At 66.5% G+C, this 55,534-nt stretch carries 60 protein-coding genes, 1 other RNA gene and 1 pseudogene (1 of these 62 only partly in view); 38 read left to right on the plus strand and 24 right to left on the minus strand.

The features are described from left to right. Positions 1–646 (minus strand): outer membrane protein (locus ASE91_RS01095; RefSeq protein ID WP_056622266.1); only part of this gene is annotated, 646 nt, incomplete at its 3' end. Positions 647–777: 131 nt separating this feature from the next. Here ASE91_RS01095 and ASE91_RS01100 point away from each other — a divergent pair. The 3 genes from ASE91_RS01100 (at position 778) to rlmN (ending at position 3,200) form a co-directional block, all read left to right on the plus strand. Further along, positions 778–1,443: a histidine phosphatase family protein gene (locus tag ASE91_RS01100; protein ID WP_056621940.1), complete on the plus strand. Its 666-nt coding sequence runs from the start codon at positions 778–780 to the stop codon at positions 1,441–1,443. Further along, positions 1,440–1,883 carry a hypothetical protein gene (locus tag ASE91_RS01105; protein ID WP_056621941.1) on the plus strand — a complete coding sequence of 148 codons (444 nt, stop codon included), beginning with the start codon at positions 1,440–1,442 and terminating at the stop codon, positions 1,881–1,883. The genes ASE91_RS01100 and ASE91_RS01105 overlap by 4 nt, the downstream gene beginning before the upstream one ends. Before the next feature lie 132 nt (positions 1,884–2,015). Next, complete coding sequence (rlmN, locus tag ASE91_RS01110; protein ID WP_156357609.1) at positions 2,016–3,200, plus strand: 23S rRNA (adenine(2503)-C(2))-methyltransferase RlmN; 1,185 nt, start codon at positions 2,016–2,018, stop codon at positions 3,198–3,200. A gap of 51 nt (positions 3,201–3,251) precedes the next feature. Here rlmN and ASE91_RS01115 read toward each other — a convergent pair whose 3' ends face one another. After that, positions 3,252–3,632 carry an HdeA/HdeB family chaperone gene (locus ASE91_RS01115; RefSeq protein WP_055998966.1) on the minus strand — a complete coding sequence of 127 codons (381 nt, stop codon included), beginning with the start codon at positions 3,630–3,632 and terminating at the stop codon, positions 3,252–3,254. A 219-nt stretch (positions 3,633–3,851) separates the two neighbouring features. On the opposite strand from ASE91_RS01115, the gene ASE91_RS01120 reads away from it, so the two are divergent. Continuing rightward, positions 3,852–4,610 (plus strand): sulfite exporter TauE/SafE family protein, encoded by a 759-nt coding sequence (locus ASE91_RS01120; RefSeq protein WP_056621943.1) that lies wholly within the window; start codon positions 3,852–3,854, stop codon positions 4,608–4,610. 3 nt (positions 4,611–4,613) lie between these two features. Here ASE91_RS01120 and ASE91_RS01125 read toward each other — a convergent pair whose 3' ends face one another. After that, positions 4,614–5,219, minus strand: a complete 606-nt coding sequence (locus ASE91_RS01125; protein WP_056621945.1) for a flavin reductase family protein — start codon at positions 5,217–5,219, stop codon at positions 4,614–4,616. 78 nt (positions 5,220–5,297) lie between these two features. On the opposite strand from ASE91_RS01125, the gene ASE91_RS01130 reads away from it, so the two are divergent. Both ASE91_RS01130 and ASE91_RS01135 read left to right on the plus strand, forming a co-directional pair. Then, a complete protein-coding gene (locus ASE91_RS01130; protein ID WP_056621946.1) occupies positions 5,298–5,987 on the plus strand; it encodes a cytochrome b/b6 domain-containing protein in 690 nt (229 codons plus the stop codon). Beyond that, complete coding sequence (locus ASE91_RS01135; RefSeq protein ID WP_056621947.1) at positions 5,984–6,736, plus strand: molybdopterin-dependent oxidoreductase; 753 nt, start codon at positions 5,984–5,986, stop codon at positions 6,734–6,736. Before ASE91_RS01130 ends, ASE91_RS01135 begins: the two co-directional genes overlap by 4 nt. On the opposite strand, the gene ASE91_RS01140 is transcribed toward ASE91_RS01135, so the two are convergent. The 6 genes from ASE91_RS01140 to ASE91_RS20325 all read right to left on the minus strand — a co-directional run bounded on the left by ASE91_RS01140 (position 6,712) and on the right by ASE91_RS20325 (position 12,904). Next, entirely contained in the window at positions 6,712–7,809 is a 1,098-nt protein-coding gene (locus ASE91_RS01140; RefSeq protein ID WP_056621949.1) for an NAD(P)/FAD-dependent oxidoreductase, read from the minus strand. The two genes, ASE91_RS01135 and ASE91_RS01140, sit on opposite strands and share 25 nt — an antisense overlap. Next, positions 7,788–8,474: a methyltransferase domain-containing protein gene (locus tag ASE91_RS01145; protein WP_056621950.1), complete on the minus strand. Its 687-nt coding sequence runs from the start codon at positions 8,472–8,474 to the stop codon at positions 7,788–7,790. Before ASE91_RS01145 ends, ASE91_RS01140 begins: the two co-directional genes overlap by 22 nt. Then, positions 8,471–9,550, minus strand: coding sequence for a type III polyketide synthase (locus ASE91_RS01150; protein ID WP_056621952.1), 1,080 nt, complete (start codon positions 9,548–9,550; stop codon positions 8,471–8,473). Before ASE91_RS01150 ends, ASE91_RS01145 begins: the two co-directional genes overlap by 4 nt. A gap of 39 nt (positions 9,551–9,589) precedes the next feature. After that, entirely contained in the window at positions 9,590–10,198 is a 609-nt protein-coding gene (locus ASE91_RS01155) for a class I SAM-dependent methyltransferase (protein ID WP_055998944.1), read from the minus strand. Between the two features lie 194 nt (positions 10,199–10,392). After that, complete coding sequence (locus tag ASE91_RS01165; RefSeq protein WP_056621954.1) at positions 10,393–12,681, minus strand: CDC48 family AAA ATPase; 2,289 nt, start codon at positions 12,679–12,681, stop codon at positions 10,393–10,395. Positions 12,682–12,760: 79 nt separating this feature from the next. Beyond that, the gene (locus ASE91_RS20325; protein ID WP_156361512.1) at positions 12,761–12,904 is read right to left on the minus strand and encodes a hypothetical protein; all 144 of its coding nucleotides are present in this window, start codon (positions 12,902–12,904) and stop codon (positions 12,761–12,763) included. 53 nt (positions 12,905–12,957) lie between these two features. On the opposite strand from ASE91_RS20325, the gene ASE91_RS01170 reads away from it, so the two are divergent. Continuing rightward, positions 12,958–13,845 carry a LysR substrate-binding domain-containing protein gene (locus tag ASE91_RS01170; protein WP_055998935.1) on the plus strand — a complete coding sequence of 296 codons (888 nt, stop codon included), beginning with the start codon at positions 12,958–12,960 and terminating at the stop codon, positions 13,843–13,845. A gap of 376 nt (positions 13,846–14,221) precedes the next feature. On the opposite strand, the gene ASE91_RS01175 is transcribed toward ASE91_RS01170, so the two are convergent. Further along, positions 14,222–14,683 (minus strand): peptidylprolyl isomerase, encoded by a 462-nt coding sequence (locus ASE91_RS01175; protein WP_055998934.1) that lies wholly within the window; start codon positions 14,681–14,683, stop codon positions 14,222–14,224. A gap of 124 nt (positions 14,684–14,807) precedes the next feature. On the opposite strand from ASE91_RS01175, the gene mgtE reads away from it, so the two are divergent. Next, a complete protein-coding gene (gene mgtE / locus ASE91_RS01180; RefSeq protein WP_056621956.1) occupies positions 14,808–16,199 on the plus strand; it encodes a magnesium transporter in 1,392 nt (463 codons plus the stop codon). 31 nt (positions 16,200–16,230) lie between these two features. After that, entirely contained in the window at positions 16,231–16,629 is a 399-nt protein-coding gene (locus ASE91_RS01185) for a DUF1489 family protein (RefSeq protein WP_056622270.1), read from the plus strand. Positions 16,630–16,814: 185 nt separating this feature from the next. On the opposite strand, the gene msrA is transcribed toward ASE91_RS01185, so the two are convergent. From msrA to pabB, 6 genes are all read right to left on the minus strand, one after another. Continuing rightward, on the minus strand, positions 16,815–17,471 hold the full coding sequence (gene msrA, locus ASE91_RS01190) for a peptide-methionine (S)-S-oxide reductase MsrA (RefSeq protein WP_056621957.1): 657 nt from the start codon (positions 17,469–17,471) through the stop codon (positions 16,815–16,817). Between the two features lie 58 nt (positions 17,472–17,529). After that, positions 17,530–17,676 carry a hypothetical protein gene (locus tag ASE91_RS19095; RefSeq protein WP_156357599.1) on the minus strand — a complete coding sequence of 49 codons (147 nt, stop codon included), beginning with the start codon at positions 17,674–17,676 and terminating at the stop codon, positions 17,530–17,532. A 5-nt stretch (positions 17,677–17,681) separates the two neighbouring features. Then, on the minus strand, positions 17,682–17,804 hold the full coding sequence (locus ASE91_RS20820) for a hypothetical protein (protein WP_268795931.1): 123 nt from the start codon (positions 17,802–17,804) through the stop codon (positions 17,682–17,684). 21 nt (positions 17,805–17,825) lie between these two features. Next, positions 17,826–18,989 carry a GGDEF domain-containing protein gene (locus ASE91_RS01195; RefSeq protein ID WP_056621959.1) on the minus strand — a complete coding sequence of 388 codons (1,164 nt, stop codon included), beginning with the start codon at positions 18,987–18,989 and terminating at the stop codon, positions 17,826–17,828. A gap of 88 nt (positions 18,990–19,077) precedes the next feature. Beyond that, positions 19,078–20,277, minus strand: a complete 1,200-nt coding sequence (locus ASE91_RS01200) for a pyridoxal phosphate-dependent aminotransferase (protein WP_056621961.1) — start codon at positions 20,275–20,277, stop codon at positions 19,078–19,080. A 38-nt stretch (positions 20,278–20,315) separates the two neighbouring features. After that, complete coding sequence (pabB, locus tag ASE91_RS01205) at positions 20,316–22,076, minus strand: aminodeoxychorismate synthase component I (protein WP_056621962.1); 1,761 nt, start codon at positions 22,074–22,076, stop codon at positions 20,316–20,318. Positions 22,077–22,160: 84 nt separating this feature from the next. Here pabB and ASE91_RS01210 point away from each other — a divergent pair, with 84 nt between their 5' ends. From ASE91_RS01210 to ASE91_RS01250, 9 genes are all read left to right on the plus strand, one after another. Then, complete coding sequence (locus ASE91_RS01210; protein WP_056621964.1) at positions 22,161–22,820, plus strand: MBL fold metallo-hydrolase; 660 nt, start codon at positions 22,161–22,163, stop codon at positions 22,818–22,820. A 226-nt stretch (positions 22,821–23,046) separates the two neighbouring features. Continuing rightward, positions 23,047–23,226: a 50S ribosomal protein L32 gene (gene rpmF / locus ASE91_RS01215; RefSeq protein WP_055762192.1), complete on the plus strand. Its 180-nt coding sequence runs from the start codon at positions 23,047–23,049 to the stop codon at positions 23,224–23,226. Between the two features lie 26 nt (positions 23,227–23,252). Continuing rightward, positions 23,253–24,284, plus strand: coding sequence for a phosphate acyltransferase PlsX (plsX, locus tag ASE91_RS01220; RefSeq protein WP_056621966.1), 1,032 nt, complete (start codon positions 23,253–23,255; stop codon positions 24,282–24,284). After that, the gene (locus ASE91_RS01225) at positions 24,281–25,249 is read left to right on the plus strand and encodes a beta-ketoacyl-ACP synthase III (protein ID WP_056621968.1); all 969 of its coding nucleotides are present in this window, start codon (positions 24,281–24,283) and stop codon (positions 25,247–25,249) included. The genes plsX and ASE91_RS01225 overlap by 4 nt, the downstream gene beginning before the upstream one ends. A gap of 73 nt (positions 25,250–25,322) precedes the next feature. Further along, positions 25,323–25,619, plus strand: a complete 297-nt coding sequence (locus ASE91_RS01230) for an integration host factor subunit alpha (RefSeq protein WP_055998917.1) — start codon at positions 25,323–25,325, stop codon at positions 25,617–25,619. A 10-nt stretch (positions 25,620–25,629) separates the two neighbouring features. Next, positions 25,630–25,998: a MerR family transcriptional regulator gene (locus ASE91_RS01235; RefSeq protein WP_055998915.1), complete on the plus strand. Its 369-nt coding sequence runs from the start codon at positions 25,630–25,632 to the stop codon at positions 25,996–25,998. Positions 25,999–26,086: 88 nt separating this feature from the next. Further along, entirely contained in the window at positions 26,087–28,597 is a 2,511-nt protein-coding gene (locus ASE91_RS01240; protein WP_056621970.1) for a penicillin-binding protein 1A, read from the plus strand. Positions 28,598–28,654: 57 nt separating this feature from the next. Beyond that, positions 28,655–29,782 carry a peptide chain release factor 2 gene (gene prfB / locus ASE91_RS01245; protein ID WP_056621972.1) on the plus strand — a complete coding sequence of 376 codons (1,128 nt, stop codon included), beginning with the start codon at positions 28,655–28,657 and terminating at the stop codon, positions 29,780–29,782. Position 29,783: 1 nt separating this feature from the next. Beyond that, complete coding sequence (locus tag ASE91_RS01250) at positions 29,784–30,536, plus strand: class I SAM-dependent methyltransferase (RefSeq protein ID WP_082453744.1); 753 nt, start codon at positions 29,784–29,786, stop codon at positions 30,534–30,536. Between the two features lie 320 nt (positions 30,537–30,856). On the opposite strand, the gene ASE91_RS01255 is transcribed toward ASE91_RS01250, so the two are convergent. After that, on the minus strand, positions 30,857–31,390 hold the full coding sequence (locus ASE91_RS01255) for an NUDIX hydrolase (RefSeq protein WP_056621975.1): 534 nt from the start codon (positions 31,388–31,390) through the stop codon (positions 30,857–30,859). A 77-nt stretch (positions 31,391–31,467) separates the two neighbouring features. Between ASE91_RS01255 and mscL the strand changes: the two genes are divergently transcribed. After that, positions 31,468–31,938 carry a large conductance mechanosensitive channel protein MscL gene (mscL, locus tag ASE91_RS01260; RefSeq protein WP_056622271.1) on the plus strand — a complete coding sequence of 157 codons (471 nt, stop codon included), beginning with the start codon at positions 31,468–31,470 and terminating at the stop codon, positions 31,936–31,938. Between the two features lie 37 nt (positions 31,939–31,975). On the opposite strand, the gene ASE91_RS01265 is transcribed toward mscL, so the two are convergent. After that, entirely contained in the window at positions 31,976–32,407 is a 432-nt protein-coding gene (locus ASE91_RS01265) for an RrF2 family transcriptional regulator (RefSeq protein ID WP_055998905.1), read from the minus strand. Positions 32,408–32,449: 42 nt separating this feature from the next. Between ASE91_RS01265 and ssrA the strand changes: the two genes are divergently transcribed. Further along, positions 32,450–32,796: a transfer-messenger RNA gene (gene ssrA, locus ASE91_RS18535) on the plus strand. Between the two features lie 403 nt (positions 32,797–33,199). Beyond that, complete coding sequence (locus tag ASE91_RS01270) at positions 33,200–33,973, plus strand: TSUP family transporter (RefSeq protein ID WP_056621977.1); 774 nt, start codon at positions 33,200–33,202, stop codon at positions 33,971–33,973. A gap of 154 nt (positions 33,974–34,127) precedes the next feature. Here the strand turns inward: ASE91_RS01270 and ASE91_RS01275 are convergent, their stop codons facing one another. Together ASE91_RS01275 and ASE91_RS01280 are read right to left on the minus strand one after the other, a co-directional pair. After that, the gene (locus ASE91_RS01275; RefSeq protein WP_056621979.1) at positions 34,128–35,237 is read right to left on the minus strand and encodes a glycosidase; all 1,110 of its coding nucleotides are present in this window, start codon (positions 35,235–35,237) and stop codon (positions 34,128–34,130) included. Next, a complete protein-coding gene (locus ASE91_RS01280; protein ID WP_056621980.1) occupies positions 35,234–35,527 on the minus strand; it encodes a chorismate mutase in 294 nt (97 codons plus the stop codon). Before ASE91_RS01280 ends, ASE91_RS01275 begins: the two co-directional genes overlap by 4 nt. A 116-nt stretch (positions 35,528–35,643) precedes the next feature. Between ASE91_RS01280 and ASE91_RS01285 the strand changes: the two genes are divergently transcribed. Further along, a complete protein-coding gene (locus ASE91_RS01285; protein WP_056621983.1) occupies positions 35,644–36,657 on the plus strand; it encodes a polyprenyl synthetase family protein in 1,014 nt (337 codons plus the stop codon). A 54-nt stretch (positions 36,658–36,711) separates the two neighbouring features. Further along, positions 36,712–37,119, plus strand: coding sequence for a hypothetical protein (locus ASE91_RS01290; protein WP_056621985.1), 408 nt, complete (start codon positions 36,712–36,714; stop codon positions 37,117–37,119). Positions 37,120–37,394: 275 nt separating this feature from the next. Here the strand turns inward: ASE91_RS01290 and ASE91_RS01295 are convergent, their stop codons facing one another. Next, a complete protein-coding gene (locus tag ASE91_RS01295; protein WP_056622273.1) occupies positions 37,395–38,381 on the minus strand; it encodes an NAD(P)H-dependent flavin oxidoreductase in 987 nt (328 codons plus the stop codon). Between the two features lie 89 nt (positions 38,382–38,470). Between ASE91_RS01295 and ASE91_RS01300 the strand changes: the two genes are divergently transcribed. Then, entirely contained in the window at positions 38,471–38,887 is a 417-nt protein-coding gene (locus ASE91_RS01300) for a secondary thiamine-phosphate synthase enzyme YjbQ (protein ID WP_056622275.1), read from the plus strand. Positions 38,888–39,366: 479 nt separating this feature from the next. Here the strand turns inward: ASE91_RS01300 and ASE91_RS01305 are convergent, their stop codons facing one another. Then, positions 39,367–40,617: an aspartate kinase gene (locus tag ASE91_RS01305; RefSeq protein ID WP_056622277.1), complete on the minus strand. Its 1,251-nt coding sequence runs from the start codon at positions 40,615–40,617 to the stop codon at positions 39,367–39,369. Positions 40,618–40,696: 79 nt separating this feature from the next. Here ASE91_RS01305 and ubiG point away from each other — a divergent pair, with 79 nt between their 5' ends. Further along, positions 40,697–41,437, plus strand: coding sequence for a bifunctional 2-polyprenyl-6-hydroxyphenol methylase/3-demethylubiquinol 3-O-methyltransferase UbiG (ubiG, locus tag ASE91_RS01310; RefSeq protein WP_235530239.1), 741 nt, complete (start codon positions 40,697–40,699; stop codon positions 41,435–41,437). A gap of 19 nt (positions 41,438–41,456) precedes the next feature. On the opposite strand, the gene ASE91_RS01315 is transcribed toward ubiG, so the two are convergent. Beyond that, on the minus strand, positions 41,457–41,999 hold the full coding sequence (locus tag ASE91_RS01315; RefSeq protein WP_055998896.1) for a hypothetical protein: 543 nt from the start codon (positions 41,997–41,999) through the stop codon (positions 41,457–41,459). A 196-nt stretch (positions 42,000–42,195) separates the two neighbouring features. On the opposite strand from ASE91_RS01315, the gene ASE91_RS01320 reads away from it, so the two are divergent. Further along, complete coding sequence (locus tag ASE91_RS01320; protein ID WP_056621989.1) at positions 42,196–42,612, plus strand: DUF1810 domain-containing protein; 417 nt, start codon at positions 42,196–42,198, stop codon at positions 42,610–42,612. Positions 42,613–42,626: 14 nt separating this feature from the next. Here the strand turns inward: ASE91_RS01320 and ASE91_RS01325 are convergent, their stop codons facing one another. Next, entirely contained in the window at positions 42,627–43,793 is a 1,167-nt protein-coding gene (locus ASE91_RS01325; protein ID WP_056621990.1) for a PQQ-dependent sugar dehydrogenase, read from the minus strand. A gap of 185 nt (positions 43,794–43,978) precedes the next feature. On the opposite strand from ASE91_RS01325, the gene rimP reads away from it, so the two are divergent. The 12 genes and pseudogenes from rimP to ASE91_RS01380 all read left to right on the plus strand — a co-directional run. Beyond that, the gene (gene rimP / locus ASE91_RS01330) at positions 43,979–44,539 is read left to right on the plus strand and encodes a ribosome maturation protein RimP (RefSeq protein WP_055998890.1); all 561 of its coding nucleotides are present in this window, start codon (positions 43,979–43,981) and stop codon (positions 44,537–44,539) included. Position 44,540: 1 nt separating this feature from the next. Beyond that, entirely contained in the window at positions 44,541–46,163 is a 1,623-nt protein-coding gene (gene nusA / locus ASE91_RS01335) for a transcription termination factor NusA (protein ID WP_056621991.1), read from the plus strand. A gap of 10 nt (positions 46,164–46,173) precedes the next feature. After that, positions 46,174–46,899 (plus strand): DUF448 domain-containing protein, encoded by a 726-nt coding sequence (locus ASE91_RS01340; RefSeq protein ID WP_056622280.1) that lies wholly within the window; start codon positions 46,174–46,176, stop codon positions 46,897–46,899. A gap of 4 nt (positions 46,900–46,903) precedes the next feature. After that, a complete protein-coding gene (infB, locus tag ASE91_RS01345; RefSeq protein WP_056621993.1) occupies positions 46,904–49,771 on the plus strand; it encodes a translation initiation factor IF-2 in 2,868 nt (955 codons plus the stop codon). Further along, entirely contained in the window at positions 49,768–50,373 is a 606-nt protein-coding gene (locus tag ASE91_RS01350) for a hypothetical protein (protein ID WP_156357600.1), read from the plus strand. Before infB ends, ASE91_RS01350 begins: the two co-directional genes overlap by 4 nt. A 3-nt stretch (positions 50,374–50,376) precedes the next feature. Next, positions 50,377–50,790: a 30S ribosome-binding factor RbfA gene (gene rbfA, locus ASE91_RS01355; RefSeq protein ID WP_055998882.1), complete on the plus strand. Its 414-nt coding sequence runs from the start codon at positions 50,377–50,379 to the stop codon at positions 50,788–50,790. Next, positions 50,791–51,366 (plus strand): thymidine kinase, encoded by a 576-nt coding sequence (locus ASE91_RS01360; protein ID WP_056621997.1) that lies wholly within the window; start codon positions 50,791–50,793, stop codon positions 51,364–51,366. It abuts the gene before it with no gap. Continuing rightward, positions 51,366–51,947, plus strand: a 582-nt coding sequence (gene truB, locus ASE91_RS01365; RefSeq protein ID WP_156357610.1) for a tRNA pseudouridine(55) synthase TruB, incomplete at its 3' end; no start/stop codon positions are given. The genes ASE91_RS01360 and truB, both read left to right, overlap by 1 nt. Position 51,948: 1 nt before the next feature. Then, positions 51,949–52,377: pseudogene (locus ASE91_RS18540) on the plus strand (tRNA pseudouridine(55) synthase TruB); the annotation flags it as partial. Positions 52,378–52,388: 11 nt separating this feature from the next. Continuing rightward, positions 52,389–52,658, plus strand: coding sequence for a 30S ribosomal protein S15 (gene rpsO, locus ASE91_RS01370; protein WP_055757416.1), 270 nt, complete (start codon positions 52,389–52,391; stop codon positions 52,656–52,658). Between the two features lie 230 nt (positions 52,659–52,888). Continuing rightward, on the plus strand, positions 52,889–55,240 hold the full coding sequence (gene pnp, locus ASE91_RS01375) for a polyribonucleotide nucleotidyltransferase (RefSeq protein WP_056621998.1): 2,352 nt from the start codon (positions 52,889–52,891) through the stop codon (positions 55,238–55,240). 136 nt (positions 55,241–55,376) lie between these two features. Next, on the plus strand, positions 55,377–55,534 hold the beginning of the coding sequence (locus ASE91_RS01380; RefSeq protein WP_056622000.1) for a transglycosylase domain-containing protein. 1,990 nt of this gene lie beyond the right edge of the window; only the first 158 of its 2,148 coding nucleotides appear in the window; the start codon lies at positions 55,377–55,379; its stop codon lies beyond the right edge, outside the window.

The following is a 55,534-nucleotide window of genomic DNA, read 5'->3' on the forward strand; positions in this document are numbered from 1 at the left end:
CGACGCCGGCGACGACCTGATGCCGGTCGGTATCGATGTCGAACTGCGACGTGGTGCTGCCGTCGACGCGCTGGAAATCGGCGTTGTTGTAGTTCGAATAGCGATATTCGAGCTTGGCATAGGCGCGCGACCCGATCGCCTGTTCGACACCGGCACCCACGCGGTAGCCGTTCAGTTCGAAATTCTCGCGGCTGTCGACGGTGCCGTCGCTGGCCAGCACGTTCAGGCGGGCGTTGGTGTAGCCGCCCTTCACATAGGCGAGCGTGGTCGGCGCGACGACCAGACCGGCACGGGCACCGACATAGAGGTCGCGGCCGGTCGACACGCTGCCGAAGCCGAAGAAGTTCGGGTCGGTGCGCGCGGTTTCGACCTTGCCGGTCGATCCGGTATATTCGCCTTCGACACCGACGAGGAAGTTGCTCAGCGCGAAATCATACCCGGCATCGACGCCATAGAGCAGGCCGTTGACCGTCTGGTTATCGCCGTCGAGGTCGGTATCCTGGGTGCTGCCCGGACGGATGCCGTCATAGCCGGCGAGCGCGCCGACGCGGAAACCGGTGAAAGCCGGGTTCACGTCCTGCGCCATGGCGGGTGCAGCGGAAAGGGCGGTGCCGGCAGCGGCAAGACCAAGGATGAGGGTACGCATCGTCAAAACTCCATAAACACCGTCCATATGGACGCCGGGGTTCAATGGACGCATTCGCCGGGCGTTGCATGAACCTCACCTAAACAGCGAAAACCGTTGCATTCGCGCAACACGGGCTTGAAAGCAGGACCATGACGATCCACCCCCACGCCGCCCGCAAGGGACGCGATTTCATCGCCCGCCACGGCGAGACCGTGTACAATATCGCGCAGCGGATGCAGGGCGATCACCCGCACACCCCGCTGACCCGCGCGGGGTTCGCACAGGCCGATGCGATGGGCGCGGCGCTGCGCGACCTGCTGGGGGTCAAGCCGAAGCTGACGCTCTGGGCGTCGAGCGCGGGGCGGGCACTCCAGACGCTGGCGATCATCGCCGAGCATCTCGAACTCGACTGGCATGCCGCGCGGCGCGACGACCGGCTGGTCGAAATCGGCATGGGCGACTGGTCGGGGCGCTATTATCGCGAACTGACCGGGCCGGATGCCGACTTCCTCGATGTCGAGGCACGGCTGTATCGCCGCCCCGCCCCCGGCGGCGAATGGTATGACGCGATCGCGGCGCGCGTGGGTAGCTGGGCCAGCGATACCGATGACGATCCCGGCGACCGGCTGGTCATCATGCACGGCATGTCGAGCCGGGTGCTGCGCGGCGTCCTGACCGGCGTGCCGGTCGATCCGCGCTTCGCCGCGCCGGTCGCCGACGATCTGCCGCAAGGATCGATCGCGCTGATCGAGGGCGGACGCGAGACGATCGCGCATCGGGGCAGCGGCGGGCCGTCGATGGCGGCACCGGCTTGATCGCGCTGCTGCTGGCGGTGGCGGCACCGCAGGCGATCGGTATCCATCAGCGCTGGGGCGCGTTTCGCGACGAAGCGCCAAGACGCTGCTATGCGATCAGCCGCCCGGTGCGCGGGCGCGGCGGCGCGTCGTTCGCCAGCGTCGGCAACTGGCCCGGTGCGGGCGCGCGGGGGCAGGTCCATGTCCGGTTGAGCCGCGCGCGCAGCGACCGCGCCCGCGTGGTGCTGGCGATCGGCGAGCGGCGGTTCGAGCTGAAGGCCGGGCGGGTCGATGCGTGGAGCCCCGACACCGCCACCGACCGCGCGATCGTCGCGGCGATGCGTGGCGGTCGGTCGATGAGCATCGAGAGCGTCGCCGAAAACGGGGCCCCGTTCGTCGACGTCTATGCGCTGGCGGGTGCGGCGACCGCGATCGATGCGGCGGCGCTGGGGTGTTTGTAGGGTAGCTCGATACGCCATTTCGACAAGCTCAGTGGCTACTCAGGACGAACGGAAAGAGCCGAGTTTGCCCGAGTGGAAATCCCGCCCGAAATCGGCTATATCCTGCCGATGCTGACAGTATCGACGCCCCCCATGCCGATTCCCGGCCATGTCGACCCCGTGCCCGTTCCGCGGCCGCTGGCGCCGCGTCCCGATGGGCGGACCGATCTGGTCGGGCTGTCCAAGCCCGAAATCCGTGCCGCGCTGGAAGGGGCGGGCTTCGATGCCCGGCAGGCGAAGCTGCGCGCCAAGCAGATCTGGCACTGGGTCTATAATCGTGGCGCAACCGAATTTTCGGCGATGACAGACATCGCCAAGGCGCAGCACCCGACGCTGGAAAAGCACTTCGTCATCGGTCGCCCCGATGTGAAGGAAGCGCAGGTGTCGAACGACGGCACGCGCAAATGGCTGCTGACCTCGCCCGACGGGCAGGATTACGAGATGGTGTTCATCCCCGACGCCGATCGGGGGACGCTGTGCGTGTCGAGCCAGGTCGGCTGTACGCTCAACTGCACCTTCTGCCACACCGGCACGATGCGACTGGTGCGCAACCTAACGCCGGGCGAGATCGTCGGACAGGTGATGCTGGCGCGCGATGCGCTGGGCGAATGGCCGAGCCAGCCCGAAGGGCGGATGCTGACCAACATCGTAATGATGGGCATGGGCGAGCCGCTGTATAATTTCGATGCGGTCCGCGATGCGCTGAGCGTCGTGATGGACGGCGACGGGCTGGCGCTCAGCAAGCGGCGGATCACGCTCAGCACGTCGGGCGTGGTGCCGATGATGGCGCGCGCGGGGGCGGAGATCGGCGTGAACCTTGCCGTATCGCTGCACGCGGTGACCAAGGAAGTGCGCGACGAGATCGTGCCGCTCAATCGCAAATACGGCATCGAGGAATTGCTGCAGGCCTGCGCCGACTATCCCGGCGCCAACAATGCCCGGCGCATCACGTTCGAATATGTGATGCTGAAGGACAAGAACGACAGCGACGACGATGCCCGCGAACTGGTGCGGTTGCTGCGCAAATATCAGTTGCCGGCCAAGGTGAACCTGATCCCGTTCAACCCATGGCCGGGCACCGTCTACGAATGTTCGACGCCCGAGCGCATCCGCGCGTTCAGCGACATCGTGTTCGAAGGCGGCATCTCCGCCCCCGTCCGCCGGACCCGCGGGCAGGATATCGGTGCGGCCTGTGGCCAGCTGAAGACGGCGGCGGAAAAGAAGAGCCGCGCCGAACGCGACCGTGAGGCGGCGGACGCAGTGGCGATCGCGAACTGACGTTCGGCAAAAGCCGGCCCGGACAACCGATGTCGTCCGGGTCGCGAAGGATCAGTGGTTTTTCAATGCGGCATGGACCGACTGGACGAAATGGTTGCCCGGACGCGCCTCGCAGTGGGCCACCACTGCCGGGCGGATCGATTCGATACCGCTGACAGTCAGCGTCGGGTGCGGCTTGCCCTTCGGACCATAGTTGGCGGCGTAGCGGATCGCTTCCGGCTTGAAGTTCTCGTCGAGCGCGTTGAAGTCGAGGCAGCTTACGGTTTCAAGATTCTTGCCGCTCTTGATGACGGCGACAGTGCGTTCGGTCCCGGCACGGCCGGGTACCTCGGCGGCTTCGGTGACCCATGGCTTCTTGGCCTGCTGCGCCACGGCGATGCCGCCGGTGGCGAGGGTGGAAGCTGCGACGACTGCCAAAAGAACCTTCTTCATGATGCCATCTCCTTTCCGTATGTGGCTCGCGAAAATCGCACAAATCCGCGGTTTGTTTCCAAACCGGTCCGAAATTACGAAGCTTTCATACAAGGGTATGATGTTTCCTCGTATATGCTGAACGAACGTTCATCTGGCGGGTAGTGGGGGGTCGCGAGCATAGCTGCTCGGTCCAGAAACAGCCTCGACAGCCGGCGGTGCTTGCGCTCTAGCGGCGCGATGATCGATCCCGTTTCCCTTGGTCTCGCCGCCGGTGCCGGCATGGTCGGCGGCGTGATGAACGCGCTGGCCGGTGGCGGCACGTTCGCGACGATGCCGGCGCTGATCGCGCTGGGGCTGCCGGGATCGATCGCCAATGCGACGTCGAACGTGGCGTTACAGCCGGGGGCGATCGCCAGCGCATGGGCGTATCGCCGGGGACTGGGGCCGCTGGGCGGACTACCGATCCGGTTGCTGGCCGCCATCACCTTCGTATCGGGACTGGTCGGCAGCCTGTTGCTGGTATGGACACCCAGCGACCTGTTCGACGTCATCGTGCCGTGGCTGTTGCTGGTCGCGTTCCTTGCCATTGCGCTGGGCAAGCGGGCGGCGGTGTGGCTGCACGACCGGGTCACGATCGGTCCGGCGACGCTGGTCGTCGCGCAGGTGCTGCTCGGCATCTATGGCGGCTATTTCGGCGGCGGGGTCGGCATGATGGTCACCGCGACCTATGGCCTGCTGGCTGGGACCGATCCCAAATCGATGGCGGCGCCGCGCACGTTGATGCTGGCCACCGCCAACAGCGCGGCGGCGATCGTGTTCATCCTGTGCGGCATGGTCGCATGGGCGGCGTGCGTGCCGATGCTGCTGGGCGGGATCTTCGGTGGCTGGCTGGGCGCGAAGCTGGGGGTGAAGCTGACGCCGGGGCAGGTGCGGGCGTGGACCCTGTTGGTGACGTTCAGCGTGACGGTGGTGTTCTTCGTCCGCGCCTATGGCTGAACGTCAGCGCGGCCGGCGCATGTCGAAGCGTTCGCCGGGTTCGAAATAGTCCCCTGCCCCGCCGCCGCGCAGGATCGGGTGCGCGCGTTCGGTGCGATAGATGCCGTCCTCCAGCAGCGCCGGGTCGATATGGACCTGCACCACTTCGCCGAGCACCAGCCACGTATCGATCTCACCGCCCACATGGTCGGTCAGGCGGATGATCTGGGTCGATCGGCATTCGAACTGGACCGGCGATCCGGCGACGCGCGGCGGGGCGACCCGCGTCGAGGGCAGCATATCCAGCCCGGCGAGCGTGAATTCGTCGGCTTCGGTCATTGCCGACGTCGCGTTCATCGCCGCCGCCTGTGCCCGCGTCGCGAGGTTCCAGACGAACTCGCCGGTTGCACGGACATTGGCAAGCGTGTCCTTGGCCCCGGTCGATGCGAAGCCGATGATCGGCGGGTGATAGTTGAAGGCGTTGAAGAAACTGTAGGGCGCAAGATTGCGTTTCGCCTCGGCCGACATGCTGGCGATCCAGCCGATCGGACGCGGCGCGATGATCGCGTTGAACGGATCGTGCGGCAGGCGGTGGCCCTCGGCCGGCGCATAGGAATGGAAATCGGTCATGTCCGCCCCCAACGCACGATCCGCACCGATGGCGCAACCATGCTTCGCAATTGCCGCGATCCGGCCTAGATCAAGGGTATGACGCGTTCGATCTATCGCCACCGGCTGGCCACGCGACTATGGCATTGGGTCAATGCGGTGGCGGTCATCATCCTGATCGGCAGCGGGCTGATGATCCTGAACGCGCATCCCCGGCTGTATTGGGGACGCTATGGTGCGAATTTCGATGCCGCATGGCTGACCTTCGACCGGTTTCCGGGATGGGTGACGATTCCGCAGACGTACAATCTGGCGCTGGCCCGCAACTGGCATTTGAGCTTCGCGCTGGTACTGGGCTTCGGGTTGCTGGCCTATATGATCGTGAGCCTGCTCAATCGGCATTTCCAGCGCGACCTGGCGATCCGGCGGGGCGAATTGTCGCGGCGGCATGTGGCTGCCGATATCCGCGCGCATCTGGCGTTTCGATTCCATGATCCGGAAGCGCCGGGCGATTACAACGTACTTCAGAAACTGAGCTATGTGCTGGTGATCTTCGGCCTGTTGCCGCTGGCGATCGTGACCGGCATCGCGATGTCGCCGGGGCTGAACGCGGCGTTCCCGTGGCTGCTGGAGCTGCTCGGCGGGCGGCAATCGGCGCGGTCGATCCATTTCCTCGCCGCCAGCGGCATCACCCTGTTCGTCATCGTCCATCTGGTGCTGGTGATCCTGGCCGGAGCGGTGAACGAGGTGCGGTCGATGGTCACCGGTCGCTGGCGGGTGCCCGAATGAGCCGGATCTTGTCGCGGCGATCGGCGCTGGTGGTCGGTGCCGGCGGGCTGGTCGCGGCGTGCGACCGGGTGGCGCAGTTGCCCGCCGCCCAAAAGCTGCTCGGCGGGGCGGAGGTCGCGCATCGGGGGCTGCAACGCGCGATCACCGCACGCGACGCGCTGGCGGTCGAATATCGGTCCGATCAGCGTTCGCCGATCTTTCGTGCCAACGGGACCAACAATCCGAACACGCCCGACTATACCGCCCATATCGCCAACCGCTTCGCCGATTGGCGGGTGACGGTCGACGGGCTGGTCGCGCGCCCCTTGTCGCTCCGCCTCGACCAGATCCGGTCGATGCCGTCGCGCCAGCAGATCACGCGGCATGATTGCGTCGAGGGGTGGAGCGCGATCGGCAAATGGACCGGGCCGCGGCTGTCGCGCATCCTCGACCTTGCCGGGCTGCGGCCCGATGCCCGTTATCTGGTGTTCCACTGCGCCGATGCGATCGGCGGGCGGCGCTATTACGAGTCGATCGACCTGATCGACGCGTTTCATCCGCAGACGATATTGGCATGGGCGCTCAACGACCGGTTGCTGGGCGTGCCGAACGGTGCGCCGCTACGGCTGCGGGTCGAGCGGCAACTGGGCTATAAACACGCCAAATATGTCGAGCGGATCGAGGCGGTCGCCTCGCTAACCGGACTTGCCGGCGGCAAGGGTGGGTTCTGGGAGGATGTCGCCGGTTACGACTGGTATGCCGGCATCTGATCGACCCGGGTCCATGCCGCCGCCCGGCCAACCAGCCATGGCACCCGCCCGCCGGCCAGTAACAGCGCGCTGCCCCGGCGATCTTCGGCCAGCGTCCTGAGCAACCCCGCCAGCAGGATCGGACGGCGTAGCGTACGGGCCAGATCGCGCTGATAGCCGATTGCCCCCGCCGCGCCCTGACGCTGCCACGCCGCCACTGCGCGGATCGCGCTGGCGATGGCAATCCCCATGCCTTCGCCGGCGAGCGAAGGGATCACCCCCGCCTGATCGCCCAGCCGATAGACCCCCGTTTCGGTCGCGCGCGCGCGCCAGCCATAGGGGACGTTGGCAACGGCATCGATCACCGGAGTTTCGCCGAGATAGGCCAGCCGTTCGCCCAGCGCCGGACACTCGATCGCCAGCACTCGCAGCAGCGACGGCAGATCGCCCGCCGCGCGCAGCCGCGACCGCCGCAGCGCCATGCACAGATTGGCGCTGCCATCCTCCTGCGCGACCAGCCCGCCATAGCCGCCGGCAAAGGCGTGAAGCTCGATCGCATCGCCGACCAGCCGGGTCAGCGCCGGATGCGGTCCCAGCCGGACGCGCACCCCCATCGCCGGATCGGCACCGGGATCGGCATCGCGCATCGCCCCGCGCAGGTCATGCTTGCCGGTGGCGAGGAACAGCGTCTCGCCGGCGACCGTGCCGCCGTCGCCGGTGTGCAGCGTGCGCCCCTCCGCCGACCGGATCGTCACGCCGCGCTCGACGCCCGCCCCCGCCGCGTGCGCCGCTTCGAGCAGGAACGCGTCGAGCCGTCGCCGTGACAGGCCGATCGCGGGCGCGGGCAAGGGGGATTCGGACCGGCCGCCACCCACGAACAGCACCACCCGGCGCACGACATGGCCATCCGGTTCGACACCGATCTGGCGAAGCGACTCCAGCGTTCGCCACGACAGGAACCCGCCGCACAGCGCATCGGGCGTGCCGCGCGATCGTTCCAGCATGACCGGTGCCGCGCCGTGCCGCGCCAGCAGCAGCGCCGCGACCGCACCGGCCGGGCCGCCGCCCGCGATCAGCGCCGACGTTCGACGCATAGCCGGAACGGAAAATGCCGTCGCACCCGCGCGTCCGCAATCCCTGCTTCGGCAAGGATCGGCGACCACTCGGCCGGTCGATAGGAACGCGCGATCGACAGCGTCCCGTCGGCACGCACGATCGGATGCCAGCGCATCAGCGTCGCCAGCAACGGATAGCCGCGATGGGCGAAGCGATGGCGGTGCAGGTCGTTGACGAACCAGCCGCGCGCCGCCTCCGCTTCCATGAAGCGCAGGAATGCGACGAGATGGCCATGGGTCATGTGATGCGCGACGAGGCTGGAGACGATCACGTCCCAGCCCTGCCCCGCCAGATCGGCATAATCGCCGGTGCGGTAGGTTACGGCCAGATCGGCGGGCGTATCGGCGCGCGCGATGGTTTCGCTGCGCGGATTCAGGTCGATGCCGACCAACTCGGCCTTGACGCCCCTCGCCGCCGCCCAGCGCGCGATGCGGCGCAGCATGTCGCCGTCGCCGTAGCCGACATCGAGCAGTTTCAGCCGGTTGCCACGCCCCGCGATGCCCGACAGGAAGGCGAGCGTCGGTCGCGCCGCCATCGTCACCCGGTTTACCCGTGCCAGATCGCGCAGGACCGCGGCATAGACCGCCGGATCGAGCGCGGGATCGTCCATCGCCTCCTCGGCATCGACGCGGGCGAAGCTCATGCGGCGCTCCGAAAGCCGAACCCTTCGGCGGCGAGCCCGGGACCGAAGGCGAGCGCGATGCCATCGGCGACCGGCGGCCCGGCCAGCAGTTCCGCCAGCACGAACATCAGCGTCGCCGACGACATATTGCCATTCGCGGCCAGCACGTGGCGGGAAGCGTTGAGGGCATCGGGCGACAGCGACAGGCTGCGTTCGACGGCGTCGAGGATCGACCGCCCGCCGGCATGGACCGCCCAGCCATCGACCTGCGCCAGCGACCGACCGCCGGTCGCCGCTGCCGCAAAACCGGGATCGGTGAGTGCGGTGGCGATACGGCCCGGCACCTCACCCGACAGATGCATCGCGAAGCCGGCATCGGTGATGTCCCAGCGGATCAATTCGGCTGAATCGGGCAGCGCGGCGGCAAATGGCGTCTCGATCGCGAAGCCGGTCGGATCGCGGGTCACCAACGCCGCCGCCGCACCGTCGCCGAATTGCAGCATCGCGAGCAACGGTTCGAGGCTGACCGCCGGTTGCAGGTGCAGCGTCGACAGTTCGACGGTGACCACCAGCACGCGTGCATCGGGTTCGGATCGGACGATATGGCGGGCGCTGCGCAGCGCCGCGACGGCAGCGTAACAGCCCATGAACCCGATCAGCAACCGCTCGGTCGCCGGGGGCAGACCGAGCCGAGCGGCAATGATCTGATCGATACCGGGCGCGACGAAACCGGTGCAGCTCGCCACGACGATATGGGTGATTGCCTCTAGCGGATGCTGCGCAGCAAGACGTTCGATCGCCGACAGCGCCAGCGCCGGGGCGGCATCGGCATAGATGCGCATCCGCGCGGCAGTGCCCGGCATTGCATCGGCATAGAAGCCGCCCGTCGCGACCGGCGATCCGCCGTCGCTGCCTACCGGCAGCACCGACCAGCGCCGCCCGATGCCGGCCCGCTCGACCATCCGGTCGAACAGCCGCGCCTCACGCGGCGGCAGCCGCTCGCGCGCCCATTCGATAAAGGCGTGATGGATATCGTGGTTCGGCGTCGCGGTGGCGATCGCGTTGATCCAGGCGACGGGCGCGGCGGTAGAAGTCATTGCATCCCCAACGCGCCAAAGCCGCAAACAGGTACGGGTTCAGTCCTTCCATGCCCACCAAAGCTGGGCGGGCGGCACGTTCCACCATTCCATGTCGTGATCGATCCGCGCGAATTGCCGGTCGAGGAAATCGCGGACACGCGGATTGAACTGATAGACCAGAAACGCCCCGCCGGGCCGCAGCACCGCTTGCGTCGCGGCGGCGATCTCGTCACCAACCCCGGCCGGCAGCGTAGAGAACGGCAGGCCCGACAGCACGTAATCGGCGTGGGGCTGACCATGATCGGCGACGATCCGTTCGACGTCCGCCGCCGATCCATGCACCGCCGAAAACCGCGAATCGAGGATCGTCGCGTTGAGGTAGTCGATGAAATCGGGGTTTGTATCGATGACGATCAACTGCGCGTCGGGCGCGAGCCGTTGCAGGATCGGACGGCAGAAGGTGCCGACGCCGGGACCATATTCGACCACGACCTTGGCGGCCGCCCAGTCGATCGGGCCGAGCATCTTGCGGATCAGGCGGTTCGACGACGGGATGACCGACCCGACCATGACCGGATGCTTCACGAACCCACGCAGGAAAATGCCGGCCGGCGATGGTACGCCGCGCGGCTTCCGTCGGGTCGCGGCGTTGGAAGTCGTCGTCATGGAAATCCTCGAACGGATGGCCGGGCGGCCATGGTCATCGCGTCGTCGCAAAAGCGAAACCAACTTGCAAGCATATCGGTTGCGCGGGCCGTCGCAGGTACGCCGCACGACCCATTGCGGTACGCTGGCGATAACGGGTGTGGGCGGGTCGTCGCGTCACCCCGAACCGGGTCCGGCGTGACGCGCGAACGGCGCTATCCTTTCGGACCGCGCCCCTCGACCATGCCGGGCGTGATGAAGCCCAGCGGCTGGATGGACAGCGCATCCTGCTTCAACTTTGACGACATCGCGCGATATTCCTCCTCCATTTCCGGCGTCACCGACGCCCGCGATTCGCCGAGCGCCGCGTCGAAATGGGCCATCGTCACCGCACGTGTCTCCAGCGACTCCCGCAGCGCGAACAGGCCGGCGCGGCGGACCACGTCTTCCAGATCGGCACCGGTGAACCGTTCGGTCCGGCCGGCGACGACATCCAGATCGACATCGTCGGCCAGCGGCATCTTCTGCGTCTGGATGCCGAGGATGCGCGCGCGCCCCGCCCGGTCGGGTACGCCGACATAGATCAGTTCGTCGAACCGGCCGGGGCGCAGCAACGCGGGATCGACCATGTTCGGCCGGTTGGTCGCACCGATCACGACCACCGATTGCAGTTCCTCCAGCCCGTCCATCTCCGCAAGGATCGTGTTCACGACCCGCTCGGTCACCTGCGGTTCGCCGAGGCCACCGCCGCGTGCGGGCACCAGCGAGTCGAGCTCGTCGATGAAGATGACCGTCGGGGCGACCTGTCGCGCGCGGGCGAACAGGCGCGCGATCTGCTGTTCGCTCTCGCCATACCATTTCGACAGCAGGTCGCTCGACTTGGTGGCGATGAAATTCGCCTCCGCCTCGCGCGCGACCGCCTTCGCCAACAGCGTCTTGCCGGTGCCGGGCGGGCCATAAAGCAGGAAGCCCTTTGCCGGCCGGATGCCGAGGCGGCGGAAGGATTCGGGCGACTTGAGCGGCAGCTCGACGCCTTCCTTCAACCGCACCTGCGCATCGTCGAGACCGCCGACATCGTCCCAACGTACGGTCGGGGCCTGCACCATCACCTCGCGCATCGCGCTGGGCTGCACGCGCTTCAGCGCCTCGACGAAATCGTCACGGGTGACCGACAGGCTGTCGAGCACGTCCTGCGGGATCGTGCCCGCGGACAGGTCGATGCGCGGCATGATCCGCCGCACCGAATCGATCGCCGCCTCGCGGGTCAGTGCCGCCAGATCGGCGCCGACGAAGCCATAGGTGGTGCGCGACAGCTCGCCCAGATCGACATGTTCGTCGAGCGGCATGCCGCGGGTGTGGATGCCCAGAATCTCGCGCCGCCCGCGTTCGTCGGGCACCCCGACCACGATCTCGCGGTCGAACCGGCCCGGCCGGCGCAGCGCTTCGTCGATCGCCTCGGGCCGGTTGGTCGCGGCGATGACGACGATGTTGGCGCGCGATTCGAGCCCGTCCATCAGCGTCAGCAACTGCGCGACCAGCCGCTTTTCGGCCTCGCCCGACACCTGCCCGCGTTTCGGCGCAATCGAATCGATCTCATCGATGAACACGATCGACGGCGATGCCTTGGTCGCTTCCTCGAACACCTCGCGCAGCCGCTTTTCCGACTCGCCATAGGCCGACCCCATGATTTCGGGACCGTTGATCAGGAAGAATTCGGCGTCGGATTCGTTGGCGACGGCGCGCGCGAGCCGCGTCTTGCCGGTGCCGGGCGGCCCGTGCAGCAACACGCCCTTGGGCGGATCGACGCCCAAGCGCTGGAACAATTCGGGATAGCGCAGCGGCAGTTCGACCATCTCGCGCAATTGGTCGATGGTCTGCCCCATGCCGCCGATATCGTCATAGGTGACGTCGGCCCGGCGCGTTTCCCGCGGCGTCTCATATTCCGACCGCAGCTCGATCTCGGTCGATTCGTCGATATGCACCACGCCCTTGGGCGTCGCCGAGACGACGAGGAGGCGGATTTCCTGCAACGAAAAGGCGGGCGCGTTCACATAGCGGCGGACATTGGGCGACAGATTGTCGACGCGCTGATGACCAGTAGTGGCGACGATATCGCCCTGACACAGCGGCCGCCCGAAAAAGGTGCGCTTGAGCGCGTTCGACGAACCCTGCAGCCGCAAATTCTGCTGTGCGGGTGCGAAGACGACGCGGGTGGCCGGGCGTGATTCGGCCTTCCGGACCTCGACCTGATCGCCCGACCCGACGCCGGCATTGGCGCGCTGCAACCCGTCGATGCGAACGATGTCGAGGCCTTCATCCTCGGGATAGGGGGCGATGGCGCGCGCGGGCGTCGTCTTCTTGCCGACGATCTCGACCACGTCGCCCTCGTTGATGCCGAGCAATGCCATGACCGATCGCGGGAGATGGGCGATGCCGCGCCCGCTATCCTCGGGCCGCGCATTCGCTACCTGCAACCGCCGCCCGCCTGTTTCGCTGTCCGCCATCTATTCCTGCCATGCTCAACGCAACCGAACGGCGGATATGGGCGGTGCGCCGCCGGCAACAAGACGAAAAAAAGGCCGGTCACAAAGGACCGGCCGGAAAGTTTTTAGGAGAGGATGCCTGAAAGGCCTGCTCTGATTGCAGCGCGGCGTATTTTTGTGCAAGTGCGAACGAAGCAATCGATATTGCAGTTTCTGCAACACGCCTCCGGTCGGCAGTTGCCATACGGACAATCGCGGTGCAGCCTGTATCGCACCGCAACGAAGTTAGGGTATCGGATGCGTCGCCTTCCGCCATTGACCGCCATCGAAGCCTTCGTGCACGTCGCGCGCCTCGGCTCGGTCAAACTTGCCGCCGACGAACTGGCGCTGTCGTCGCCCGCGCTCAGCCGCCGGGTGCAGGCGCTCGAACGCTTCATCGGCAAACCGCTGTTCGAACGACGGCATCAGGCATTGCGCCTGAACGACGATGGCGAACGGTTGCTGACGCTGTTGTCGGGCGCGCTCGACACGCTGTCCGATGCGGTCGAACAAATGTCCGGCGCGGTCGAGGTGCTGCGGCTGCGGCTGGGCGTCCTGCCGCTGTTCGCGATCCAGCGGCTGATGCCGCGCATGGGCGACCTGCACGACCAGCATCCCGAACTGCATCTCGATTTCGATACCGCGCATCATGGGCTGGGACGGCTGGGCGAAGGGATCGACGTCGCGATCGTGCTGGACCATGCGATCGACCCGGCGCTCTATGCCCGGCGACTCGACCGGAACCGCGTCTATGCCATCGCCGGACGGGCGTTGATCGACCGGTCGCCGATCACCGATCCCGCGCAACTGGCGCAGCATACCGCGCTGATTCACCGCGACATGCCCGATACCTTTTCCGACTGGATGCACGCCGCCGGCCTGCCCGACCTCGAACCCGCCGCGATCGACCGGTTCGATTCGGGTACGCTGATGCTGGAAGCGGCGGCGCAGGGTCTGGGCGTCGCCTTCATGCTGGAATCGCATTTCGAGACGGCCCGCGACGACCGGCTGGTGCCGCTGTTCGATCGGGCGGTCAATTCGACCTACAGCCACTGGTTCGTGTGCCGCCCGCGCATGTTGCAGCAGCGGCCGGTGAAGCTGTTTCACGACTGGCTGGTCAAGGCGCTGGGCGCGCCGGCGGAGTAGGGGCGGGAGCGCCTTCGCCGCTCCGTCCGTCATTCCGGCGAAAGCCGGAATCCATTGTGTCGGATGGTCTCGATCGATCGCTGCCGCCCCCCATCCATGGATTCCGGCCTGCGCCGGAATGACGGAGGAGGGATATGCCAAGCTCCCGTCGCCACCCCCGCGAACGCTGGGTCCATAAACGCTGACCTCGGCGATCGAACCGAACCGCCAGCGGCAATGGGTTCCCGCCTGCGCGGGAATGACGAAGGGATTTACGGCAAAGGCGTCATTCCGGCGAAGGCCGGAATCCATTGTGTCGGACGCTATCGAACGATCGCTGCCGTCCCCCATCCGTGGATTCCGGCCTGCGCCGGAATGACGGACGGGGGCAAACCGCTTACGCCTCGCTGCGCGCGGTCACGATCTTGCCCGGGTTGCGGGGCGGTTCGCCCTTGGGCAGCGCGTCGACGGCGTCCATGCCGCTCTCGACCACGCCCCACACGGTGTACTGACGGTCGAGGAAGGTCGCATCGTCGAGGCAGATGAAGAACTGGCTGTTGGCCGAGTTCGGGTCCTGCGTTCGCGCCATCGAGCAAACGCCGCGCACATGCGGTTCGGCGTTGAATTCCTGCTTGAGGTTCGGTTCCTTCGACCCGCCGGTGCCGTCGCCGCGACCGCCGTCGCCGCCCTGCGCCATGAAGCCGTCGATCACGCGGTGGAACACCACGCCGTCATAAAATCCCGAGTCGGCAAGCTTGACGATGCGTTCGACATGGTTCGGCGCCAGATCGGGGCGCAGCTTGATCCGCACTTCGCCCGTGTCGAGCGTCATCACGAGCGTGCTGGGGGTATCGGCCATTGAAAGCTCCTTGAAAGTCGCGCCTAGCTAGGGTGCCGGAGGGGCACTGGCAACCGCATAGGGTTTGCACGGCGGTGCAGCATGGCTACAGCGGCCGGACGCACGTGGCAGGAGGGTTGCACCCATGACCGAACTCGACCTTCCCGAAACGACCAGCGAACTGGACGAGGACGACCGGCTGAAGCCCGAATTCGTCCGCGCGGTTTGCGAAGCGGTCGACCGCGGCGATGACGAAGCGGCGCGCGAGCTGGTCGAGCCGCTCCACCCCGCCGATCTGGCCGACCTGTTCGAACTGGTGCCGGGCGAACAGCGCGCGGCACTGGCGGCGGCGATCGCCGAGCGGCTGAACGGCGACGTGCTCGCCGAGATGAACGACTGGGTGCGCGACGCGGTCATCGACGCGCTGACCACGACGCAGGTCGCCGATCTCGCCGCACAGCTCGACACCGACGACGCGGTCGCGATCATCGAGGATCTCGACGACGCCGACCAGCGCGCGGTGCTGCGCGCGCTCGACCCCGACGATCGCGCCGCGATCGAGGAGGCGCTGTCCTACCCCGAGGAATCCGCCGGCCGGTTGATGCAGCGCGAACTGGTCGCGGTGCCCGAACACTGGACCGTCGGCGACGCGCTCGACTATCTGCGCGCCGACGAGGTGCTGACCACCGATTTCTGGGAAATCTTCGTGGTCGATCCGGCGCACAAACCGATCGGCACCTGCCAGTTATCGTGGATTCTCCGGACGCCGCGCGACGTTGCGATCGGCGACGTGATGGCGCGCGAACAGACGCTGATCCCGGTCGACATGGACCAGGAAGAAGTCGCGCTCCGTTTCCAGAAATATGCGCTGATCTCCGCGGCGGTGGTCGATGGCAGCGGGCGGCTGGTCGGCATGATTACGGTCGACGACGTCGTCCACATCATCCAGGCCGAGGCGGGCGAGGACGCACTGCTGCTGTCGGGTGCCGGCGAAGGCGACATCAACGAACCGATCCGTGATTCGTACAAGGCGCGCGTACGGTGGCTCATCACCAATCTGATCACCGCGCTGTTGCCCGCGACGATCATCGGCGCATTCGGCGCGACGATCGACCGGATGGTGACGCTGGCCGCGCTGATGCCGATCGTCGCGGGTCTGGGCGGCAATGCGGGGACGCAGACCATGGCGGTCACCGTCCGCGCGCTGGCTACCAATCAGCTGACCCAGTCGAACACGCTGCGCGCGATCCGGCGCGAGATGGTGATCGCGCTGATGAACGGCCTGACCGTCGCCGCGCTGATCGGAACCGGCGTGACGCTCTGGTTCGGCAACCCGCAACTGGGGGCAGTGATTGGCACGGCGATGCTGCTGAACGTCGTCATCGCCGGCTTTGCGGGGGTGTTCGTGCCGCTGACACTCGACCGGTTCAATGCCGACCCGGCGGTCGCGTCATCGATCTTCGTGACGATGACCACTGATTCGATGGGGTTTCTGGTGTTTCTTGGCCTTGCGACGGTCAGCGGACTGACGGCTTGAGGCGCGCGACTGCGCTTCCCATGTGGGTCGCGTGCCGCTGCATCTCACCAAAGTCGCCTTCGCCATCGAATCGGTCGAACAACTCGCCGAACGGCTGGCCGTGCGCCATGCCGAGGGCGGGGCGCTGACCACCCGCTATCTGCCGAAACGCGCTGCCGAGATCGCGGGCGGGTCGCTGTTCTGGATCCTGAAGCACCGGCTGGTCGCGCGTTCGCCGATCCTTGGCTTCGGTGAGGCGGAGGGCGGGCGGGTTGCGATCCATCTGGGACCAAAGCTGGTGCTGGTCGAGGCGCGACCCAAGCGCGCGCATCAGGGGTGGCGCTATCTGGAGGAGGCTGACGCGCCCGCCGATCTTGGTGGCACGGGGACGGGCGCGGATGAACTGCCGCCGCGTCTCATTGGCGAGTTGATGGCGTTGGGGTTGCTGTAGGCAGTAAGGTGGTTTTCACGCGAAGGCACGAAGACGCGAAGAGGTTTCGCTCGCTGCCACCTGATCGCGTAGCGATCTCCTGTCGGCTGCGCTTCCACCGATTTGAGGGTTCCGCTGACGCGGAATGGCGGGAAGCCGCAACCTCCTCCGCGTCTCCGCGCCTTCGCGTGAAACCGAATCTTCTTCTAGCCGACCAGCCCCGGATACGCCGCCCGTGCCGCCGCGACCTTCGGCTTGTCCCAGCGCATGATATAGGGATGCGACGGATTCCGGCGTGCGAAATCCTGATGACCGGCTTCGGCGGGATAGAAGGCACCCGTCTCGACCTTCGTCGCCATCGGCTTGGGGAAGGCCTTTGCCCGGGTCAGTTGCACGATATAGCGGCGCGCCACCGCCGCCTGCTCCGGGGTCTGCGGAAAGACCGCCGAGCGATAGCTGGGGCCGCGATCGGGATACTGGCCGTCGACCTGCGTCGGATCGTGCGCGACCGAGAAATACAGGCGCAGCAACGTACCATAGCTGACGATGCGTGGGTCGTAGGTGATGCGGATCGCCTCGGCATGGCCGGTGCGTTCGGTCGATACCTGATCGTAGGTCGCGGTGGCACGGGTGCCGCCAGCATAGCCGCTGACGACCGATCGCACGCCCTTCACGCGTTCGAACACCGCCTCCATGCCCCAGAAACAGCCACCTGCCAGCACGGCGGTGGCAAGGCCGGGTCTGGCCGGCACATCGCTGGCGATGGCGGGAACCGGGACCGCGCGTTCGGCGGTGGCGGGCTGGATCGTCAGCGCAGCGGCAAGGCCGATAGCGGCGATCGACAGGGGTAGCAGGGGCTTCATGGTCGGTTCCTTGACGCGGACCGACCCAAGATGGGGCGCGGGCGTGCGCCCCGCCAGATCAACCGATGCGTTCGACGACCGCCGGTGCGGAACGGACCGACTTCGCATCGCTCGGATCGGCGATCTGCACCGCGAACAGCGCGACGGCGCCCAAGGCGAAGCCGCTGACGAAATGGCGAAGGAATCCGGTGCGCTTGGCTGTCATCTGTCTCATCCTCTTGCCCGGCCGCACACCCGGATGGTGCGCGACAGCGGGTCGATCGCCATGGCGGCGGACGACCCGTTCTTCAGCGGCAAGATATAGTTGGGGGCGGTGAACCGATGCTGGCGCATCCGTTCATCTCCTGCACAGCCTCAACCATGTTGCGTGTGCGAAATCAAGTCGATGACGGGGTGCATTTCGGAAACGCTGCGTTGCGCGACCAGCGTTTCGGTGCGGTTGCGCTGCTTGACGACATACATGTCGCGGTCGGCAGCGACGATCAGGTCGGCGATATGGTCGAGCGTCCCGATCGCGGTACCGATGCTGAGCGCGACGGGCAGGTCGGGCGGCGCGATCCCCGTCATCGCATGGGCATAGCGGACGGCGATGGCGGCGGCGGTGGCATCGGCCCCCGCCTGATCGGCGTCGGGCAGGACGCAGACGAATTCGTCGCCGCCCCAGCGGAATACCCGCCCCCCTTTGGGCAAGGCCGCCGACGTCGCGCGGACCAGCGCGACCAGCGCCGCATCGCCCACCGCATGGCCGCAGCGATCGTTCAACGGCTTGAAATGGTCGAGGTCGATCATCAGCACCGCTCCCCCGCCCCGCCATCGCGCCAGCCGCCGGTCGAACCCGGCGCGGTTATAGGCATTGGTCAGCGGATCGCGTTCGAGCAGCGCCGAAAGCGCCTGGTGCCCGCGCTCGGCATCCATCGTCAGCAGCGACACGCCGCGAAACATGATGAACGAGATCGGCAGCACGGTCAGCCACGCCCCCAGCCCGTGCTTCATCCCCGTCAGGCTGGTGCCGATATCGCCGTGATAGGCCGACCATGATCGCGCGACGAACAGCGGCACGGTCGGTGCGAACAGCGCGACGACGATCCATGCGGTATGCAGCGATTCGCGTCGCGCCAGCCGGATCGCGGTCAGCACGATGGCGAGGTCGAACAGCGCGCGCAGGCTGCTGAGATACCCGACCCGGAACCCGAGTTCCTCGATCCGGACCGAGAAGAACAGCGGAGTCGCCGCGACCAGCGCCGCCGCGAGGATCAGGCGGTTGCTGCCGTCCGGATAGGCGAAGGTGCGCAGGCCGATGAAGATCGCGGCATAGGCGACCACTGCCAGCGGGTTGCCCAGCCAGACGATATAGTCGCCACCACCCATATCGCGGAACACCGCGCCGGCCGCGGTGACACCGAGCAGGATATGGCCGAACCCCCACCATGCGGCCCAGTTGTCGAATCGCCCGGTCGCCCACGGAACGACATGGATGATGCCGGCAACGATCGATGCCAGCGCTACCATGACGTACATTGTGGAAAGATCGAGCAAGCCGTCCTCACTATCGCAACCAAAGTCGCGATAGATCAAAAAGGCCTAATAGTCTCTTTCTACTCGGTGGTTACTTCAGCGCGGCGCACGCGGTACGGATACGCGCACAAGCCTCGCGCAGCAATGCATCCGACGTCGCATAGCTGATCCGCATCGCCGGCGAGAGGCCGAACGCCGCGCCCTGCACCGCCGCGACCTTCGCATCCTCCAGCAGATAACCGACGAAATCCTCGTCGGTGGCGATCCGCCGGCCCGCGGGCGTCGACGTGCCGATCAGCCCCGACAGGTCGGGATAGACGTAGAAGGCACCCTCCGGCATCGGACAGGTCACGCCGTCGATCGCGTTCAGTTCGGCGACGACCATGTCCCGACGACGCTGGAACGCGGCATTGCGCTCGGCAAGGAACGACTGATCGCCGTTCAGCGCGGCGACGGCCGCCGCCTGCGCGATCGAACACGGATTGGAGGTCGACTGCGACTGCAGCTTGGCGATCGCCTTGATCAGCCATGCCGCGCCGCCGGCATAGCCGATCCGCCAGCCGGTCATCGCATAGGCTTTCGAACAGCCGTTCACGGTCAGCGTGCGATCGTACAGCGTCGGGTTCACCTCCGCGATCGTCGCAAATTCGAAGCCCGGATAGACGATATGCTCGTACATATCGTCGGCGAAGATCCAGACGTGCGGATGCCGCTCCAGCACCTTGCCCAGTTCGCGCAGTTCGGCGCGGGTATAGCCGGCCCCGGTCGGGTTGGACGGCGAATTCAGGATCACCCACTTGGTGCGTTCGGTGATCGCGGCGTCGAGCTGTTCGGGCGTGATCTTGTACTGCTGGTCGGCCCCGGCGGCGATGAACACCGGCGTGCCGCCCGCGAACTGGACGACGTCGGGATAGCTGACCCAATAGGGGGCCGGCACGATCACTTCATCGCCGGCGTCGACCGTCGCGACCAGCGCGTTGAACAACGTGTGCTTGCCGCCGACATTCACGCTCACCTGATTCGCGGCATAGGTCAGGCCGTTGTCGCGCTTGAACTTCGCGATGATCGCGTCCTTCAGCTCGGCGGTGCCGTCGACATTGGTGTATTTCGTCTTGCCGGCGCGAATCGCCTCGATCGCGGCGTCCTTGACGAAATCGGGTGTGTCGAAATCGGGTTCGCCCGCGCCCAGCCCGATGACGTCGACGCCCTGCCGCTTCAGTTCGAGCACCTTCGACGTGATGGCGAGGGTCGGCGACGGATTGATGCGGTCGAGCGCGGCGGAGGGCTTCATGGGACGTCCGATGCTGAGAAGGAACAGGTGCCGCGCCCTTAGCCGCCCCGTTCCCCCGCCGCAACCAGTCGCGCATGAATCAATCCGCGAACGGCGTTGCCGATGTAAAATCCTTGCGCGAGATCGGCCGGCGTCAGCGGCATTTCGACCGCATCGCCGCGCGCGATCAGTTCGGCGCGCAGCACCCCCGGCAACAATCCACGATCGAGCGGCGGGGTCAGCAACTGCCCGCCCTCCTCCCGCCGGACGAAGATCGAGGTGAAGCTGCCCTCGGTCACCTCGCCATCGGCGCGGGTGAAGATCGTTTCGAAACAGCCCGGCGGCGGCGCGGGCCAGAAGCGCCGGTCGCTGGTCTTGTGGACGATGCGCAGGTCGGTCGCGGCCAGCGGCAGCGGCGCGACCGCCACCAGGACCGGCCCGGCGGGCAGCGTCGGCAGCGGCGTGACATCGACCGAGATCGCGCCCGATCGCGACAGCAACAGCCGGATGCGCGACGGATTGCGCAGGCGAAAGGTCGCCGCCTGCAATTCGTTGCGCGTCGCATGGCGATCGAACGCGAAGCCCAGCCGCCGCGCGCTTTGCGTCAGGCGGGCGATATGCCCTTCGAGCAGGGTGATCCCCTCCAGCGGATCGAACGCCATCGTTTCGACCAGATCGTAGCGCGCCGGCGGCAGGTTCAGGAACCGTGCCTTGGCGAGACATTCGGACCATTCGTCGGCGGCGCGCGAATCGGCGACGATGCCCGATCCCAGCCCCAGCGTCGCATGGGCGGCGTCGGGTACCAGATGCAGCGTGCGGATCGCGACGTTGAACGACGCGTCGCCAGTGCCGTCGATCCAGCCGATCGCCCCGGTATAGATGCCGCGCGCGCGATCCTCGATACCGTCGATCGCCTCCATCGCCCGCTTCTTGGGCGCGCCGGTGATCGACCCGCACGGGAACAGCGCCGCCAGCGCATCGACCGCATTCCGGTCGGGCAGCAGGTCGGCGGTGACCGACGACACCATCTGGTGGATGCTCGGATAGGTTTCGACGACGAATCGCTCGGGCACGTGCACGCTGCCCGCGACGCTGACCTGCGACAGGTCGTTGCGCATCAGGTCAACGATCATCAGATTTTCGGCGCGCTGTTTGGGATCGGCGGCCAGTGCGCGCGCGGCGGCGGCATCGCGCGCCGGATCGGGATCGCGCGCGGCGGTCCCCTTCATCGGCCGCGCGGTGATGCGCCGCCCCTCGACCGCAAAGAACAGTTCGGGCGAGAAGGAGAGAATCCAGTCCTCTCCGGTCCACACCACCGCGCCATGCCCCGCCGCCGCGCACGGCCGAATCGCGGCATACAGCGCCAGCGGATGGCCCGCGACCGGCACCTGCGCGCCGAAGGTCAGGTTCGCCTGATACAGGTCGCCCGCCGCAATCAGGTTGAGGACGGTGTTGCAGTGCGCGGTATGGCGATCGGCATCGATCGCCGGCTCGACCTCACCGATCCATGCACCGTGCGGATCGGGCAATGCGGCGACGACGTCGACCGTTTCGGCCGCTGCGAACACGCCGAACCACAGCAGCGGCGCGGTACCGCTGCGCATCCGCAGCCCTGGCACCAGTGCCGCGCCGGCTTCATAGTGCAGATAGCCTGCAACCGACGCGCCTTCACCGATCGCGGTCGACAGGTCCGCCAGCGCCGCCGTCACCTCGCCGACGCCATCGGCGCGGATGATGCGGGACGGTGCCCGATACAGCGTTGCCGAGCCGCCCGGCCGGGCATCGTCGAACAGCACGAAAGGCCGGGTCGTATCGAACATTGCCCACGCTTGCCGCCTGCCGCCGCGCGGGGCAAGCGTCGAACCGCGCTTTGTCGGTACGGCATTCGACGGTAAGGCACGGGCATGACCCCATCCCCGATCCGCGCGGCGATCATTCCGGTGACGCCGCTCCAGCAGAATTGCACGCTGCTCTGGTGCACGAAGACGATGCGTGGCGCCTTTGTCGATCCCGGCGGCGACCTGCCGCGACTGCTCGCCGCCGCCGAACAACATGGCGTGCGAATCGAAAAGATCCTGCTCACCCACGGGCATATCGATCATTGCGGGGAGGCCAAGCCGCTCGCCGAGCAGCTGGGCGTGCCGATCGAGGGGCCGCACGAGGCCGACCGGTTCTGGATCGCGCGGCTGGACGAGGATGGCAAGCGGTGGGGCCTGCGCGGCGTCCCGTTCGAACCGGATCGCTGGCTGGTCGAGGGCGACACCGTCACCGTCGGCGAGGCGAGCTTCGCGGTGTACGAGACCCCCGGCCACACGCCCGGCCATGTCATCTTCCACCACGCCGACGCCAAATTCGCGCTGGTCGGCGACGTCCTGTTCCAGGGGTCGATCGGCCGCACCGACTTTCCGCTGTCGGATACGCAGGCGCTGATCGATTCGGTGGTGACGAAGCTGTGGCCGCTGGGCGATGATATCGCGTTCGTGCCGGGCCATGGTCCGGGCAGCACCTTCGGCCATGAGCGGGCGACGAATCCGTTTGTCGGTGATAAGGCGCTCGGCAAGTAGCGCTACACCACCTCGTATCCGGGCCTGCGCCGGGATATAGGAAGCTTGCCGGCAACCCGAAGCTTGCAACCCCGCGCGAAAACGCTATAGGCGCGGTTCGCTTCGCGACCAGCCTGTCTGCCGGTCCGGCGGGTCGCCGGTCGCGAAAAGCGGTCGGGCACTTGCCTGGGCCGCGTCGTCAGTTGGTGGTGAAACCAACCGATACCCAAGTGATAAAGGTGCCGAAATGGCAGTTCCCAAGAGAAAGACCTCGCCCTCCAAGCGCGGTATGCGTCGCAGCCACGATTCGCTGAGCGTCGAATCATTCCAGGAATGCCCGAACTGTGGCGAACTGAAGCGTCCGCACAACCTGTGCAACGCCTGCGGCCATTACAACGGTCGCGAAGTCGTCTCGGTCGAAGCGTAACCGCCGGACCGGACAGGGAAGCACGCATGGCCGACGGGTCCTGGATCGCCATCGACGCGATGGGCGGTGACGAAGGGCTTGCCACCATGCTGGCGGGCGTCGCCCATGCGCGACGCCGCCACGAATCGATGCGGTTCCTGCTGGTCGGGGACGAGGCGGCGATTCTTGCGGGGCTCGAATCGCATCCGAACCTGTCCGCCGCATCGGAAATCGTTCACGCCCCCGAAGTCGTCGGATCGTCGGACAAGCCCAGCCAGGCGATTCGCCGGGCCAAGACGACGTCGATGGGCGTCGCCATCGGGCTGGTGAAGCAGGGCCGTGCCGCCGCTGCGGTGTCGGCGGGCAATACCGGCGCGCTGATGGCGATGGCGAAGCTGGCGCTGCGCACCATGCCGGGCATCGATCGCCCGGCACTGGCGGCGTTGCTGCCCAGTCTCGGCGACAACGACCTCGTCATGCTCGACCTCGGCGCCAATGCCGAGTGCGATGCCCGCAACCTCGTCCAGTTCGCGGTGATGGGGGCGGCCTATGCCCGCACCGCGCTCGACCTCGAATCGCCCCGCGTCGCGCTGCTGAACATCGGCACCGAGGAGCTGAAGGGCATCGACAGCGTCCGGGAAGCAGCAGCGATCCTGCGCGCCTCGCCGCATTTGCCGATGACCTTTTCGGGCTATATCGAGGGCGATCGCCTGTCGCGCGGACAGGTCGATGTCGTCGTTTGTGACGGCTTTTCGGGCAATATCGCGCTGAAGACCGCCGAGGGCACCGCGCGATTCGTCGCCGACCTGCTCAAGCGCGCCTTCCGTTCGTCGATCCGGTCGAAGATCGGGTTCCTGATCTCGCGCCCGGCGACCGAATTGCTGCGCCATCACCTCGATCCCAACAACCACAACGGCGCGGTCTTTCTCGGCCTCAACGGGCTGGTGGTCAAAAGCCATGGCAGCGCCAACGAAGCCGGCATTTCGAACGCGATCCAGGTCGCGGCCAAGATGGTGCGCGACGACCTGACCCGCAGCATCGCCAGCGATCTTGCGGCGATCGAGGCGCGCGCGGCATGATCCGCTCGGTCGTCACCGGCACCGGCTCGGCGCTCCCCGCCCGGCGGGTAACGAATGCCGAACTGGCCGAACAGGTCGACACCTCCGACGAATGGATCGTCGAGCGTACCGGCATCCGCTTCCGCCATATCGCCGCCGAGCACGAGACGACCGCGACGCTTGCCGCCGATGCCGCGCGCGCCGCGATCGCCGCCGCCGGGATCGAACCGCAAACGATCGACCTGATCGTGCTGGCGACCGCCACCCCCGACCAGACCTTTCCGGCGACCGCGACCAAGGTGCAGGCGATGCTCGGCATCGACGACTGCGTCGCGTTCGACGTGGCGGCAGTGTGTTCGGGCTTTCTCTATGCGGTGCAGGTCGCCGATGCGATGCTGCGCACCGGCATCCACCGCCGTGCGCTGGTGATCGGAGCCGAGACGTTCAGCCGCCTGCTCGACTGGGAGGATCGCACCACCTGCGTCCTGTTCGGCGACGGCGCGGGCGCGATCGTCCTCGAGGCACGGGAAACCGATGGCGACACGCCGCAGGGTATTCTGGCCACCCGCCTCCACGCCGATGGCCGGCACAACGGCCTGCTCTATGTTGACGGCGGTCCGTCGACGACCGGCACGGTCGGCAAGCTGCGCATGAAGGGCAAGGAAGTGTTCCGCCATGCGGTGGTCAATCTGGCAAGCGTCATGGGCGAATCGCTCGAACTGGCGGGACTGACCCCCGACGACGTCGACTGGGTCGTGCCGCATCAGGCCAATGCCCGCATCCTCGACGCGACCGCGCGCAAGCTGGGCCTGCCCCGCGAGAAGGTCGTGGTGACCGTCGACATTCACGCCAACACCTCGGCCGCGTCGGTCCCGCTCGCGCTCGACGTCGCCACGCGCGACGGGCGGATCAAGCGCGGCGACATCGTCGTGCTGGAGGCGATGGGCGGTGGTTTCACTTGGGGCGCCGCCGTAGTGCGTTGGTAATCCTTTAGTATTTTTGAATCTTCGTATACGCTGTGCTACCGGCAACTGGTGTAGATGAAAAAGGATTTCACCAATGGTTTCCGATGGCACCCTGACCCGCGCCGATCTCTCTGAAGAGATGCATCGCGAGATCGGTCTGTCGCGTGCCGATTCCGCGCGTGTCGTCGAACAGATACTCGATCATATGTGCGAAGCGCTGTCGCAGGGCGAAAACGTCAAGATTTCGGGCTTCGGCAGCTTCGTGCTGCGCGACAAGGGTGAGCGGATCGGCCGCAATCCCAAGACCGGGGTCGAAGTGCCGATCGCGCCGCGTCGCGTCCTGACCTTCCGTGCCAGCCAGATGATGCGCGACCGCATCACCACCAACTGAACGAGGCCGATTGCCACCCCCGGTCGACAAATCCGCCAACGCCTATCGCACGATCGGCGAAGTGGCGCGTGAACTGGGGGTGCCGCAGCATCGGCTCCGCTATTGGGAAGGGCGTTTCCCGCAGATCCGCCCGCTGACCCGCGCCGGCGACCGCCGCTATTACCGGCCGGAGGATGTGACGCTGTTGCGCCGTATCCAGACGCTGCTGGGCGACCAGGGCTATACCGTGCGCGGCGTGCAGCAATTGCTGGCGCAGGAGGCGAAGGCCCCTGCCATACCCGTTGCTCCGATCCCGCGCCGTGCCGCCCGCATCATCGAATTGCGTGCGATTCGCTCGCTTCTCGCCGATGCGCTGGCGGCCGATAACGCGGCCGATTAGCAGGGCGGCGTGCCGACGCAGCACTGTACCATCGGCCGATCCACGCGCCGCTTTCCCCGACGGCCAAACCTGCTAAACCGCGCGGGCGATGAGCGTATCCAATACCGACACCTCCCCCGCGCCTGGCCGGCGGGACCGTTTCGCCCGCATTCGGCGACGGTGGTGGTTCCGCCTGCCTGCCTTTGCGTTGTTGCTGTCGGGGATCGGCGTGTTCCTGATCTGGCTGCTGCTGTGGCGCACCTTGCCCTCCGTCGATTCGCTGCGCGCCTATGAACCCCCGCTGCCGACCAATGTCCGCGGGATCGCGGGCGATCCGATTCACAGCTATGCTCGCGAACGGCGCGTGCAGCTGTCCTACGCCGAATATCCGCCGCTGCTGGTCCGCGCGTTCCTCGCCGCCGAGGACCGGACGTTTTTCGAGCATCACGGCGTAGACTATCCCGGCATCGCATCGGCGATGCTCACCAATCTGCGCAACGACGGTCGCCCGATCGGCGCGTCGACGATCACGCAACAGGTGGCCAAGAACCTGCTGCTGACCAGCGAGGTCAGCTATGTCCGCAAGGCGAAGGAGGCACTGCTCGCCTATCGCATCGAGAATGCGCTGACCAAGCAGCAGATCCTCGAACTCTATCTCAACCAGATCGCGCTTGGCCGCAACGCGTTCGGCGTGGAGGCCGCCGCCCACGCCTATTTCGGCAAGGAACTGCGCGAGCTGACGCTGCCGCAAATGGCGTATCTGGCAATCCTGCCGAAAGGGCCGTCGAACTACACGCCCGAACGCGGATATGATCGCGCGATCACCCGTCGCAACTGGGTGCTGGGCGAAATGGAGCGCAACGGCTTCATCACCGGTGCCCAGCGCGCCGCCGCCATCGTCCAGCCGCTCGGCACCATCCCGCGCCAGACCCCGCGACAGGAAACGGCGGGTGGCTATTTCATCGAGGAAGTCCGCCGCCAGCTGCTCGGCCAGTTCGGGGAAAATGCAAAGGACGGTCCGTACAGCGTCTATGCCGGCGGCCTGTGGGTCCGCACCTCGCTCGACCCCAAGATTCAGGTCGATGCGCAGGACGCGCTGCGCAGCGGCCTCATCCGGTTCGATGCGGGGCGCGGCTGGTCCGGTCCGCTCAACAAGCCGCGCACGACGATCGACGGCGACAATTGGCAACAGGCGCTGCTCAACACCAATATCGGCGTCGATTATCAGGATTGGCAGGCCGCGATCGTCATCGACAAGGAGGCCGGCGAGGCGCGGATCGGCTTTGCCGACGGCCGCACCGGCACGTTGCCGCGCGGCAATGCGCAGATGCCGGTCCGCGGCGGCACCGGCAACGCATTCGGCGCGATCCGGCGTGGCGACATCCTCGCCGTGGCGCCGGCGGGCGGCGACTGGTCGCTGCGCTCGGTCCCGCGCGTGTCGGGCGGGATGGTGGTCGAGGACCCGCGCACCGGCCGCATCCTCGCGATGCAGGGCGGGTTCGACAGCCGTATCCAGTCGTTCAACCGCGCGACGCAGGCGATGCGCCAGCCCGGATCGACGATCAAGCCGATCGTCTATGCCGCCGCGCTGGAGGCAGGGATGACCCCCGCCTCGATCATCGTCGACGGCCCGTTCTGCGTCAATCAGGGCGGTCGGCTGGGCCAGAAATGCTTCCGCAACTTCGGCGGTGGCGGGGCCGGCCCGCACACCATGCGCTGGGGCGTCGAACAGTCGCGCAACCTGATGACGGTGCGCGCCGCCGCCCAGACCGGCATGGACAAGGTCAACGACCTGATCCAGCGCGTCGGCATCAGCGACGAGAAATTCCCGCCCTATCTCTCCTATGCACTGGGCGCAGGCGAGACGACGGTGCTGCGCATGGTCAACGCCTATTCGATCCTCGCCAATCAGGGCCGCGAGCTGAAACCCACGGTCATCGATTTCGTGCAGGACCGGCGCGGCAAGGTGATCCTGCCCGAAAACTGGCGCGCCTGCGACGGCTGCAACGCGCCCGATTGGGACGGCAAGCCGATGCCGCGTCCGCAGATCAGGTCGCGGCAGGTCATGGACGCGATGAGCGCGTACCAGATGGTCCACATCATGGAAGGGGTGATCCAGCGCGGCACCGCCACGACGCTGCGCGACCTCAATCGTCCGATCATGGGCAAGACCGGCACCTCGACCGGTCCGACCGATGTCTGGTTCGTCGGCGGCACGCCGCAGATGATCGCCGGCCTCTATCTCGGTTTCGACAGCCCCCGCAATCTCGGCGGCTATGCGCAGGGCGGGACGATCGCCGCGCCGATCTACAAGACATTCGCGGTCAAGGCCTATCAGGACATGGAGGCACTGCCGTTCCGCGCGCCCGCCGGCATCCGCATGGTCCGCATCGATCGTGCCAGTGGTCGCCCGGTCTATGGCGCGTGGCCGACGACCGATCCCAAGGCGGCGGTGATCTGGGAAGCGTTCAAGCCCGAGACCGAGGCGCGCCGCGCCACCGGACGGCTGGGCGCAGCACGCGCGCCGGTGACCCGCGATCCGACCCGCGCCATGCCCACCCAACAACAGGCGCAACCGCGTGACAGCGACTTCTTGCAACGCGAAGGGGGAATCTACTAGCGCGCCGCCCATATCGACGGCATTCCCCCTGATTACGCTTATTCCCGGAGTTTCCCCATGCGCGCCGAAGCGCAAGCCCATGTAGACAAGATCAACGATGCGCTCTCGCTGCTGCGCCGCTTCCTCGACTGGGACCGCGCGCTGCGTCGGCTCGACGAGCTGAACGCGCGCGTCGAGGACCAGGCATTGTGGAACGATCCCAAGGCCGCGCAGGACGTCATGCGCGAACGCCGCCGGCTGGACGAGGCGATCACCGCCACCCGCACCATCGAGCGTGAATTGTCCGACACCGTCGAACTGATCGAGATGGCCGACGAGGAAGGCGATGCCGAGATGGCCGACGAAGGCGTCGCCAACCTCGCCGAACTCGCCCGGCGTGCCGATCATGACAAGGTACAGGCGCTGTTGTCGGGTGAAGCCGATGCCAACGACACCTATATCGAGATCAACGCCGGCGCAGGCGGGACCGAGAGCCAGGACTGGGCCGGCATGCTGCAACGCATGTACACCCGCTGGGCCGAACGCCGCGGCATGAAGGTCGAACTGGTCGACCAGCATACCGGCGAACAGGCGGGCATCAAATCGGCGACGCTGCTGATCAAGGGCGAGAATGCGTACGGTTTCGCCAAGACCGAAGGCGGCGTCCACCGGCTGGTCCGCATCAGCCCCTATGACAGCGCGGCGCGCCGGCACACCTCGTTCGCGTCGATCTGGGTCTATCCGGTGATCGACGATAATATCGAGGTCGAGTATAACGAAAGCGACCTGCGCATCGATACCTATCGCGCGTCGGGTGCCGGTGGTCAGCACATCAACACCACCGATTCGGCGGTGCGGATTACGCACATTCCGACCGGCATCGTCGTGCAGTGTCAGAACCAGCGATCGCAGCACAAGAACAAGGCGGAGGCCTATAACCAGCTGCGCGCCCGCCTGTACGAACGCGAACTGGCGATCCGCGAGGCGGAGGCCAATGCGGAGAACGCGACCAAGACCGATATCGGCTGGGGTCACCAGATCCGGTCGTACGTGTTGCAGCCGTACCAGATGGTGAAGGACCTGCGCACCGGCGTCGTCTCGACCGCGCCGGGCGACGTGCTCGACGGCGCGCTCGACCCGTTCATGGCAGCGGCACTGTCGCAGCGGGTGACCGGCGAAGCGGTCGAAGTCGAGGATGTCGACTGAGATGCGCCGCGTCCTCCCGGCCCTGCTGTTCCTGCTGGCCGGCTGCGATGCGACGCAGCCGAGTGCGGGTGCCAATGCGCAGCGGGAGGACGAACACGACTTTCCAAAGGCCGACCGGCCGGTGGCGACGATCGTGTCGGCGCGCTGGTCGACCGAGGAAGCGCGCGACCGGCTGAACGAGGCCGAACTGGTGATGGACCGCGCCGGCATCGCGCCCGGCATGACCGTCGCCGATATCGGCGCGGGCGAGGGCTATTACACCATCCGCATGGCGCAGCGCGTCGGCCCGGACGGGCGGGTGCTGGCCGAAGACATCATCCCGCAGATCCGCGACGCGCTGGCGCAGCGCGTGGCGCGCGAACGGTTCGACAATGTCAGCGTGCGGCTGGGCGAACCCGACGACGCGAAGCTGCCCGCGAACAGTTTCGACCGGGTATTGATGGTGCATATGTACCATGAGATCGCCGAACCCTATGCGTTCCTGTGGAACCTGCGCCCGTCGCTGCGCCCCGGTGGCCGCGTGGTGGTGGTCGACGCCGACCGCCCGACCCAGAATCACGGCACCCCGCCGGCGCTGCTGAAATGCGAATTCGAGGCGGTCGGCTATACGATGGTCGAGCTGCGGAAAATGCCTTCGGCCGGCGGCTATATCGCGATGTTCACCCCGCAGGGCGCACGGCCCGCGCCGGACAGGATCGTCCCGTGCCGCGTACCCACGCCCAGCGCGAGTCCGAGCGGCAACCACAAGGGCTGACGGCCTTACCCAACCTGATCCCAACCCGTTCAGTTCGAGCAGTTTCGAGCGTGTCGAGACACGTCCGTCGAGAACCGGCCCGCTTGGGGCACCCCCTTCTCGACTTCGGTTCTCGACAGGCTCGAACCTGCGCTCGAAGCAAACGGAAGAGGGAAATTTGGGACGTTTTCCGTTCGTGCTGAGTAGGGGGTGCGCTTGTCGAAAACCGTATCAAAGAACCCGCGGCACGTATCCTTCGATACACCATTTCGACAAGCTCGATGCCTGCCCTGAGCGACGGCCGCAGGCAGGCAGTCGAAGGGGCTACGCAGGACAAACGGCTATCTGCTTTCGGTCAACAAAACCGGTGCCAGCAGCAACAGCAACTTCACATCGACCGCCTTCCCCGCCGCCCGTTGTTCCGCGACGAACCCGGCCAGTTCCGCCAGCGCCACCCGGTGGACGATGATGTCCTCCCCCGGCACCCCGCCGCCATCGCCGACCCGCGTCAATGCGCCCGCACGGAACAGCGTGAAGCTTTCCGACACCATCCCCGGCGACGAATGATATTCGCCGAGCGAGGTTATGCTGCCCGCGCGATAGCCGGTCTCTTCCTCCAGCTCGCGCGCCGCCGCGACCGCCGCCGCTTCGCCGGCGCTGTCGTCGCCGACCAGCCCGGCGGGCAGTTCGATACAGGCCCGGCCCAGCGGCACGCGATATTGCTCGACCAGCAGCACATGCCCGTCGTCGATCGCCACGATCACTGCCGCGCCGATGCCGTTGGCGCGCCCGACATATTCCCATCGCCCGCGTTTCTTCGCGGTGATGAAGCGTCCTGCCCACATCACTTCTTCGGGAGCGTCGCTGTCGATCATCGAACTTCCTGTCATGGCCCTTGCGTGCCGCCACCGTATCGAAGCACAACAGCGGCCTCAACCATGGGGAGATGGTCATGGGAATGATCAAGGAATTCCGAACCTTCGTCGCGCGCGGCAACGTCCTCGACCTGGCGGTCGGCGTCATCATCGGAGCGGCATTCGGTACGATCACCAAATCGCTGACCGACGACATCATCATGCCGGTGATCGGCTATCTCTTCGGCGGGTTCGATTTCTCCAGTTATTTCCTGCAACTGGGCCCGATTCCGGCCAGCTATACCGGTTCGCCCGACAACTATGCCGCACTCAAGGCGGCAGGCGTGCCGCTGTTCGGCTATGGCGAATTCATCAGCGTGATCATCAACTTCCTGATCCTCGCCTTCATCGTCTTCCTGCTGGTCAAGTTCGTGAACCGCGCGATCGCGGTGGTGCACGAAGAGCAGAAGACCGGCGAAGCCCCGCCCGCCGCCGATCCGGCTGACATCGCACTGCTCCGCGAAATCCGCGACGAACTGCGCGCGGCGCGGGCACGGCCGGAAATGTGACCTGCCGCCCCTCCCTGTGGGGACGGGCTGTGGCACCTTACGCCGCCGCCAACTCCAGCGCCGCCGCCTGCGCCAGACTGGTGCCGTCGAGAATCCGCGCGGTCTCGTCGCGCACCCGTGCCATGGCGTGGCGGATCGCGCAGCTCGCCTCGTCCTTGCAGTCGCCGCACGGGCGATAGGCGGTGCGGCTGACGCACGGCACCAGCGCCAGCGGCCCCTCGATCACGCGGATGATCTCACCCAGCGAGATCAGATGCGCCGCGCGCGCGAGGTGATAGCCACCCGCCTTGCCCCGCGTCGACGACAGAAAGCCGGCCTCGCGCAGGTCGGCGAGGATCAGTTCGAGGAATTTGCGCGGCACGTTCGCGGCGGTGGCGATGCGGTGCATCGGCATGGGCGCCTCGCCCGCGGGTTGTTCGGCAAGGAACAGCATCGCGCGCAACGCATAGCGGGAACGCTGGGTCAACATCGTCCCCCGCCATGCCACTTGCGCTACAGCAATGGAAGTCGGCTTCTTTTCAAAGCCGGGACAACCGCCTATATGGGTCGGTGCCGGCTTCCAGCCGGCTATGACGATAAATTGCGGCGTGCAATAGACGCAGCGGACCCGGGGGCAGTACCCGGCGGCTCCACCATAAGGTGGTGTTTCTGGACACCGTTTCTGACGGGGCCGAACCAGGATCGACGTGTGTTGAAAAGCGCTGTTTTCGTTCGGAATGGGACCACCGCAACGGCCCATACACACAAGTGCCAACGATAACGAAGCACTCGCGATTGCGGCGTAACTAAGGGCCTCACGGCCTGAAGTTACTCCAAAATAGCGCGGTTGGACCGAACCGGGCAACAGAATCGGATTCCAGCGGTACGGGGGGCACCGGGCAACAGAAGCTCCCCACTGACATATTTCCAGATTAACACGTCACCCCAGCGAAGGCTGGGGTCTCCTGCGGCTCTTGCGTGCAGCCCGTCCGGAGCGTCGCCCGCGGTCAGCATTCCCCGGTCATACCGGGAGATCCCTGCCTGCGCCGGCATGACGTTTGTGGCAGGGAAGCACGCCGTGCCGGTATCGTCTGGTCCCACCACCGTTGCGCGGTTCCGTCGCAGCTTCTCGTCATTCCCGCGAAGGCGGGAATCCAGATACGCTGGCACTAGCGATGAAGCAGCGACGCCATAGGCTATCGATTCCCGCCTGCGCGGGAATGACGATTGGGCCGGGGCAAGAGGTTTCCCGCCGCCACGACCCCCGCTAAGCCCGCGTCCCATGGACCTCGATCTCATCGCCCTGCTCATGCTGGTCGCGTTCGGCGCGGCCACGCTCGATGCGATGGCGGGCGGCGGGGGGCTCATCACCCTGCCCGCGCTGCTTGCCGCCGGGGTGCCGCCGGTCGCGGCGCTGGGCACCAACAAGCTGCAAAGCGCGTGCGGCACCGCCGGCGCGACCTTCGCCTTCTGGCGCAAGGGGCATATCGACCTGCGCCGCTTCACCTGGCCCGCGCTCGCCTCGTTCGCCGGGGCGGCGGGCGGCGCGGCACTGGTGCAGGCGATCGACCCGCATTTCCTGTCGGCGGTGCTGCCGGTCCTGCTGGTCGCGATGGCACTGTATTTTCTGTTCGGGCCGCGCCTGTCCGACGTGGATACCCATGTCCGCCTTGCCCCGGCCGGCCTGCTGCTCGCGATCGCGGCGATCGGCAGCTATGACGGATTTTTCGGACCCGGCACCGGATCGTTCTTCACCCTGCTGCTGGTCACCGCCGCCGGCATGGGCGCGACGCGCGCGGTGGCGCATACCAAGCTGCTGAACCTCGCCAGCAATCTGGCCGGGGTCACCGTGCTGGTCGCGGGCGGCCATGTGTGGTGGACGCTGGGCCTTGCCATGGCGCTCGCCAGCCTTGCCGGGGGGCAGGTCGGCGCAGCGCTCGCGATCCGCTGGGGCGGGCGCGCGATCCGGCCGCTGCTGGTCGTCCTGTCGCTGGCACTGACGGTGAAGCTGCTGGCCGACCCGGCCAACCCGCTGCGGATGTGGCTGGGTATTTAATCCGGCCCCTTACACGCCCATCCGTTTACTTCGAGCGCAGGTTCGAGCCTGTCGAGAACCGAAGTCGAGAAGGCGTTGCCCCAAGCGACCAAGTTCTCGACGGACGCTTCTCGACAGGCTCGAAGCTGTTCGAACCGAACGGGAAAGAGACGCTTCAATCCAGCCGCCGCCCCGCGATCCGGGTCAGCCGGCACGCCAGATCCGCCTCCCCCGACGCGACGATCCAGTCGTCGCCGTCGCGGACGATGCCGGTCGTGAACACCACCGGCTGCGGCAGATATGCCTGATGCGCGAACGGTGCGATCAGCGCTGGTGCCGCCGCCAGCACCACGACCGGTTCGTCGCGCTCCAGCACCCGGCGCGCATCCGCATCGATCAGCGCGCGATAGGTCCGGTACACCCCGACCGCCCCCTGCTTCTCGACGCCATGATACAGCAGCATCCACCCGCGCGCGGTCCGCACCGGCGGCGTGCCCCCGCCCAGCTTATAGGCCGCCGCGCCCTTCAACGGCCGCAGCGCCGGTTCGGCGAGCGGCCGCCAGTGCAGCATGTCGGGCGAGGTGGCGAGGTTGATGCTCGGCCCGCTGCCCTCCGCACCGTCGGGCGATGCCACGAACCACGCATCCGACAGCGGCCGGGTCAGCGACACGAACCGCTCGCCGACCCGCCCCTCGAACGGGACCATGTCCTTGTTGCCATGGTCGAGCACCATGCCCTGCGACTGCCAGCCAAGTCCGTCGTCCGACCGGTACATCACCGTGCACAGCCGCCCGCCCGACACGCCGCACACCGTCATCCAGTACACGCCGTCGATCGCCACGATCCGCGGGTCCTCGATGCCATATTGCGCGTATTCTGCGGAGGGTTCGACCGCGCGGTCGTAATGCACCGCCACCACCCGCTGGCCATCGGCCGACAATTCGACCGGCAACAGCCATGACAGCGACGTGAGCCCCAGAAACGGATAGGCCCCGCCCGTCAGCGCGAAGAATCGCGGATCGCGCATATCGGCCGCGTCGGCCGCAAACCCGTCGAGCACATAGCCGCCCGGCGTCCAGCGGATCGATCGCACCTGTCCGTCGCGCACCGGTTCGCGCAACGCCTCGGCGATCCGCACCAGCAGCAGCAGATTGCCGTTCGGCAACCGCGTCAGCGCCGGATTGAACGCCCCCAGCACATAGGTCGGCTCTAAGATGCCCCGCCGCAGCGGCGATCGGGTCAGGTCGACATCGTCGGGGGCGAAGACGATCCGGTCGTCGCTCACGCGGCCGGACCGCCGTCCTGCATCGACCGGTGATGGCGGATCACCTCGTCGATGATGAACCGCAGGAACTTCTCCGAAAATTCGGGGTCGAGATCGGCATCGCGGGCCAGCGACCGCAGCCGCGCGATCTGCGCTTCCTCGCGCCCCGGATCGGCGGCGGGCAGCCCTTCGTCCGCCTTGTAGCGGCCGACCGCCTGCGTCACCTTGAACCGCTCGGCCAGCAAAAAGACCAGCGCGGCATCGATATTGTCGATGCTCTGGCGAAAGCGTTGCAGCGTCGCGTCGTGCATGGGCGTCCTTCATGGGCGGTCGGTGCCGGAATATGCCCCTTTCGCGCGACCGGACGTGCGGCGCAACCCCGCCTTTCCCTTGCGTTCGCGTGTCCGAACCGCCACATCGCTGGGACATGACGGCTACCCTGCACCGCCTCGACAAGCGCACCGAACCTTCGCTCGATCCGCTGATGGCGCTCGTCGCCGATGATATGAATCGCGTGAATTCGGTCATTCTCGACCGGATGCAATCGAAGATTCCGTTGATCCCCGAACTCGCCGGCCACCTGATCGCGGGCGGGGGCAAGCGGATGCGGCCGATGCTGACGCTCGCCGCGGCCCGGCTGATCGGCTATGGCGGCACGCGCCACCATCTGCTGTCGGCGGCGGTCGAATTCATCCACACCGCGACGCTGCTCCACGACGATGTGGTCGACGGATCGGACCTGCGCCGGGGCAAGCGCACCGCCAACATCATCTGGGGCAACCCCGCCAGCGTGCTGGTCGGCGACTTCCTGTTTTCCAAAAGCTTCGAACTGATGGTCGAGGCCGAAAGCCTGAAGGCGCTGCGCGTCCTGTCGGGCGCGTCCGCGGTCATTGCCGAGGGCGAGGTCAACCAGCTGACCGCGATCCGCCGCATCGACACGCCCGAGGATCGCTATCTCGACATTATCGGCGCAAAGACCGCCGCGCTGTTCGCCGCCGCCTGCCGCATCGCCGCGATCGTCGCCGAACGCCCCGACGCCGACGAAGCGGCGCTCGACGCCTATGGCCGCAATCTCGGCATCGCGTTCCAGCTGGTCGACGACGCCATCGATTACGTGTCCGACGCCGATACCATGGGCAAGGATGCCGGCGACGATTTCCGCGAAGGCAAGATGACGCTGCCGGTCATCCTCGCCTATGCCCGCGGCGATGAAACCGCGCGCAGCTTCTGGCGCGACGCGGTGTCGGGCAAGCGCGCCGGCGACGCCGATTTCGCCCATGCGATCACCCTGGTCCAGTCGTCGCGCGCGGTCGACGACACGCTCGCCCGCGCCCGCCATTACGGCCAGCGCGCGATCGACGCGATCGGTCGCTTCCCCGACGGCCCGGCAAAGGACGCGATGGTCGAGGCGGTCGAATTCGCGGTTCGCCGCGCCTATTGATCGGACCGGCCGTGTCCGGTTGCGCCAAAACCGCTGATGGCGGAGTAGGTTACCATGCCTGATTCGCTGACGCTCGACGACGCCGCCTTCACCATCCGCATCGATCCGGCACGCAAGCTGCTCGACATCGACCTGCGCGGGCTATGGGACCCGGCGATCGTGGCGCGGTTCCGCGATGCGTTGGCGACGATGCTTGGCCGACTGCCGGCGCTGGGCTGTCCGCTGGGACAGCAGGTCACGTTGTTCGACATGACGCAGTTCGCGGTCCAGCCGCGCGAGGTGCTGCCCCTGCTCGAACAGATCGCCGCCAATCCCGGCGTCTCCTCCCGCCGCATTGCGATCGTCGCCAACAGCATGCTGCTGAAAATGCAGGCGAAGCGACTCGCGCCGAACATCGCCCTGTTCGAAGCACGCGATCCGGCACTGGCCTGGCTGGCAGAGGACGGCCCGGCGCCGCGCTGACCCCGCCCAATCCCGTGACTCCGGACTTGATCGAGCCACGACGAGGGTCCCGAACGGAGCCAAACCCGGGTCTTACCCCGGCGAAGGCAAGGTGAACCTACGCCACCCGGCAACCGCCCCGTACTTTCCTACACCACAAACCCATGACAGGCTCACCCAACGCTCTGTCGCATCGTTGCCACCCCGACCCGGACGCGCAAAAACCGCGCACCGATCAGCCCATCGACGTCACCGACGCAAACCGCGTGCAAGTGTGACCTTTGTGACCTTTGGCCTCAAACCGCCCGCTTCTCCAGCGCCTGCGCCGCCTCGGCCATCAGCGTCGCGATGATCTCCGCCGCCGGTTCTTCCTTCGTCACCATGCCGACCGACTGCCCGGCCATCAGGCTGCCATGCTCGACATCGCCGTCGATCACCGCGCGGCGCAGCGCGCCTGCCCAGTAATGTTCGATCTGCAACTGCGCCTCGGCCATCGCGACGCCGCCTTCGTCGAGCATCTGCGCCACTTCGCGCTGCTTGGCGGTGAACAGCTCGCCCCCGGCATTCTTGAGCGCGCGCACCGGGATGACCGGCAGGCGCGCGTCGATCTGGACGCTGGCCACCGCATCGCGCGCCGATGCGCGCAGGAACGCCTTCTTGAACGCCGGATGCGCGATCGATTCGGTCGCGCAGACGAAGCGCGTGCCGAGCTGGACCCCCGCCGCGCCCATGTCGAGATAGCCGGCGATCGCCTCGCCCCGGCCGATTCCGCCCGCGACGAACACCGGTACCTGGTCCGCGACCTCGGGCAGCATTTCCTGCGCCAGCACGCTGGTCGACACCGGGCCGATATGGCCGCCCGCCTCCATCCCCTCGATCACCAGCGCATCCGCGCCCGACCGGATCAGCTTTTTCGCCAGCGCAAGCGCGGGGGAGAAGGCGATGACCTTGGCCCCCGTCGCCTTGATCGCCTCCAGCGACCCCTTGGGCGGCAGGCCGCCGGCCAGCACGACATGGGTGACGCCATGCCGCCCGCACACGTCGATCAGGTCGAAGAGCGCCGGGTGCATGGTGATCAGGTTCACGCCGAACGGCTTGTCCGTCAGCGCCCTGGTCCCGGCGATCTCCGCATCGAGCAGCTCGGGGGTCATCGCCCCGCATGCGATCACGCCGAACCCGCCGGCGTTGGAGATGGCGGCGACGAGGTTGCGCTCGGACACCCACGACATCGCGCCACACAGGATCGCGGACTCGGAACCGAGGAAGTCCCGGCCGCGCGCCATGCGGCGCTCAAGGCGCTCGGCGCCGATCGAAGCGTTGGTCATTGCCCCGCCTAGCGCGGGCGGGCGGCTTCGGGCAAGCAGGGACGATGATGCGACAGGAACATGGCGAGCTGGTGGTCACCACCAACGGACAGGGGCTGGTCCTGATGACCGGGCAGGTCCGCCACTGGGTCGAGGCGACCGGCATCGGCGACGGATTGCTGACGCTGTTCTGCCGCCACACCTCGGCCTCGCTGCTGGTGCAGGAAAATGCCAGCGCCGCCGCGCGCGACGACCTCGAACGCTTCTTCCGCCACATCGCCCCCGAAAGCGACCGCTACGCCCATGACGAGGAAGGGCCGGACGACATGCCCGCGCATCTGCGCACGGCGCTGACCAACACGTCGCTGTCGATTCCCGTTATCGGCCACCGCCCGGTGCTCGGCATCTGGCAGGGCATCTACCTGTTCGAACACCGCAAAGGCGCGCACCGCCGGAGGGTCGCCGTCCACCTGCTCGGCGAATAACATGCTCCCCGGCACGGGGAGGGGGACCAGCGAAGCTGGTGGAGGGGGATTTCCGCATACGGAGGGGCGGCCGGGAAGCGCTTTCCTACACCCGCCAACCCTGCCAACGTCGCGAAGCTCTTTCTCCTCGTAAGCCTTCGCCTTCCGCGAAGCCTTGATCCACCACATCGCAAGGGACCGCGGGTCAAGTCGAGAACTCTGCGAAAGTCGCAAGCTTCGCCAAAAACGCACCGTACCCCGCCTGTGCGGGGGTACGGAAGGGGACCGGACTAGGTACTTTCGCAGTGGTCTCGATCAAGTCAAGGGTGACACGCGGATGGTTGCAAGCGCCCCCGTGTCAACTTCGATGCAGCCCCGCCGCCCTGACAAGCCGCCAACCCCCTGACCCACAACAAAAAACAAAACGCCGGGGCCGCTGCACGACCCCGACGTCCTGTCAACTTCGCCAACTTCCAGCCCCACCCTCCGGGGCCGCCGGATCAAGCGTCGACCGCGTCCAGCCCATAGGCCGTGTGCAGCACCCGCACCGCCAGCTCGGTATAATCCTCTTCGATCAGCACGCTGACCTTGATCTCCGACGTGGTGATTGCCTGGATATTGATACCGCGGTCGCCCAGCGTCTGGAACATGGTCGACGCCACGCCCGCATGGCTGCGCATGCCGACACCGACGATCGAGATCTTGGCGACCCGCGTGTCGTGCAGCAGCTTGGCGAAACCGATATCGCCGCTCGCCTTGTCCAGCGTGTCGATCGCGCGGGCCAGTTCGGCGGCGGGCACGGTGAAGGTCACGTCGGTCGACCCCGCCGAATGGGCGATATTCTGCACGATCATGTCGACGTTGATCCCGGCTGCCGCCAGCGGGGCAAAGATCGATCCGACCGAACCGGGACGGTCGGGCACGGCGACCAGGGTGATCTTCGCCTCGTTCTTGTCGTGCGCGATGCCGGTGATGAGCTGCCGTTCCATGTCCGTCACTTCCTCTTCGCCGACGATCAGCGTTCCACGATATCCGTCCTCGTCGCGCGTATCGTCGAACGACGACAGCACGCGGACGCGGACCTGTTCCTTCATCGCCAGCCCGACCGAGCGGGTCTGGAGCACCTTTGCCCCCACCGAGGCGAGTTCGAGCATTTCCTCATACGTCACCCGCGCCAGCTTGCGCGCGCGCGGCACGATGCGCGGGTCGGTGGTATAGACGCCGTCGACATCGGTGTAGATGTCGCAGCGATCGGCCTGCATCGCCGCCGCCATCGCCACCGCCGAGGTGTCCGACCCGCCGCGCCCCAGCGTGGTGATGCGCTGGTCGTCAGTCACGCCCTGAAATCCGGGGATCACCGCCACTTCGCCGCGCGCCAGCGATTCGTCGAGCGCGGTCGTATCGATCGATTCGATCCGCGCGGTCGCATGGGCGTCACTGGTACGGATCGGCAATTGCCAGCCGAGCCACGAGCGCGCCGGCACGCCGATCGCCTGCAACGCGATCGCCAGCAGCCCGCTGGTCACCTGTTCGCCCGACGACACCACCGCATCATATTCGCGCGGGTCGTACAGCGCCGATGCCTCGCGACAAAAGCCGACCAGCCGGTCGGTATCGCCGGCCATCGCCGACACGACCACCGCGACCTGATTGCCCGATTCGACCTCGCGCTTCACGCGCTCGGCGACGTTGCGAATGCGTTCGATCCCCGCCATCGAGGTGCCACCGAACTTCATCACGATCCGCGCCATGCGTTTGCCATTCATCCTTGGGGGGAATGGCGGCGGCTGATAGGAGAGCGCCATGACGAACGCAAGCGAAGCAATCTTTATGTCCGAAAGAGCCGTGGGCACGCAATCAAGCATCGTCGCGCGCGAAGCCGCCCATTTCGGGGAGATGGCCGCCGATTGGTGGAACCCGCATGGCAGCTCGGCGATGCTCCACCGGCTGAACCCGGTACGCCTCGCGTTCCTGCGCACCGCGATCGATTCGCATTGGGGCGGGGACGGCGTCGGCTTCACGCCGCTGGCGGGCAAGGCGGTGCTCGACGTCGGCTGTGGCGCGGGGCTGCTCGCCGAACCGCTCGCCCGGCTTGGCGGACAGGTTACCGGCGTCGATGCCGCGCCCGAAAATATCGGCGCGGCCAGTGCCCATGCTGCGATGAGCGGCCTGTCGATCGACTATCTGTCGGGGGGCGTCGAGGCCGTCGCCGGCCGCCGGTTCGACCTCGTCACCTCGCTCGAAGTGATCGAGCACGTCGCCGATCCCGCCGCCTTCGTCCATGCGCTGACACAGGCGGTGGCACCGGGCGGGCTGCTGGTCGTGTCGACGCCCAACCGCACCCCGCTCTCGCGCCTCGCGATGATCTCGGTCGGCGAAGGGATCGGCCTGATCCCGCGCGGCACCCATGACTGGGATCGCTTCCTGACCCCCGACGAACTGACCGCGCACCTGCGCGCCGGCGGCATGACCGTATCGCCACCGACCGGCCTCGCCTTCTCGGCGACGCACGGCTTCAAACTGTCCGACGACGTTTCGCTCGACTATTTCCTGACGGCGACGCGGGGCTAGCTCCGCGCCGCCGCCCGCTTCACTTCTTGTCGAGATTGATGATGAACAGCGGCCCGAATTCGAAGGTCTGCTTGCCCGTCGCCAGTTGCAGCGACGCCATCAATTCGCCCGCCGCATAGTCGCGATCGGCCTTGCCCGCCACCTGCTGGAACTCGAACGCCTCACCCGCTTCGATCGGCCCGCCGACGATGGTGGTATAGGGTTCCTTGTTCAGCTGGATGCCGGCGCTGGCGATCTTCGCCTTGGTCCCCGCCGGCAACCCCGTCGCACGGACGTGGAAGGCGAGGACGAGGCGGTCGCCCTTCGCCACCGGCGCGGTGGTCGGCGACTGGAGCTGGATGTTCCACGGATTCTTGTCGGCACCCGGAATCGACAGCTTCAGCATCTTGCCGCCATCGACATCCTTGCTCCGCGTCAGCGGCGGCTTCGCAATGCCATAGACCTGCAGGCTGCCCGGCATCGGCGCGTTGATGACCTTCGCGGCAAAATCTTCGGCGGTCTGCGCGGTCGACGGCGCGGCGACCACGGCAACCAGCGCGGCTGCCATCCAGCTTTTATGCATATCCCCTCCCAAGGAATGTTGGAGCGATGATGCTAGGCGAAGCCCGGCTCGCCGATCAATGGTAAACGTTGTCAGAGCCTGTCGGAAAACGCACGGTTGTGCGCTCCACGGCACCGGCTCGAAACTCGCCCTTCCGCGCGTTCCACAACAGACTCAGAGCATTGGCCTTCGGGATCGCTATTCCCATCTTCCGTCGATGGACGACGACCTGCACCGCTTCACCGCCGCGCAACGCGACAGCTATGCCGATGCGCTCGCCGAGCTTCGCGCCGGCGCAAAGCGCAGTCACTGGATGTGGTTCGTGTTTCCACAGATCGCCGGCCTCGGCCACAGCACCACCGCACGGCATTTTGCGCTTCGCGATCTGGCCGAAGCCCGTGCCTATCTGGCGCATCCATTGCTCGGCGAACGGCTGCGCGAATCGAGCGAAGCCTTGCTCCCCCATCGCGGTCACGACATCTCCCGCATCCTCGGCGCGATCGACGCGATCAAGCTGCGCTCGTCGATGACGCTGTTCGACGCGGCAGCGGACGGCGGCGAACCGGTTTTCGCCGCGATCCTTGACGGCTTCTACGGCGGCGAGCGTGATCCGGCCACGCTCGCCCGCCTGTAATCAGCCGCGGGCAATCAACCGCGCGGGGTCAGTTTCAGCAGCTTGGCATTGGCCCCGTCCTGCAAGACCCAGATCGCGCCGTCCGGTCCCTCCTCGACCTCGCGGATGCGGGCGTTCATCGGCCACTGATCGCCCTTGGCGGCACTGGTACCGTTCACGTCGACCCGGACCAGCGCCTCGCTCGACAGACCGCCGATGAACAGGTCGCCGGCATATTGCGGGAACAGCTTGCCCGAATAGACGATCAGCCCGCCCGGCGAGATCACCGGGTTCCACGCGACCTTCGGCGCTTCCAGATCGGGGCGGGTGCTGTGGCGCGGGATCGGGCGGCCGTCATAATGATCGCCCTCCGACACCAGCGGATACCCGTAATTGCGCCCGGCGACGATCAGATTGACCTCGTCACCGCCCTTCGGTCCCATTTCCTGTTCCCACAAATTGCCCTGCGCATCGAATGCGATGCCGAGCAGATTGCGGTGCCCGTACGACCAGACCGCCGAATGGAATCCCTTCGCGGTCAGCCCCGGATCGCCCGCCGGCTGTCCGTCGAGCGTCAGGCGCAGCACCTTGCCCAGCGTCGCCTTCGGGTCCTGCGCCGGATCGAATTTCTGCCGCTCGCCATTGGTGAAGAACAGGTGCTGGCCATCGGGCGCGAACGCGATCCGGCCCGAATAATGGCCGTCGCCGCCGACGAACGGTGTCGCGCGGAACAGTTCGGTGATGCCGGTCAGCCGGTTGCCGTCGAGCACCCCGCGCGCCAGCACGACGCCCTTGCCCCCGTTGCCGGCAACCGAATAGCTGAGATACACCCGGCGGCTGTTGGCGAAATCAGGGGCGAGCACCACGTCCATCAACCCGCCCTGCCCCGCCGAATCGACCGGGATGGTCGCGGCGGTGGTGCGCTGACCGCCATCGGCGCTGACCAGCAACAGCGTGCCGCCCTTTTCGGTCACCAGCATCCGCCCGTCGGGCAGGAAGGTCATCGCCCATGGCGCGTTGAACGTCGTCACTTCCCGCGCCGCGAACGACAGGCCGCCGGTGGTCGTGCCGGGTGCGGGGGCCGGAGTCGCGGTGGCGGTCGGGGCCGGGGCGACGATGGCTGGCGCCGCATCCACGTCGCTGCTGGCGTTGCACGCCGCCAGCAACGCGGCGGCGGGAATCAGCGAACGGAATGACGGCATTATCGGAATCCTCTCGAAATAACGTTATTGCCATCGGCAACGCGGTTCCGGCGGCCACGATCCGGTGCCCCTTGCCGAGACATGCAATTTTACATATAGGGACGTTGCTTCCTCGACATCGCCAACGTGCCGAGGCCGGTTCCAGCAGGGACCGGCAGCGAAGCGGCGTAGCTGATGGAGACGGCATGGCGGATATCGCCGAACTGACGCGATTGATCGAACCGGAAGCACAGGCACTGGGCTTCGCGCTCGTGCGGGTGAAGATGATCGGTGGCAAGTCGGACCCGACGTTGCAGGTCATGGCCGAACGGCCCGACACGCGGCAGCTGACCATCGACGACTGCGCCGAACTGTCGCGTCGCATTTCCGACCTGATGGACGAAAACGATCCGATCGAGGAAGCGTATCGTCTGGAGGTATCGTCGCCCGGTATCGACCGGCCGCTGACGCGCCTTGCCGATTATGACGACTGGAAGGGGTTCGAGGCGCGCGTGACGCTCGATGCCCCGATCGACAGTCGCAAGCAGTTGACCGGTATCCTGATGGGCACCGAAGGCGATCAGGTCACGATCGACGTGCGCAAGCACAAGCCGATGACCGTCCCCTTCGCCGCGATCATCGATGCGAAACTGGTCATTACCGATGCCCTGCTGAAGGCGACGGCGCCGCTTTCGACCGCGGGTGCCGACGAGTACGAAGACGAACCGGCCGACGACGAACCGGCTGACGCAGAAGGACAGAACTGACATGGCCACCGCCGTCACCGCCAACCGGGCGGAACTGATCGCGATCGCGAATGCGGTCGCATCGGAAAAGATGATCGACAAGGCCATCGTGATCGAGGCGATGGAAGACGCGATCCAGCGCGCCGCCAAGACGCGCTACGGGTCGGAAAACGACATCCGCGCCAAGCTCGATCCGAATACCGGCGACCTCCGCCTGTGGCGCGTGCTCGAAGTCACCGAGCTGGTCGACGACCATTTCAAGCAGATCGGCGAGAAGGACGCGCAGAAGCTGCAAAAGGGTGCGGCGATCGGCGACTATATCGTCGACCCGCTTCCCCCGATCGAATTCGGCCGCATTCAGGCGCAGGCATCGAAGCAGGTCATCCTGCAAAAGGTGCGCGACGCCGAACGCGAACGCCAGTTCGAGGAATTCAAGGACCGGCAGGGTGAGATCATCACCGGCGTCGTCAAGCGCGTCGAATTCGGCCACGTCGTCGTCGATCTGGGTCGCGCCGAGGGCGTCATCCGCCGCGACCAGCAGATTCCGCGTGAAGCGGTCCGCGTCGGCGACCGCGTCCGCTCGCTGATCCTGAACGTGCGCCGCGAGAATCGCGGACCGCAGATCTTCCTCAGCCGCGCGCATCCCGACTTCATGAAGAAGCTGTTCGCGCAGGAAGTGCCCGAAATCTACGACGGCATCATCGAGATCAAGGCCGCTGCCCGCGATCCGGGTTCGCGCGCCAAGATCGGCGTCATTTCGCATGACGGCTCGATCGATCCGGTCGGTGCCTGCGTCGGCATGAAGGGCAGCCGCGTGCAGGCCGTCGTGCAGGAAATGCAGGGCGAAAAGATCGACATCATCCCGTGGTCGCCCGATACCGCGACCTTCGTCGTCAACGCGCTGCAGCCGGCGAACGTCGCGCGCGTCGTGCTCGACGAGGAAGAGGACCGCATCGAAGTCGTCGTTCCCGACGATCAGCTGTCGCTCGCCATCGGTCGTCGCGGCCAGAATGTCCGTCTCGCCAGCCAGTTGACCGGCAAGGCGATCGACATTCTGACCGAAGCCGATGCGTCGGAAAAGCGTCAGAAGGAATTCATCGAACGCTCGGGCATGTTCGAGAAGGAACTCGACGTCGACGAGACGCTGGCACAGCTGCTGGTCGCCGAAGGCTTTGGCGAGCTGGAAGAAGTCGCCTATGTCGAGATCGAGGAACTGGCAGGCATCGAAGGCTTCGACGAAGACCTTGCGCAGGAGCTGCAAAGCCGTGCGCAGGAAGCGCTCGAACGCCGCGAGCAGGCCGCCCGCGAAGAGCGCACTGCGCTCGGTGTCGAGGATGCGCTGGCCGAGCTGCCGTATCTGACCGAGGCGATGCTGGTGACGCTGGGTAAGGCGGGCATCAAGACGCTCGACGACCTCGCCGACCTCGCCACCGACGAGCTGGTGGAAAAGAAGAAGACCGAACCGCGTCGTCGCGGTGACGACGCACCGAAGCGCGAAGCGCCTAAGGGCGGCATTCTCGCCGAATATGGCCTGACCGACGAACAGGGTAACGAGATCATCATGGGCGCCCGCGCCCATTGGTTCGCCGATGAGGACGTCGCGGTCGAAGATTCGGAGGACGCAGTTGCGGAATCCGAACAATGACACGCCACGGCTGACCGACAGCCCCGAGCGTAGTTGTATCCTGTCGCGTGAACATGGCTCACGCGACGGGCTGGTACGGCTTGCCCTGTCCCCGGATGGGGACATCCTTCCCGATGTCCGCGCCAAGGCTCCCGGCCGGGGTGCGTGGATCGGGGTGACGCGCGCCGAGCTGGAAACCGCCATGGCCAAGGGGCGGTTGAAGGGTGCGCTGGCGCGTGCGTTCAAGGGCGCGACGCTAACGATCCCCGCCGACCTCCCGCAACTGGTCGAGGATGCGCTGCGGCGTCATGCGCTCGACCGGCTCGGGCTGGAGGCCAAGTCGGGGTTCGTCGTCGTCGGCGGCACTGCGATCGACAAGGCGGCACGCAGTGGCAAGCTGTACGCCCTGTACCATGCGTCCGACGCCGCCCCTGACGGCGCCGGCAAACTGGCGCAGGCATGGCGCGTCGGCAGCGACGAAGAAGGATCGGGTCGCAAGGGATTGGCATTGCCGGTCCCACGCACCATATTGTCATTGGCGCTTGGGCGCGAAAATGTGGTACATGTCGGCCTGACCGACGCACGGGCGGCACAGCGAGCCAATGACGCGCTGTCCCGCTGGCTGCACTTTATCGGACCCGAACCTATCCCTGCGGCTTGCGAAACATCTTCGCAGGGCGCATCGACGGCGCAATTTTCCGACACGGACGTTGTCGGGCATATCGGCGTCGACCAATTGAAGCAGGAACCTGAGTAACCGGATGAGCGACATCGACAACGACAAGCCGAAGCTGGGCACCCGCGCGCCGCTCGGCCTCAAGCGCACCGTGGAAACCGGCAAGGTGAAGCAGAGCTTCAGCCATGGCCGCTCCAACACGGTGGTCGTGGAGGTGAAGCGCCGCCGTGTGCTTGGCCGTCCCGGCGAAGAACAGCAGCCCGTCGAACAGGCAGCACCCGAAGCGACGCCCGCACAGCAGCGTCCGGCCCCCGCGCCGGCGGCCCCTGCCCCGCGTCCGGCGGCCAGCAATGCCGGTCTGTCGCGTCACGAATTGCAGGCCAAGCTGTTGCGCGAGGCCGAAGAGGCGCGAATGAACGCGGCCGAGGAACATCGTCGTCGCGACGAACGCCTCGCCCGCGAAGCCGTCGAGGCCGAGCGTGCCCGTGTCGAGGAAAAGGCACGCGCCGCCGCCGATCCGACGCCTGCTCCGGAACCGACCCCGGCACCTGCACCGGAACCGACGCCCGCGCCGGTTGCCGAACCAGCCCCGGAACCGACGCCGGCTCCCGAGCCGACGCCTGCCCCGGCCCCGGTCGAGGCAGCACCACCGCCCGTCGCGGAGCCGACCCCGGCACCGGAACCGGTCGCGGAGACGCCTGCGCCCAAGCCGACGCCGGCACCCGCGCCGGTTGCGGCCAAGCCTGCACCGGTACGTCCTGCACCGCGTCCGGCCGTCGCACCTGCCCCGGCACCGCCGCCGATCGTCCTCACCGCCGACCCCAACCGGCCGGCGCCGCGTCGCTTCACCCCGGTGCAGCGTCCCGAAATCCCCAAGCCGCAGCCCAAGCCTGAGCCGGCCTCCGCACCCGTCGCCGCTGCGGCAGCGACGCCTGCCGCCCGCCCGGCGGCTGGCGGTCAACCCGCGCGTCCCGGTCCGTCGGGCTCGGGTCAGGCTACCCCGCGTCGCAACGAGCCGGCGCGTCCCGCACCGTCGCGTGACCGCAAGGGCGACGATCGCCGTCAGTCGGGCAAGCTGACCGTCACGCGCGCCTTGGGCGACGATGGTGCGCGCTCGCGTAGCCTCGCTGCGCTGAAGCGTGCGCGCGAGAAGGAAAAGCGTGGCTTTGGTGGCCCGCGCGAGCCGCAGATCAAGCAGGTCCGCGACGTGCAGGTTCCCGAAACCATCACCGTGCAGGAACTCGCCAACCGCATGGCCGAAAAGGGTGCGGATCTGGTCAAGACGCTGTTCAAGATGGGTTCGCCCGTTACGATGACGCAAACGATCGACCAGGACACCGCCGAATTGCTGGTGACCGAATTCGGCCACAACATCGTCCGCGTCAGCGATTCGGACATCGACCTCGCGCTCGACACGGGTGAAGACGCCGTCGAATCGCTGCGTCCGCGCCCGCCGGTCGTCACGATCATGGGCCATGTCGATCACGGCAAGACCTCGCTGCTCGACGCATTGCGCGGGACCGACGTCGTGCGCGGCGAGGCCGGTGGCATCACCCAGCATATCGGTGCCTATCAGGTGACGATGAAGGACAAGTCGCGGATCACCTTCCTCGATACGCCGGGCCACGAAGCGTTCAGCGAGATGCGCGCACGCGGTGCCGACGTGACCGACATCGTCATTCTGGCGGTCGCCGCCGATGATGGCCTGATGCCGCAGACGATCGAGGCGATCCATCATACGCGTGCCGCCGGCAAGCCGATGATCGTCGCGATCAACAAGGTCGACAAGCACGAGGCGAACCCGCAGCGTATTCGTGAACGCCTGCTGGAACATGACGTGCAGGTCGAGGAAATGGGCGGCGAAACCCAGGACGTCGAAGTATCGGCGCTCAAGAAGACCGGCCTTGAGGAACTGATCGAGAAGATCCAGCTTCAGGCCGAACTGCTCGAGTTGCAGGCCAACCCCGATCGTGCCGCCGAAGGCAGCGTGATCGAGGCGAAGCTCGACAAGGGCCGTGGTCCGGTCGCGACCGTGCTGGTTCGTCGCGGCACGCTGAAGGTGGGCGATGTGTTCGTCGTCGGTGCGGAAAGCGGCAAAGTCCGTGCGCTGATCGACGACAAGGGGCGTCAGGTGAAGGAAGCCGGTCCGTCGACGCCCGTCGAGGTGCTGGGCCTGTCGGGCGTGCCGATGGCGGGGGATCCGCTGCAGGTCGTCGAGAGCGAAGCGCGTGCCCGCGAGGTCGCCGAATATCGCCAGAGCGTGCTGCTCCAGAAGCGCACGACTCAGGCACCGGCGAGCCTCGAGAGCATGTTCTCGGCGCTCAAGTCGAAGCAGGCGATCGAATATCCGTTGGTGGTCAAGGCCGATACCCAGGGGTCGGTCGAAGCCATCGTTGGTGCGCTCAACAAGATCTCGACCGACGATATCCGGGTGCGCATCCTGCATTCGGGTGTCGGCGGCATCACCGAGAGTGACGTGACGCTGGCGGCGGCATCGGGTGCGCCGATCATCGGCTTCAACACCCGTCCCAATGCCAAGGCGCGCGAAATCGCCGAGCGGAACAAGGTGGCGTTCAAATATTACGACGTCATCTATACGCTGACCGACGATATTCGCGCGGGCATGGCGGGTACGCTGGGTCCGGAAGCGTTCGAAACCGTCGTCGGCCGTGCCGAAATCCGCGAGGTCTTCTCGGCGGGCAAGCATGGTCGGGCCGCCGGTCTGCTGGTGGTCGAAGGGATCATCCGCAAGGCGCTCAAGGCACGCATCACGCGCAACGATGTCATCATCTACCAGGGTGAGATCGCGTCGCTGCGTCGCTTCAAGGACGATGTTCCCGAAGTGCGCGCGGGCCTCGAATGCGGTGTCACGTTCACGCAGAACTTCACCGACATCAAGGCGGGCGACTTCCTTGAAACCTACGAAGTCGAACTGCGCGATCGCACGCTGTGATTGACGGGCGGCAAGGGGCAACCCTTGCCGCCACGCTCCGCCCCCGGCTGCGCCTTGCAACGGCATGGGTGATCGGCGGGGCGGCGGTGTTGTTCGTCGCCAATGCGCTGAGTGGCTGGGCGATGCTGGTTGTTCTACCGCTGCTCGGCTGTATCTGGTTCGCGCTGGCGATCGACGGCATTGTGCAGGCGTGGCGATCACGCGATGCGGGCATCCCGGCATTGCTGCTCGCGGCGATGCCGCTGATGGCCATTCCGTTTGCGATGTTCGCGGCGAATCACGCGCTCTACTGGTCGCATGTCGCGCCCTCATGGTGGCGACTACGGTCGGAGCGGGCGGCGTTCGACGCGGCGTTGAGTGGCGGTCCCGCTCCTGCCGGCATCGGCGGGGTCGAGCGTAGCGGCTCGCGCACCGCCTTTCTGACCGGTAACGGGATGCTCGGCGCGTGGAGCGGGATCGTCCATGATCCCACCCACCATATGACCGGCGCGCGCGGCTGGAACGGCGGACCGGTCGCCGCCGACATTCGAACCACCTTCGGCAACAACACCATCTGGTGCCAGCGACTCGACAGTCACTGGTTCCACTGTCAATTCGGTTAGATCATGTCAGAAACCACGCCCGAAACCCGCTCCGTCCGCCTGCTGCGCGTTGGCGAACAGGTCCGCCATATCCTGTCCGAAATTCTTGCGCGCGGCGATGTGCATGACCCGGTGCTGGAAAAGCATCTGGTGTCGGTCACCGAAGTCCGGATGTCGCCCGACCTGCGCCATGCGACGGTGTTCGTGAAGCCGCTGCTCGGCAAGGACGAGCAGCTGGTGCTCAAGGCCCTGCGCACCAATACCGCGTATCTCCAGTCGGAGGTCGCACGGCGGGTGAATCTGAAATACGCCGCCAAACTCAAATTCCTGATCGATGAGAGTTTCGACGAAGGCACCCGCATCGAACAGCTGCTGCGCGATCCCAAGGTCGCGCGCGATCTGGAACCGGGCGATAGCGAGGCCGGGGCCGAGGACTGAGTGGCCAAGCTCTATTTCTATTATGCCTCGATGAACGCCGGCAAATCGACGACGCTGCTGCAGGCCGATTTCAACTATCGGGAGCGCGGCCTGACCACGTTGCTGTTCACGGCCGCGATCGACACCCGCGAGGGGACTGGCACGATCGGGTCGCGGATCGGCCTGTCCGCGCCGGCGACGCCGTTCGACGCGGACACCGATCTGCTCGAAAGTGTCGCTGCGCAGCATCGGCAGCACGCCGTCGGCTGCGTGTTGGTCGATGAAGCGCAGTTTCTGTCGGCGGAGCAGGTCGACCAACTGGCGAAGGTTGCCGACGACCTCGGCGTACCCGTCCTTGCCTATGGCCTGCGCACCGATTTTCGGGGAAGCCTCTTCCCCGGTTCGGCCCGACTGCTGGCAATCGCGGATGCGCTGATCGAACTCAAATCGGTTTGCACCTGCGGCCGGAAGGCGACGATGAACCTGCGCGTCGATGCGCAAGGCCGCGCCGTCCGCGACGGGCAACAGACCGAGATCGGCGGCAACGACCGCTATGTCGCGCTGTGCCGCCGCCATTTCTGCGAGGCGATGCGCTGATGCACGGCTGGATCATCATCGACAAACCGCTCGGCCCCGGATCGACACAGATCGTCTCGGCGGTGAAGCGCGCCCTGCGCGAAGGCGGCTATGGCAAGCACAAGGTCGGCCATGGCGGGACGCTCGATCCGCTGGCGACGGGCGTGCTGCCGGTCGCGATCGGCGAAGCGACGAAGCTGGCCGGGCGGATGCTCGATGCCTCGAAACGCTATGATTTCACGATTCGCTTCGGTGCGCAGACCGATACGCTCGATCTTGAAGGGAAGGTCATTGCCGAGTCGCCTGTTCGACCGACGCTTGCCGACATCGAATCGGTGCTGGCGCGCTTCACCGGCCCGATCGAACAGGTGCCGCCCGCCTTTTCGGCGCTGAAGGTCGATGGCGAGAGGGCCTATGACCTTGCGCGCAAGGGGGAAGAGGTCGTCCTCGCGACGCGGAAGGTGACGGTGTTCTCTCTGCAAATCCTCCCCGGCACGGGGAGGGGGACCAGCGAAGCTGGTGGAGGGGGCTCGCCGCCGGACGCAACCGCTGTGGATGCAGCTACCCCCCCCCCCCCCCCCCCCCCCCCCCCCCCCCCCCCCNCCTCCCCATGCTGGGGAGGAGCTAAACGAAATCACCCTCTCCGCCTTCGTTTCCAAGGGCACCTATATCCGCTCCCTCGCGCGCGACATCGCGCTGGCGCTCGGCACGGTCGGCCACGTCACCATGCTTCGACGCACCAAAGCCGGCCCATTCACCCTCGAATCGGCCATTTCGCTGGACAAACTGGCGGAATTGGGTAAGGGCCACGCGCTTGAAGAAACGCTCCTGCCACTGGGGGCGGGGCTGGACGACATCCCGGCTCTGTCCCTGAACCCCGATCAGGCAGGGCGGCTCCGCAAGGGGCTTCGACTGATCGGGTTTGCAGCGGACGACGGTCTGGGCTTCGCAACACTGGACGATGTGCCGGTGGCGCTGGTCGAGACACTCGACGGGGAAACCCGTGTCGTGCGCGGCTTCAACCTCGAATAGAAAGGACGACGATGTCGATTACCGCTGAGAACCGTCAGGCCCTCATTCAGGAACATGCCCGCGCCGAAGGCGACACCGGCAGCCCTGAAGTGCAGGTCGCGATCCTGACCACCCGCATCCAGAACCTGACCGAGCACTTCAAGACCCATGCGAAGGACAATCATTCGCGTCGCGGTCTGCTGATGCTGGTCAACAAGCGGCGTTCGCTGCTCGACTATCTGAAGAAGAAGGACGCGGAGCGTTATACGACGCTGATCGCGAAGCTAGGCCTTCGGAAGTAACGAAGAAAGGGCGGTCCGACGGGCCGCCCTTTTTCCATGTGGGGCGGCACGAACTCCGTCACCCAATTCCCCGCAAAACGGGGTATAGGCTTTGCGACCGGATCTCCGGCCAAGCCGTCCCGCCGCAATCCGGCGATGCGGGACACCGGGCCTAACGGTCCGACACTCGGGGTGGACCTCCACCCAAGCTGCCCCGGCGCGCATCCGGCCGCCGGCGTAAAGGAAACGACATGTTCGATATCAAGAAAAGCACCATGGACCTGGGCGGCAAGACGCTGACCCTCGAAACGGGCCGCGTCGCCCGTCAGGCCGACGGCGCGGTCATCGCGACGTTGGGTGAGACCGTGGTGCTGTGCGCGGTCACCGCCGCACGCTCGGTCAAGGAAGGGCAGGACTTCTTCCCGCTGACCGTCCATTATCAGGAAAAATATTCGGCCGCGGGCCGTATCCCCGGCGGCTTCTTCAAGCGCGAACGCGGTGCGACCGAAAAGGAAACGCTGACCAGCCGCCTGATCGACCGTCCGATCCGCCCGCTGTTTCCCGAAGGCTTCTACAACGAAATCAACGTCATCGCCCAGGTGCTGAGCTATGACGGCGAAAACGAGCCGGACATCGTCGCGATGATCGCGGCATCGGCGGCGCTGACCATTTCGGGCGTGCCGTTCATGGGCCCGATCGGCGCGGCGCGCGTCGGCTATGTCGATGGCGAATATATCCTGAACCCGACGCTGGATCAGGTGAAGATCGGCGATCTCGACCTGGTCGTCGCCGCCACCGGCGACGCGGTGATGATGGTCGAATCGGAAGCCAAGGAGCTTTCGGAAGAGATCATGCTGGGCGCCGTCGTATTCGCGCACGACGCGTCGAAGAAGATCGTGAACTGCATCATCGATCTGGCCGAACAGGCCGCCAAGGAGCCGTGGGAACTGGCCTCCGTCGCCGACCAATCGGCTGCGAAGAAGAAGCTGAAGACGCTGATCGGCAAGGATCTTGCCGCCGCGTACAAGCTGACCGACAAGCAGGCCCGCCAGAACGCGATCAACGACGCCCGCACCAAGGCGCGCGAAGCCCTTGCCGACCTGAAGGAAAGCGATCCGGCGCAGTATCTCGGCACGCTCAAGCTCGTGAAGAAGCTGGAAGCCGAGATCGTTCGCACCGCCATTCTGAAGGACGGCCGCCGCATTGACGGTCGCGACACGAAGACGGTCCGCCCGATCGAGTCGATGGTCCACTTCCTGCCGCGCGCGCACGGTTCGGCGCTGTTCACCCGGGGTGAGACGCAGGCGATCTGCACGACCACGCTCGGCACCAAGGACGCCGAGCAGATGATCGACGGGCTGAACGGCCTGCACTATGAACGTTTCATGCTGCACTATAACTTCCCGCCCTATTCGGTCGGTGAAGTCGGCCGCTTCGGTGCGCCGGGCCGCCGCGAAGTCGGTCACGGCAAGCTCGCATGGCGCGCCCTGAACCCGGTGCTGCCGTCGAAGGACGAGTTCCCGTACACGATCCGCGTCCTGTCGGACATTACCGAGTCGAACGGCTCGTCGTCGATGGCGACGGTGTGCGGCGGTTCGCTGTCGATGATGGATGCGGGCGTACCGCTCAAGCGTCCGGTGTCGGGCATCGCGATGGGCCTGATCCTTGAGGGCAAGGATTACGCGGTCATCAGCGACATCCTCGGCGACGAGGATCACCTTGGCGACATGGATTTCAAGGTGGCGGGCACCAGCGAGGGCATCACCAGCCTGCAGATGGACATCAAGATCGCCGGCATCACCGAAGAGATCATGAAGGTCGCGCTGGCACAGGCCAGTGAAGGCCGCGCGCACATCCTCGGCGAAATGGCCAAGGCGCTGGGCGAGACCCGCACCGAGCTGTCGGCACATGCCCCGCGCATCGAAACCTTCACGATCGACAAGTCGAAGATCCGTGAAGTGATCGGTACCGGCGGCAAGGTGATCCGTGAGATCGTCGCCACCACCGGCGCGAAGGTCGACATCGACGACGAGGGCGTCATCAAGGTGTCGTCGTCCGATCCGGCGCAGATCGAAGCCGCGATCAACTGGATCAAGGGCCTGGTCGAAGAGGCCGAGGTCGGCAAGATCTACAACGGCAAGGTCGTCAATCTCGTCGATTTCGGTGCGTTCGTGAACTTCATGGGCGGCAAGGACGGTCTCGTCCACGTTTCGGAAATCCGCAACGAGCGGGTCGAAAAGGTCGCCGACGTCCTGTCCGAAGGCCAGGAAGTGAAGGTCAAGGTTCTGGAAGTCGATCCGCGCGGCAAGGTTCGCCTGTCGATGCGCGTCGTCGATCAGGAAAGCGGCGCAGAACTGGAAGACTCGCGTCCGGCGCGCGAACCGCGCGAAGGCGGCGACCGTGGTCCGCGTGGTCCGCGCCGTGACGGCAGCGGCCGTGATGGTGGCGATCGTGGTCCTCGTGGCGAAGGCGGCGATCGTGGCCCGCGCCGCGACGGTGGCGATCGCGGCCCGCGCCGTGACCGCGGCGACCGTCCGCGTCGCGAAGAGGGCAAGGACGAAGGCGGCAATGCCGGCCTGCCGTCGTTCATCACCGACAACTGATCGTTCGCGATCCGGTTAAGGAAGGGCTCGCGGCAACGCGGGCCCTTTTTTGTTGGGCGGCATGGGGCAAGTCGCGGGCATACCGTCGCACAGGGCTTGTGCCCCCCCGCCCGGAAGCGGTATCCGGCGCATCTTCATGGCACGCTCTTCCCAACGTCCGCAAAAGCGGCCCGCCGCCGCTCCATCCCGTTGGCGGCGCATCCTGCGCTGGACGTTGGGGATCGGGTTCGGCCTTGCGGTGATGGCCGCGATCGCGCTGGTCGTTGCGGTCTATAATGCCAGGTCGCATATCCC

The sequence above is a fragment of the Sphingomonas sp. Leaf62 genome (assembly GCF_001421915.1).
Lineage (GTDB): Bacteria > Pseudomonadota > Alphaproteobacteria > Sphingomonadales > Sphingomonadaceae > Sphingomonas.

Excerpts from the sequence above, each read along its gene's own strand:
- ASE91_RS01100 (WP_056621940.1), top strand. The coding sequence starts at position 778 with ATGACGATCCACCCCCACGCCGCCCGCAAGGGACGCGATTTCATCGCC.
- rlmN (WP_156357609.1), top strand. The coding sequence starts at position 2,016 with ATGCCGATTCCCGGCCATGTCGACCCCGTGCCCGTTCCGCGGCCGCTG.
- ASE91_RS01115 (WP_055998966.1), bottom strand. The coding sequence starts at position 3,632 with ATGAAGAAGGTTCTTTTGGCAGTCGTCGCAGCTTCCACCCTCGCCACC.
- ASE91_RS01120 (WP_056621943.1), top strand. The coding sequence starts at position 3,852 with ATGATCGATCCCGTTTCCCTTGGTCTCGCCGCCGGTGCCGGCATGGTC.
- ASE91_RS01125 (WP_056621945.1), bottom strand. The coding sequence starts at position 5,219 with ATGACCGATTTCCATTCCTATGCGCCGGCCGAGGGCCACCGCCTGCCG.
- ASE91_RS01130 (WP_056621946.1), top strand. The coding sequence starts at position 5,298 with ATGACGCGTTCGATCTATCGCCACCGGCTGGCCACGCGACTATGGCAT.
- ASE91_RS01135 (WP_056621947.1), top strand. The coding sequence starts at position 5,984 with ATGAGCCGGATCTTGTCGCGGCGATCGGCGCTGGTGGTCGGTGCCGGC.
- ASE91_RS01140 (WP_056621949.1), bottom strand. The coding sequence starts at position 7,809 with ATGCGTCGAACGTCGGCGCTGATCGCGGGCGGCGGCCCGGCCGGTGCG.
- ASE91_RS01145 (WP_056621950.1), bottom strand. The coding sequence starts at position 8,474 with ATGAGCTTCGCCCGCGTCGATGCCGAGGAGGCGATGGACGATCCCGCG.
- ASE91_RS01150 (WP_056621952.1), bottom strand. The coding sequence starts at position 9,550 with ATGACTTCTACCGCCGCGCCCGTCGCCTGGATCAACGCGATCGCCACC.
- ASE91_RS01155 (WP_055998944.1), bottom strand. The coding sequence starts at position 10,198 with ATGACGACGACTTCCAACGCCGCGACCCGACGGAAGCCGCGCGGCGTA.
- ASE91_RS01165 (WP_056621954.1), bottom strand. The coding sequence starts at position 12,681 with ATGGCGGACAGCGAAACAGGCGGGCGGCGGTTGCAGGTAGCGAATGCG.
- ASE91_RS20325 (WP_156361512.1), bottom strand. The coding sequence starts at position 12,904 with ATGGCAACTGCCGACCGGAGGCGTGTTGCAGAAACTGCAATATCGATT.
- ASE91_RS01170 (WP_055998935.1), top strand. The coding sequence starts at position 12,958 with ATGCGTCGCCTTCCGCCATTGACCGCCATCGAAGCCTTCGTGCACGTC.
- ASE91_RS01175 (WP_055998934.1), bottom strand. The coding sequence starts at position 14,683 with ATGGCCGATACCCCCAGCACGCTCGTGATGACGCTCGACACGGGCGAA.
- mgtE (WP_056621956.1), top strand. The coding sequence starts at position 14,808 with ATGACCGAACTCGACCTTCCCGAAACGACCAGCGAACTGGACGAGGAC.
- msrA (WP_056621957.1), bottom strand. The coding sequence starts at position 17,471 with ATGAAGCCCCTGCTACCCCTGTCGATCGCCGCTATCGGCCTTGCCGCT.
- ASE91_RS19095 (WP_156357599.1), bottom strand. The coding sequence starts at position 17,676 with ATGACAGCCAAGCGCACCGGATTCCTTCGCCATTTCGTCAGCGGCTTC.
- ASE91_RS20820 (WP_268795931.1), bottom strand. The coding sequence starts at position 17,804 with ATGCGCCAGCATCGGTTCACCGCCCCCAACTATATCTTGCCGCTGAAG.
- ASE91_RS01195 (WP_056621959.1), bottom strand. The coding sequence starts at position 18,989 with ATGTACGTCATGGTAGCGCTGGCATCGATCGTTGCCGGCATCATCCAT.
- ASE91_RS01200 (WP_056621961.1), bottom strand. The coding sequence starts at position 20,277 with ATGAAGCCCTCCGCCGCGCTCGACCGCATCAATCCGTCGCCGACCCTC.
- pabB (WP_056621962.1), bottom strand. The coding sequence starts at position 22,076 with ATGTTCGATACGACCCGGCCTTTCGTGCTGTTCGACGATGCCCGGCCG.
- ASE91_RS01210 (WP_056621964.1), top strand. The coding sequence starts at position 22,161 with ATGACCCCATCCCCGATCCGCGCGGCGATCATTCCGGTGACGCCGCTC.
- rpmF (WP_055762192.1), top strand. The coding sequence starts at position 23,047 with ATGGCAGTTCCCAAGAGAAAGACCTCGCCCTCCAAGCGCGGTATGCGT.
- plsX (WP_056621966.1), top strand. The coding sequence starts at position 23,253 with ATGGCCGACGGGTCCTGGATCGCCATCGACGCGATGGGCGGTGACGAA.
- ASE91_RS01225 (WP_056621968.1), top strand. The coding sequence starts at position 24,281 with ATGATCCGCTCGGTCGTCACCGGCACCGGCTCGGCGCTCCCCGCCCGG.
- ASE91_RS01230 (WP_055998917.1), top strand. The coding sequence starts at position 25,323 with ATGGTTTCCGATGGCACCCTGACCCGCGCCGATCTCTCTGAAGAGATG.
- ASE91_RS01240 (WP_056621970.1), top strand. The coding sequence starts at position 26,087 with ATGAGCGTATCCAATACCGACACCTCCCCCGCGCCTGGCCGGCGGGAC.
- prfB (WP_056621972.1), top strand. The coding sequence starts at position 28,655 with ATGCGCGCCGAAGCGCAAGCCCATGTAGACAAGATCAACGATGCGCTC.
- ASE91_RS01250 (WP_082453744.1), top strand. The coding sequence starts at position 29,784 with ATGCGCCGCGTCCTCCCGGCCCTGCTGTTCCTGCTGGCCGGCTGCGAT.
- ASE91_RS01255 (WP_056621975.1), bottom strand. The coding sequence starts at position 31,390 with ATGATCGACAGCGACGCTCCCGAAGAAGTGATGTGGGCAGGACGCTTC.
- mscL (WP_056622271.1), top strand. The coding sequence starts at position 31,468 with ATGGGAATGATCAAGGAATTCCGAACCTTCGTCGCGCGCGGCAACGTC.
- ASE91_RS01265 (WP_055998905.1), bottom strand. The coding sequence starts at position 32,407 with ATGTTGACCCAGCGTTCCCGCTATGCGTTGCGCGCGATGCTGTTCCTT.
- ASE91_RS01270 (WP_056621977.1), top strand. The coding sequence starts at position 33,200 with ATGGACCTCGATCTCATCGCCCTGCTCATGCTGGTCGCGTTCGGCGCG.
- ASE91_RS01280 (WP_056621980.1), bottom strand. The coding sequence starts at position 35,527 with ATGCACGACGCGACGCTGCAACGCTTTCGCCAGAGCATCGACAATATC.
- ASE91_RS01285 (WP_056621983.1), top strand. The coding sequence starts at position 35,644 with ATGACGGCTACCCTGCACCGCCTCGACAAGCGCACCGAACCTTCGCTC.
- ASE91_RS01290 (WP_056621985.1), top strand. The coding sequence starts at position 36,712 with ATGCCTGATTCGCTGACGCTCGACGACGCCGCCTTCACCATCCGCATC.
- ASE91_RS01295 (WP_056622273.1), bottom strand. The coding sequence starts at position 38,381 with ATGGCGCGCGGCCGGGACTTCCTCGGTTCCGAGTCCGCGATCCTGTGT.
- ASE91_RS01300 (WP_056622275.1), top strand. The coding sequence starts at position 38,471 with ATGCGACAGGAACATGGCGAGCTGGTGGTCACCACCAACGGACAGGGG.
- ASE91_RS01305 (WP_056622277.1), bottom strand. The coding sequence starts at position 40,617 with ATGGCGCGGATCGTGATGAAGTTCGGTGGCACCTCGATGGCGGGGATC.
- ubiG (WP_235530239.1), top strand. The coding sequence starts at position 40,697 with ATGTCCGAAAGAGCCGTGGGCACGCAATCAAGCATCGTCGCGCGCGAA.
- ASE91_RS01315 (WP_055998896.1), bottom strand. The coding sequence starts at position 41,999 with ATGCATAAAAGCTGGATGGCAGCCGCGCTGGTTGCCGTGGTCGCCGCG.
- ASE91_RS01320 (WP_056621989.1), top strand. The coding sequence starts at position 42,196 with ATGGACGACGACCTGCACCGCTTCACCGCCGCGCAACGCGACAGCTAT.
- ASE91_RS01325 (WP_056621990.1), bottom strand. The coding sequence starts at position 43,793 with ATGCCGTCATTCCGTTCGCTGATTCCCGCCGCCGCGTTGCTGGCGGCG.
- rimP (WP_055998890.1), top strand. The coding sequence starts at position 43,979 with ATGGCGGATATCGCCGAACTGACGCGATTGATCGAACCGGAAGCACAG.
- nusA (WP_056621991.1), top strand. The coding sequence starts at position 44,541 with ATGGCCACCGCCGTCACCGCCAACCGGGCGGAACTGATCGCGATCGCG.
- infB (WP_056621993.1), top strand. The coding sequence starts at position 46,904 with ATGAGCGACATCGACAACGACAAGCCGAAGCTGGGCACCCGCGCGCCG.
- rbfA (WP_055998882.1), top strand. The coding sequence starts at position 50,377 with ATGTCAGAAACCACGCCCGAAACCCGCTCCGTCCGCCTGCTGCGCGTT.
- rpsO (WP_055757416.1), top strand. The coding sequence starts at position 52,389 with ATGTCGATTACCGCTGAGAACCGTCAGGCCCTCATTCAGGAACATGCC.
- pnp (WP_056621998.1), top strand. The coding sequence starts at position 52,889 with ATGTTCGATATCAAGAAAAGCACCATGGACCTGGGCGGCAAGACGCTG.